The sequence below is a fragment of the Chryseobacterium sp. G0162 genome, from assembly GCF_003815715.1.
In the GTDB taxonomy this organism is placed as follows: Bacteria; Bacteroidota; Bacteroidia; order Flavobacteriales; family Weeksellaceae; genus Chryseobacterium.
Genome location: NZ_CP033922.1, coordinates 115343 through 169874, shown reverse-complemented (window position 1 = coordinate 169874; position 54532 = coordinate 115343). Strand labels below are relative to the sequence as shown.

74 protein-coding genes (2 of these 74 cut by a window edge) are annotated in these 54532 nt (G+C 36.4%); 61 read left to right on the top strand and 13 right to left on the bottom strand.

Going from position 1 to position 54532, the window contains the following annotated elements:
- Together EG344_RS00890 and EG344_RS00885 are read right to left on the bottom strand one after the other, a co-directional pair.
- On the bottom strand, positions 1-378 hold the 5' portion of the coding sequence (locus EG344_RS00890; RefSeq protein ID WP_123855640.1) for an acyl-CoA thioesterase. The gene continues 18 nt to the left of window position 1, outside the view; the window shows 378 of its 396 coding nt (coding positions 1-378); the start codon lies at positions 376-378; its stop codon lies off the left edge, out of view.
- Positions 379-474: 96 nt separating this feature from the next.
- Complete coding sequence (locus tag EG344_RS00885) at positions 475-888, bottom strand: DUF6157 family protein (RefSeq protein WP_123907860.1); 414 nt, start codon at positions 886-888, stop codon at positions 475-477.
- Positions 889-1314: 426 nt separating this feature from the next.
- Here EG344_RS00885 and EG344_RS00880 point away from each other — a divergent pair, with 426 nt between their 5' ends.
- Positions 1315-1680 (top strand): RNA recognition motif domain-containing protein, encoded by a 366-nt coding sequence (locus EG344_RS00880; RefSeq protein WP_123855642.1) that lies wholly within the window; start codon positions 1315-1317, stop codon positions 1678-1680.
- Positions 1681-1712: 32 nt separating this feature from the next.
- On the opposite strand, the gene EG344_RS00875 is transcribed toward EG344_RS00880, so the two are convergent.
- Together EG344_RS00875 and EG344_RS00870 are read right to left on the bottom strand one after the other, a co-directional pair.
- Entirely contained in the window at positions 1713-2201 is a 489-nt protein-coding gene (locus tag EG344_RS00875; protein ID WP_123907859.1) for a BlaI/MecI/CopY family transcriptional regulator, read from the bottom strand.
- Positions 2202-2209: 8 nt separating this feature from the next.
- Complete coding sequence (locus EG344_RS00870) at positions 2210-2812, bottom strand: phosphatase PAP2 family protein (protein ID WP_123907858.1); 603 nt, start codon at positions 2810-2812, stop codon at positions 2210-2212.
- Positions 2813-3087: 275 nt separating this feature from the next.
- On the opposite strand from EG344_RS00870, the gene EG344_RS00865 reads away from it, so the two are divergent.
- From EG344_RS00865 to EG344_RS00810, 12 genes are all read left to right on the top strand, one after another.
- Positions 3088-3519 (top strand): NIPSNAP family protein, encoded by a 432-nt coding sequence (locus EG344_RS00865; protein WP_123907857.1) that lies wholly within the window; start codon positions 3088-3090, stop codon positions 3517-3519.
- Between the two features lie 316 nt (positions 3520-3835).
- Positions 3836-4837 (top strand): pyruvate dehydrogenase (acetyl-transferring) E1 component subunit alpha, encoded by a 1002-nt coding sequence (gene pdhA / locus EG344_RS00860; RefSeq protein WP_123907856.1) that lies wholly within the window; start codon positions 3836-3838, stop codon positions 4835-4837.
- Positions 4838-4946: 109 nt separating this feature from the next.
- Positions 4947-6545 carry a pyruvate dehydrogenase complex dihydrolipoamide acetyltransferase gene (locus EG344_RS00855; protein WP_123907855.1) on the top strand — a complete coding sequence of 533 codons (1599 nt, stop codon included), beginning with the start codon at positions 4947-4949 and terminating at the stop codon, positions 6543-6545.
- 178 nt (positions 6546-6723) lie between these two features.
- Positions 6724-7245 carry a hypothetical protein gene (locus EG344_RS00850; RefSeq protein WP_123907854.1) on the top strand — a complete coding sequence of 174 codons (522 nt, stop codon included), beginning with the start codon at positions 6724-6726 and terminating at the stop codon, positions 7243-7245.
- 100 nt (positions 7246-7345) lie between these two features.
- Positions 7346-8014 (top strand): ABC transporter ATP-binding protein, encoded by a 669-nt coding sequence (locus EG344_RS00845; protein ID WP_123907853.1) that lies wholly within the window; start codon positions 7346-7348, stop codon positions 8012-8014.
- A gap of 14 nt (positions 8015-8028) precedes the next feature.
- Positions 8029-8607, top strand: a complete 579-nt coding sequence (locus EG344_RS00840) for a murein L,D-transpeptidase catalytic domain-containing protein (RefSeq protein WP_123907852.1) — start codon at positions 8029-8031, stop codon at positions 8605-8607.
- A 24-nt stretch (positions 8608-8631) separates the two neighbouring features.
- The gene (radC, locus tag EG344_RS00835; RefSeq protein ID WP_123907851.1) at positions 8632-9309 is read left to right on the top strand and encodes a RadC family protein; all 678 of its coding nucleotides are present in this window, start codon (positions 8632-8634) and stop codon (positions 9307-9309) included.
- Positions 9306-10217, top strand: coding sequence for a hypothetical protein (locus EG344_RS00830; protein WP_123907850.1), 912 nt, complete (start codon positions 9306-9308; stop codon positions 10215-10217). Before radC ends, EG344_RS00830 begins: the two co-directional genes overlap by 4 nt.
- 76 nt (positions 10218-10293) lie before the next feature.
- A complete protein-coding gene (locus tag EG344_RS00825; RefSeq protein WP_123907849.1) occupies positions 10294-11226 on the top strand; it encodes a phytanoyl-CoA dioxygenase family protein in 933 nt (310 codons plus the stop codon).
- 36 nt (positions 11227-11262) lie between these two features.
- Complete coding sequence (locus EG344_RS00820; protein ID WP_123907848.1) at positions 11263-11775, top strand: hypothetical protein; 513 nt, start codon at positions 11263-11265, stop codon at positions 11773-11775.
- Positions 11776-11792: 17 nt separating this feature from the next.
- Positions 11793-12404, top strand: coding sequence for an inorganic pyrophosphatase (locus EG344_RS00815; RefSeq protein ID WP_123907847.1), 612 nt, complete (start codon positions 11793-11795; stop codon positions 12402-12404).
- A 330-nt stretch (positions 12405-12734) separates the two neighbouring features.
- On the top strand, positions 12735-15461 hold the full coding sequence (locus tag EG344_RS00810) for a sodium-translocating pyrophosphatase (protein WP_123907846.1): 2727 nt from the start codon (positions 12735-12737) through the stop codon (positions 15459-15461).
- Positions 15462-15714: 253 nt separating this feature from the next.
- Here EG344_RS00810 and EG344_RS00805 read toward each other — a convergent pair whose 3' ends face one another.
- On the bottom strand, positions 15715-16854 hold the full coding sequence (locus EG344_RS00805; protein WP_123907845.1) for an aminotransferase class I/II-fold pyridoxal phosphate-dependent enzyme: 1140 nt from the start codon (positions 16852-16854) through the stop codon (positions 15715-15717).
- A gap of 219 nt (positions 16855-17073) precedes the next feature.
- On the opposite strand from EG344_RS00805, the gene EG344_RS00800 reads away from it, so the two are divergent.
- The 5 genes from EG344_RS00800 (at position 17074) to EG344_RS00780 (ending at position 21031) form a co-directional block, all read left to right on the top strand.
- Positions 17074-18114: a M28 family metallopeptidase gene (locus tag EG344_RS00800; RefSeq protein ID WP_123907844.1), complete on the top strand. Its 1041-nt coding sequence runs from the start codon at positions 17074-17076 to the stop codon at positions 18112-18114.
- Positions 18115-18259: 145 nt separating this feature from the next.
- On the top strand, positions 18260-18709 hold the full coding sequence (locus EG344_RS00795; protein ID WP_228412823.1) for a GNAT family N-acetyltransferase: 450 nt from the start codon (positions 18260-18262) through the stop codon (positions 18707-18709).
- The gene (locus EG344_RS00790; RefSeq protein ID WP_123855658.1) at positions 18706-19068 is read left to right on the top strand and encodes a glyoxalase; all 363 of its coding nucleotides are present in this window, start codon (positions 18706-18708) and stop codon (positions 19066-19068) included. Before EG344_RS00795 ends, EG344_RS00790 begins: the two co-directional genes overlap by 4 nt.
- Positions 19069-19128: 60 nt before the next feature.
- Complete coding sequence (locus tag EG344_RS00785) at positions 19129-19629, top strand: endonuclease V (RefSeq protein ID WP_123855659.1); 501 nt, start codon at positions 19129-19131, stop codon at positions 19627-19629.
- Between the two features lie 226 nt (positions 19630-19855).
- The gene (locus tag EG344_RS00780; protein WP_123907843.1) at positions 19856-21031 is read left to right on the top strand and encodes an acetyl-CoA C-acyltransferase; all 1176 of its coding nucleotides are present in this window, start codon (positions 19856-19858) and stop codon (positions 21029-21031) included.
- A gap of 587 nt (positions 21032-21618) precedes the next feature.
- On the opposite strand, the gene EG344_RS00775 is transcribed toward EG344_RS00780, so the two are convergent.
- Positions 21619-22017 (bottom strand): helix-turn-helix domain-containing protein, encoded by a 399-nt coding sequence (locus EG344_RS00775; protein ID WP_123907842.1) that lies wholly within the window; start codon positions 22015-22017, stop codon positions 21619-21621.
- 96 nt (positions 22018-22113) lie between these two features.
- Here EG344_RS00775 and EG344_RS00770 point away from each other — a divergent pair, with 96 nt between their 5' ends.
- The 24 genes from EG344_RS00770 (at position 22114) to EG344_RS00665 (ending at position 33854) form a co-directional block, all read left to right on the top strand.
- Positions 22114-22347, top strand: coding sequence for a hypothetical protein (locus EG344_RS00770; protein ID WP_123842067.1), 234 nt, complete (start codon positions 22114-22116; stop codon positions 22345-22347).
- Positions 22344-22484: a hypothetical protein gene (locus tag EG344_RS23705; RefSeq protein WP_164464367.1), complete on the top strand. Its 141-nt coding sequence runs from the start codon at positions 22344-22346 to the stop codon at positions 22482-22484. Before EG344_RS00770 ends, EG344_RS23705 begins: the two co-directional genes overlap by 4 nt.
- Before the next feature lie 2 nt (positions 22485-22486).
- Positions 22487-24556, top strand: a complete 2070-nt coding sequence (locus EG344_RS00765; protein ID WP_123907841.1) for a hypothetical protein — start codon at positions 22487-22489, stop codon at positions 24554-24556.
- 14 nt (positions 24557-24570) lie between these two features.
- On the top strand, positions 24571-25449 hold the full coding sequence (locus EG344_RS00760; RefSeq protein WP_123907840.1) for an ATP-binding protein: 879 nt from the start codon (positions 24571-24573) through the stop codon (positions 25447-25449).
- A complete protein-coding gene (locus tag EG344_RS00755; RefSeq protein ID WP_123907839.1) occupies positions 25449-26075 on the top strand; it encodes an ATP-binding protein in 627 nt (208 codons plus the stop codon). Before EG344_RS00760 ends, EG344_RS00755 begins: the two co-directional genes overlap by 1 nt.
- 13 nt (positions 26076-26088) lie before the next feature.
- Positions 26089-26460 carry a hypothetical protein gene (locus tag EG344_RS00750; protein ID WP_123907838.1) on the top strand — a complete coding sequence of 124 codons (372 nt, stop codon included), beginning with the start codon at positions 26089-26091 and terminating at the stop codon, positions 26458-26460.
- A 5-nt stretch (positions 26461-26465) separates the two neighbouring features.
- A complete protein-coding gene (locus tag EG344_RS00745; RefSeq protein ID WP_123907837.1) occupies positions 26466-26669 on the top strand; it encodes a hypothetical protein in 204 nt (67 codons plus the stop codon).
- 19 nt (positions 26670-26688) lie between these two features.
- Complete coding sequence (locus EG344_RS00740) at positions 26689-26958, top strand: hypothetical protein (protein WP_123907836.1); 270 nt, start codon at positions 26689-26691, stop codon at positions 26956-26958.
- Positions 26959-27084: 126 nt separating this feature from the next.
- On the top strand, positions 27085-27390 hold the full coding sequence (locus tag EG344_RS00735) for a hypothetical protein (RefSeq protein ID WP_123907835.1): 306 nt from the start codon (positions 27085-27087) through the stop codon (positions 27388-27390).
- A 25-nt stretch (positions 27391-27415) separates the two neighbouring features.
- Positions 27416-28111, top strand: coding sequence for a DUF3164 family protein (locus tag EG344_RS00730; RefSeq protein WP_123907834.1), 696 nt, complete (start codon positions 27416-27418; stop codon positions 28109-28111).
- Between the two features lie 2 nt (positions 28112-28113).
- Positions 28114-28539: a hypothetical protein gene (locus EG344_RS00725; protein WP_123907833.1), complete on the top strand. Its 426-nt coding sequence runs from the start codon at positions 28114-28116 to the stop codon at positions 28537-28539.
- Positions 28540-28543: 4 nt separating this feature from the next.
- Complete coding sequence (locus EG344_RS00720) at positions 28544-28933, top strand: hypothetical protein (RefSeq protein WP_123907832.1); 390 nt, start codon at positions 28544-28546, stop codon at positions 28931-28933.
- Positions 28934-28956: 23 nt separating this feature from the next.
- The gene (locus EG344_RS00715) at positions 28957-29955 is read left to right on the top strand and encodes a nucleoid-associated protein (RefSeq protein ID WP_123907831.1); all 999 of its coding nucleotides are present in this window, start codon (positions 28957-28959) and stop codon (positions 29953-29955) included.
- 1 nt (position 29956) lies between these two features.
- Positions 29957-30133, top strand: a complete 177-nt coding sequence (locus tag EG344_RS23700; protein WP_164464366.1) for a hypothetical protein — start codon at positions 29957-29959, stop codon at positions 30131-30133.
- Position 30134: 1 nt separating this feature from the next.
- The gene (locus EG344_RS00710; RefSeq protein ID WP_123907830.1) at positions 30135-30659 is read left to right on the top strand and encodes a hypothetical protein; all 525 of its coding nucleotides are present in this window, start codon (positions 30135-30137) and stop codon (positions 30657-30659) included.
- A 3-nt stretch (positions 30660-30662) separates the two neighbouring features.
- The gene (locus EG344_RS00705; RefSeq protein ID WP_123907829.1) at positions 30663-31028 is read left to right on the top strand and encodes a hypothetical protein; all 366 of its coding nucleotides are present in this window, start codon (positions 30663-30665) and stop codon (positions 31026-31028) included.
- On the top strand, positions 31028-31336 hold the full coding sequence (locus tag EG344_RS24465) for a helix-turn-helix domain-containing protein (protein ID WP_123907828.1): 309 nt from the start codon (positions 31028-31030) through the stop codon (positions 31334-31336). Before EG344_RS00705 ends, EG344_RS24465 begins: the two co-directional genes overlap by 1 nt.
- The gene (locus EG344_RS00695) at positions 31314-31643 is read left to right on the top strand and encodes a hypothetical protein (protein WP_123842079.1); all 330 of its coding nucleotides are present in this window, start codon (positions 31314-31316) and stop codon (positions 31641-31643) included. Before EG344_RS24465 ends, EG344_RS00695 begins: the two co-directional genes overlap by 23 nt.
- Positions 31640-32077 (top strand): hypothetical protein, encoded by a 438-nt coding sequence (locus tag EG344_RS00690; protein ID WP_123907827.1) that lies wholly within the window; start codon positions 31640-31642, stop codon positions 32075-32077. The genes EG344_RS00695 and EG344_RS00690 overlap by 4 nt, the downstream gene beginning before the upstream one ends.
- A 24-nt stretch (positions 32078-32101) precedes the next feature.
- On the top strand, positions 32102-32428 hold the full coding sequence (locus EG344_RS00685) for a hypothetical protein (protein ID WP_123907826.1): 327 nt from the start codon (positions 32102-32104) through the stop codon (positions 32426-32428).
- On the top strand, positions 32397-32708 hold the full coding sequence (locus EG344_RS00680; RefSeq protein ID WP_123907825.1) for a hypothetical protein: 312 nt from the start codon (positions 32397-32399) through the stop codon (positions 32706-32708). Before EG344_RS00685 ends, EG344_RS00680 begins: the two co-directional genes overlap by 32 nt.
- An 81-nt stretch (positions 32709-32789) precedes the next feature.
- Positions 32790-33032, top strand: a complete 243-nt coding sequence (locus EG344_RS00675) for a hypothetical protein (RefSeq protein ID WP_123907824.1) — start codon at positions 32790-32792, stop codon at positions 33030-33032.
- A gap of 103 nt (positions 33033-33135) precedes the next feature.
- Positions 33136-33387 (top strand): hypothetical protein, encoded by a 252-nt coding sequence (locus tag EG344_RS00670; RefSeq protein WP_123907823.1) that lies wholly within the window; start codon positions 33136-33138, stop codon positions 33385-33387.
- Entirely contained in the window at positions 33384-33854 is a 471-nt protein-coding gene (locus EG344_RS00665; protein WP_123907822.1) for a hypothetical protein, read from the top strand. The genes EG344_RS00670 and EG344_RS00665 overlap by 4 nt, the downstream gene beginning before the upstream one ends.
- Positions 33855-34080: 226 nt before the next feature.
- On the opposite strand, the gene EG344_RS00655 is transcribed toward EG344_RS00665, so the two are convergent.
- Both EG344_RS00655 and EG344_RS00650 read right to left on the bottom strand, forming a co-directional pair.
- Positions 34081-34533: a hypothetical protein gene (locus EG344_RS00655; RefSeq protein WP_123907821.1), complete on the bottom strand. Its 453-nt coding sequence runs from the start codon at positions 34531-34533 to the stop codon at positions 34081-34083.
- Complete coding sequence (locus EG344_RS00650) at positions 34530-35081, bottom strand: hypothetical protein (RefSeq protein ID WP_123907820.1); 552 nt, start codon at positions 35079-35081, stop codon at positions 34530-34532. The genes EG344_RS00655 and EG344_RS00650 overlap by 4 nt, the downstream gene beginning before the upstream one ends.
- A gap of 35 nt (positions 35082-35116) precedes the next feature.
- On the opposite strand from EG344_RS00650, the gene EG344_RS00645 reads away from it, so the two are divergent.
- Entirely contained in the window at positions 35117-35347 is a 231-nt protein-coding gene (locus EG344_RS00645; protein WP_123907819.1) for a hypothetical protein, read from the top strand.
- On the opposite strand, the gene EG344_RS00640 is transcribed toward EG344_RS00645, so the two are convergent.
- The 5 genes from EG344_RS00640 to EG344_RS00620 all read right to left on the bottom strand — a co-directional run bounded on the left by EG344_RS00640 (position 35330) and on the right by EG344_RS00620 (position 40782).
- Positions 35330-36751, bottom strand: coding sequence for a phage minor head protein (locus EG344_RS00640; RefSeq protein WP_164464365.1), 1422 nt, complete (start codon positions 36749-36751; stop codon positions 35330-35332). The genes EG344_RS00645 and EG344_RS00640 overlap by 18 nt on opposite strands.
- 182 nt (positions 36752-36933) lie before the next feature.
- Positions 36934-38220: a DUF935 family protein gene (locus EG344_RS00635; protein ID WP_123907817.1), complete on the bottom strand. Its 1287-nt coding sequence runs from the start codon at positions 38218-38220 to the stop codon at positions 36934-36936.
- Positions 38221-38228: 8 nt separating this feature from the next.
- Positions 38229-38675 (bottom strand): phage protein Gp36 family protein, encoded by a 447-nt coding sequence (locus EG344_RS00630; RefSeq protein ID WP_123907816.1) that lies wholly within the window; start codon positions 38673-38675, stop codon positions 38229-38231.
- A gap of 11 nt (positions 38676-38686) precedes the next feature.
- Positions 38687-40225 carry a hypothetical protein gene (locus EG344_RS00625; RefSeq protein ID WP_123907815.1) on the bottom strand — a complete coding sequence of 513 codons (1539 nt, stop codon included), beginning with the start codon at positions 40223-40225 and terminating at the stop codon, positions 38687-38689.
- Complete coding sequence (locus tag EG344_RS00620) at positions 40225-40782, bottom strand: helix-turn-helix domain-containing protein (RefSeq protein WP_123907814.1); 558 nt, start codon at positions 40780-40782, stop codon at positions 40225-40227. The genes EG344_RS00625 and EG344_RS00620 overlap by 1 nt, the downstream gene beginning before the upstream one ends.
- A gap of 171 nt (positions 40783-40953) precedes the next feature.
- Between EG344_RS00620 and EG344_RS00615 the strand changes: the two genes are divergently transcribed.
- The 18 genes from EG344_RS00615 to EG344_RS00530 form a co-directional block, all read left to right on the top strand.
- Positions 40954-41910 carry a caudovirus prohead protease gene (locus EG344_RS00615; RefSeq protein ID WP_123907813.1) on the top strand — a complete coding sequence of 319 codons (957 nt, stop codon included), beginning with the start codon at positions 40954-40956 and terminating at the stop codon, positions 41908-41910.
- 96 nt (positions 41911-42006) lie between these two features.
- Positions 42007-42894: a hypothetical protein gene (locus EG344_RS00610; protein WP_123842096.1), complete on the top strand. Its 888-nt coding sequence runs from the start codon at positions 42007-42009 to the stop codon at positions 42892-42894.
- Positions 42895-42906: 12 nt separating this feature from the next.
- Positions 42907-43266 (top strand): hypothetical protein, encoded by a 360-nt coding sequence (locus EG344_RS00605; protein WP_123907812.1) that lies wholly within the window; start codon positions 42907-42909, stop codon positions 43264-43266.
- On the top strand, positions 43259-43579 hold the full coding sequence (locus tag EG344_RS00600) for a hypothetical protein (protein ID WP_123907811.1): 321 nt from the start codon (positions 43259-43261) through the stop codon (positions 43577-43579). Before EG344_RS00605 ends, EG344_RS00600 begins: the two co-directional genes overlap by 8 nt.
- Positions 43580-43582: 3 nt before the next feature.
- Complete coding sequence (locus EG344_RS00595) at positions 43583-44794, top strand: DUF2586 family protein (protein WP_123907810.1); 1212 nt, start codon at positions 43583-43585, stop codon at positions 44792-44794.
- A 4-nt stretch (positions 44795-44798) separates the two neighbouring features.
- Entirely contained in the window at positions 44799-45218 is a 420-nt protein-coding gene (locus EG344_RS00590; RefSeq protein WP_123842100.1) for a hypothetical protein, read from the top strand.
- A gap of 6 nt (positions 45219-45224) precedes the next feature.
- Positions 45225-45521 carry a hypothetical protein gene (locus tag EG344_RS00585; protein WP_123907809.1) on the top strand — a complete coding sequence of 99 codons (297 nt, stop codon included), beginning with the start codon at positions 45225-45227 and terminating at the stop codon, positions 45519-45521.
- 164 nt (positions 45522-45685) lie between these two features.
- Positions 45686-47650, top strand: a complete 1965-nt coding sequence (locus EG344_RS00580) for a phage tail tape measure protein (protein WP_123907808.1) — start codon at positions 45686-45688, stop codon at positions 47648-47650.
- Positions 47647-48363 (top strand): DUF6046 domain-containing protein, encoded by a 717-nt coding sequence (locus tag EG344_RS00575; protein ID WP_123907807.1) that lies wholly within the window; start codon positions 47647-47649, stop codon positions 48361-48363. The genes EG344_RS00580 and EG344_RS00575 overlap by 4 nt, the downstream gene beginning before the upstream one ends.
- 3 nt (positions 48364-48366) lie before the next feature.
- Positions 48367-49338: a hypothetical protein gene (locus EG344_RS00570; protein WP_123907806.1), complete on the top strand. Its 972-nt coding sequence runs from the start codon at positions 48367-48369 to the stop codon at positions 49336-49338.
- 1 nt (position 49339) lies between these two features.
- Entirely contained in the window at positions 49340-49837 is a 498-nt protein-coding gene (locus EG344_RS00565) for a hypothetical protein (protein WP_123907805.1), read from the top strand.
- The gene (locus EG344_RS00560) at positions 49834-50049 is read left to right on the top strand and encodes a hypothetical protein (RefSeq protein ID WP_123907804.1); all 216 of its coding nucleotides are present in this window, start codon (positions 49834-49836) and stop codon (positions 50047-50049) included. The genes EG344_RS00565 and EG344_RS00560 overlap by 4 nt, the downstream gene beginning before the upstream one ends.
- A complete protein-coding gene (locus EG344_RS00555; RefSeq protein ID WP_123842107.1) occupies positions 50046-50387 on the top strand; it encodes a hypothetical protein in 342 nt (113 codons plus the stop codon). The genes EG344_RS00560 and EG344_RS00555 overlap by 4 nt, the downstream gene beginning before the upstream one ends.
- Positions 50371-50664, top strand: coding sequence for a hypothetical protein (locus EG344_RS00550; RefSeq protein WP_123907803.1), 294 nt, complete (start codon positions 50371-50373; stop codon positions 50662-50664). Before EG344_RS00555 ends, EG344_RS00550 begins: the two co-directional genes overlap by 17 nt.
- On the top strand, positions 50664-51548 hold the full coding sequence (locus EG344_RS00545) for a hypothetical protein (protein ID WP_123907802.1): 885 nt from the start codon (positions 50664-50666) through the stop codon (positions 51546-51548). The genes EG344_RS00550 and EG344_RS00545 overlap by 1 nt, the downstream gene beginning before the upstream one ends.
- Entirely contained in the window at positions 51548-52060 is a 513-nt protein-coding gene (locus tag EG344_RS00540; protein WP_123907801.1) for a hypothetical protein, read from the top strand. The genes EG344_RS00545 and EG344_RS00540 overlap by 1 nt, the downstream gene beginning before the upstream one ends.
- Before the next feature lie 2 nt (positions 52061-52062).
- Positions 52063-52887, top strand: a complete 825-nt coding sequence (locus tag EG344_RS00535) for a phage baseplate protein (RefSeq protein ID WP_123907800.1) — start codon at positions 52063-52065, stop codon at positions 52885-52887.
- Positions 52888-52894: 7 nt separating this feature from the next.
- Positions 52895-54532 carry the 5' portion of a hypothetical protein gene (locus EG344_RS00530; protein WP_123907799.1) on the top strand. It continues 381 nt past the right edge of the window, so 1638 of the gene's 2019 nt are visible here — the first part of the coding sequence; the start codon lies at positions 52895-52897; the stop codon falls past the right edge of the window.

Genomic DNA, 54532 nt, shown 5'->3' with positions numbered 1-54532 from the left:
CCTGTCTTTTACAAACTCAATCTGGGTCTTACCATGAGGTGCAGGATTTCCATTGCTATCCAGATTAACCATTACGATTTTATCAACAGTGATAATCGTCTGATGGGTCATTTTATTGCGGACATCACATCTTAAAGTAATAGAAGAAGAGCCAAAATGAGTGGCTTCAATACCAATTTCTATAATGTCTCCCTGTTTTGCGGAGCTTACAAAATTGATCTCGGATATAAATTTAGTCACTACTTTCGTATTTTCAAGCTGGATGATAGCATATAATGCTGCTTCTTCATCGATCCATTGTAAAAGTCTTCCTCCGAAAAGAGAGTGGTTAGGATTTAAATCTTCGGGTTTTACCCATTTTCTTGTATGGTAGTTCATGTTCTTAATAATTTGCAGTACAAATTTAGTGTTAAAAGCTGGGGTTATCAAAAGAATCGTATTTATTGATCTGAAGAGAATTATTCATTTTCTCAATCATTTTCTTTTGGAGCGCATTGCTTTTGTTTTCACGATGTCGGGATCATTTAATAGGTTGTGATATTCTTCACTTTCTATAGGATATAAGGCTATTTTCCCTTCCTTATTATGATGAAACCCGAATCCATATCTTTTGGCTAGAGGGGAAGAGCGGAGACACGCCTGACCTTTGGAAAAGAATTTGTCTCTTTCCGCCTGTTTTTCATTGTCTGGAATATCATTCTTAAAAGCATAGCATTCAAAAATAATATCATCGGAAGAATATTGGTAAGGATTCTTACTGATTTTCTCATATTGAAGATTAGCTAATGTCTTTTCTTTTTTTTCAGGTGGAATCTGTGCCCGGGAAACAGGGCAGTCTTCAGCAACTTCTATGAAAGTATTGAGGTAATTGGTGGTGTGTTGTTTCATCTTAAAATCCAATTAATAACTTTGTAAATAGGAGGGTAAAGGTAATTTATAAATATACTATTATTCTATGTATTCTAAAATATCATCTGTTGAGAAGCTATTAACCTTGCAGATAGTTTCAGTTATTCGGAGTAATTATTTCCTTTTCACAATGATTAAAAGAAAAATTTATTATGTTAACTAACTTTAACTTTTTATGCTGTTTTCTATTTAATAAATTGATATTCAGTAATTTAATCATTGTTTTTGGGTGGATGTATAAACTAAATTCAAATGAATGTGAGAAAGAGATAAAAAAAAGCTTTGATTTGAAGTTTTTAATTGTATCTTGCATACGTTTATATTTGGAATCAATATTTGTTCATTAATTTATGTTGCTTTTCTTTTATATACCAAATTTTTATTAATTTTTTAATTTATTTTAAAATGAACATTTTTGTTTCAAACATCAATTACGCAACTAAAGAGTATGAGTTGCACGATCTATTTGCAGAATTTGGTGATGTATCATCAGCTAAAATCGTAACAGACAGAGAAACTGGCCGTTCAAGAGGTTTTGGTTTCATTGAAATGGGTGATGAAGAAGGACAGCAGGCTATTGAAGCTCTTAATCAAAAAGAATTCAACGGAAAAACATTAAACGTATCTGAAGCTAAGCCAAGAGAAGAGAAGCCAAGAAGAAGCTTCGACAACAACAGAGGCGGAGGTTACGGTGGTAACAATCGTGGAAATGGTGGCGGAGGTTACGGTGGTAACAACCGTGGCGGTAACGGCGGCGGAAATCGTTGGTAAAAAATATGAAGCGGCTTTTTAAGCCGCTTTTTTTATGATTTCTTTTTCTTCTTCTTTTTGTCTTTTTCTTTCTCTTTGCTGATTTTTACCTTTTTCTCTTTCTTCGGGTTTAATATCTCTTCAGCGACTTCAAATTTTGGTTCTTCAATTTTCGTAGGCTTGATTTCAATTTTAAGATCAAAATAGCCTTTAAGATCATTCTGTGTAAGCAATTTTTCACTAAACAAAAATTCAAGAATTTCTTTTCCGGAATCATTGAAAAAGTTGTGTGTGAGTTCTTTTAGCAGGAATTTTCTGTATTCTTCAAACGGAACAATTACCGTGTACTTGAAGATCCTCCCTTCTTTTTCCGTAGATAGATATCCCTTTTCAACCAATATTTTCAAATATGTGGAAACCGTGTTTTGGTGTGGTTTAGGTTCCGGATGCTGCTCCATAACGTCCTTCAGATAGAAAGATTCCATTTTCCAAAACAGCTTCATAAAGTTTTCTTCTGCGGCAGTAAGATGATTGATTTTCATATATTCTTCTAATGTTGAAATTGTATATTGCAATAAAGGTAAATAAAAGATACCATAAAAGCTATTCCAGCTCCCATAAATACTTCTTTTACCGTATGTCTTTTTAAAATAACTCTGGTAAGACCCACCAAGCAGGCAATCCCAAGCCATATAAGGCCCATTTTCCAGTTTAAAGTGAAAAATAATGCAGCTACAAATACATTAAATGCAGTATGCATTGAACTTTTAATGAAAAAATTGCTGATCTGAAGGGCAAAAAGCAAAATTAAAATAAAAAGGGTCACCAGATCAATATATCCATTTTTGATATAATTAAAAACAAGGTAAATAACAACACAGGCTGCAATAAATACATAGAGTGTCTTTCTCTGTATCCGGTTGGAAACATCCATATTAGTATATCTTCCTGTTTTTACATTCCATATTAGCCATATAATGACTGGAACAATAATCATTAATAGTATAGGCAGAAAATAAAGCAGGGATTCCTTAAATGTGTACTCCCTGATGCTCATATACACAAAAAAGATAATCAGAGAAACCAATGGATTGAAGAAATCTGAGATAACTTTTGAGACTTTGTAGAGAAGCGAAGATTTTTTTTCTTCCATATTTAAGTTTAAAAGTCAAATATAAGATTATAAGCCCAAAAAACAAATGAGGGTTGGCTGATTCTATAGATAGATTGCAAGATGTTGAAAATAGTGGTAAGCGTTAATGATCTTTAAGATATGAGATATTTCTTTTGTTTCTTTTTGAAAATATTTAACTTTAATAACTTCTGTTTTAAAGAAGAAAAAAATAATTTTCATTGAATATTTCTGAAATCGTAAAGGTAAGAAAGGCTTACATGTAAATTAATAAACTAACATTAATCTCTATATATATGAAACAATTACTTGTATTTTTTCTGCTTCTTTCAGGGAGTCTGATCTTTGGACAAAATTATTCTTCAAAAGAATTTTCTTCCACAAAAACTCCTGTTCATCAATTGAGAATCTATGAAATTCCGAAGGAGAACAAGCAAGTTTTTTTAGATCGGTTTAGAGACCACGCCTTGAGAATCATGAAAAAATATGGATTCAATATCGTATCCATTTGGGAGTCTGAATTTGAAGGAAAAACAGAATTTGTTTACCTGCTTGAATGGACAGATGAAAATACTATGAAAATTGCATGGCAGGCTTTTATGGCAGATAAAGAATGGAAAGATATTAAGATGCAGACTGCAAAGCTTCATGGTGATTTTGTCAATAATATTGAAGACAGAACCTTGAAAATTACAGAATTTTCACCGGAAAAGACGCTTTTGAAATAACCAAAAGAGATATTAACAATAATTAAAGATGAAAGAATTGGGAGGAGTAAAATGTGATTTTTTTTGATCCCAGTTTTACCAGTTGTTTCAGGGAAACTATACTGGCAGGCTGATTTCTTATATATTTCAATAAGAAAATAACAACCGGAATGTTATTTTGAAAATGTTTCTTAGGGTCGAAAATTAAGAATAATCCATTCCGCCTGCAAGTAGATTTTACAGAAAAAACGAAAAGTTACTTATGCATACAATAAAAACAAAGTTTTTTTCATAATTTTGCTCAACTATTTCATCATAAAAAAGCAAGAGCTAACACATGAAAGAATTTTCTAAAGAGGTATACCTGAAGTGGTATGAAGATATGACAATGTGGAGAAGGTTTGAAGACAAATGCCGTTCTCTTTACCTAAAACAAAAGATCAGAGGATTTTTACATTTGTATAATGGTCAGGAAGCAATCCCTGCCGGATTTACACATGCAATGGATCTTACAAAAGATAGTATGATTACTGCTTACAGATGTCACATCCATCCAATGGCGATGGGAGTAGATCCTAAGAGAATCATGGCTGAACTTTGTGGTAAAGCTACAGGTACATCCGGAGGTATGGGTGGATCTATGCACATTTTCAGTAAAGAGCACCGTTTCTACGGAGGACATGGTATTGTTGGAGGACAAATTCCTTTGGGAGCAGGTATTGCTTTTGCAGATAAATATTTCGACAGAAAAGCGGTGAATATCTGTTTCTTCGGAGATGGTGCTGCAAGACAAGGTTCATTACATGAAACATTCAACATGGCGATGAACTGGAAACTTCCTGTAGTATTTGTTGTTGAAAACAACCAATATGCAATGGGAACTTCTGTAAAAAGAACAGCGAATCACGAAGATATCTATAAATTAGGATTAGGGTATGAAATGCCTTGTCTTGCTGTAGATGCGATGGATCCTGTAAAAGTAGCCGAAGCTGCCTACGAAGCTATTGAAAGAGCTAGAAGAGGAGACGGGCCGACATTTATTGAAGCAAGAACTTACCGTTACAGAGGACACTCTATGTCTGATGCTGAGCCTTACAGATCTAAAGAAGAAGTAGCTATTCATAAGAATGATGACCCAATTGAATTGGTAAAACACAGAATTCTTGAAAACGGATGGGCTACAGAAGCTGAATTGGAAGCTATGGATAACAAGTCAAGAGACTTTGTTGAAGAGTGCATCGAATTTATGGAAAATTCTCCATATCCAGACGCTGAGAAAATCTATGAGTATGTGTATGCTCAGGAAGATTATCCATTCTTAGACAAATTAGAAAACTAAAAGATAATGAGTTAATTTGACAATTTGAAAATTTGAGAATGAGATGATACGACATCCTTTTTTAATTTTCAGATTTTCAAATTGCTAAATTTTCAAATTAAAATAAATTATGGCAGAAGTAATTACGATGCCCCGCCTTTCCGACACTATGACGGAAGGTAAAGTGGCGAAATGGCATAAAAAAGTAGGAGATAAAGTAAAGGAAGGAGATATTTTAGCTGAAATTGAAACTGACAAAGCAGTTCAGGATTTCGAATCTGAAATAGAAGGTACCCTTTTATACGTTGGTGTAGAAGAAGGTGCTGCAGCTGCTGTAGACTCTGTTCTGGCAATTATCGGTAATGAAGGAGAAGATATTTCAGGATTAACAGGTGGTGCTGCTGCTCCCAGTGCAGCTTCTGAAGAAACAAAATCAGAAGAACAGCCTAAGGCAGAAACTGTGGAAACTGCTTCAGCAGAAGTTCCGGCAGGAGTAGAAGTGATTACAATGCCAAGACTTTCTGATACAATGACAGAAGGTAAGGTTGCTAAGTGGCACAAAAATGTTGGTGATACAGTAAAAGAAGGTGACCTTCTTGCTGAAATTGAAACAGATAAAGCAGTACAGGATTTCGAATCTGAATTCAATGGAGTACTATTGAAGCAAGGTGTTGAAGAAGGAGGTGCTTCTCCGGTTGATACTGTATTAGCTATTATTGGCCCTGCAGGAACTGATATTTCATCTGTAGGAGCTCCTAAATCTGCTGCTCCGGCATCAGAAAAACCAGCTGAACAAAAAGCAGAAGCTAAGACTGAAGAAAAAGCTGCTCCGGCTGCTAACACTTCATCTTCTGACAGAGTGGCAATTTCTCCATTAGCTAAGAAAATGGCTCAGGATAAAGGAGTTGACATCAATAGTGTTCAAGGTTCAGGTGAAAACGGAAGAATCGTTAAAAAAGATATTGAAAACTATCAGCCAGCTGCAAAATCAGCGGCTTCAGCTCCGGCTGCAAGTGCTGCTGCGCAGGTTGCTGTAAACTTCGTTCAGGGAGAAGATACAGAGACTCCAAACTCACAGGTAAGAAATATTATCGCAAAACGTCTTTCTGAAAGTAAGTTCTCTGCTCCTCACTATTATCTGATGGTTGAAATCAACATGGATAAAGCCATTGAAGCTAGAAAAGAGATCAATTCTATTCCGGATACGAAGATTTCATTCAACGATATGATCATTAAAGCAACTGCGATTGCTCTAAGAAAACACCCTCAGGTAAATTCAAGCTGGGCAGGTGATAAGATCATCCACAGAGGAAATATTAACGTTGGAGTGGCAGTAGCTATTCCTGACGGATTGGTAGTTCCTGTATTGAAGAATACGGATCAAATGTCTTACACTCAGATTTCTGCAGCTGTAAAAGATATGGCTTCAAGAGCTAAGAATAAAGGTCTTAAGGCTAATGAAATGGAAGGATCTACATTCTCTATTTCTAACCTTGGAATGTTCGGAATCGAGACATTTACAAGTATCATTAATCAGCCCAACTCTGCGATCCTTTCAGTAGGAGCAATCATTGAGAAGCCAATCGTTAAGAACGGTCAGATTGTAGTAGGGAACACAATGAAACTTTCATTAGCATGTGACCACAGAGTTGTAGACGGTGCTACAGGTGCTCAATTCTTACAAACTTTAAGAACATATTTAGAAAATCCATTAACTTTGTTACTGTAATTTTCTGAATTGAAAATAATAAAGCCTCCCAATTTGGGAGGTTTTTTGTTTTTGGGCACTTAAAGAGAGAATCTAAATATGGAGTAAGCCTGCGGAACGTCGTTGTATTCTGATTCTCTTCATGAAAAAACATTATATTTATGAAATAATTTTCCGGAATCTATAAAAACAAAAAACGATGAATAAGATAGGGGTTGTTTGTGTTATAATTGTGCTTGCTATATTAGGTGTATTCTTTTTGGCAAGTGATTCTGAATATGTTTTAGAATCGGAGCCCAGAGAAAATACTATTTTTTCAGAAAATAATGTTTTTAGTTTAAGCCCGAGTTTGAGAAGCGAAGACGGTGATATTTATTACACGATTAATACATTTTTATTTACTGACAGTAAGAAAGAGAATGAGCCTGCTGTTGTTATTGATAACATTAAAGTAACTCTTCGTTCAGATGGAAAAGAAATTCCTGTGGATGTGGAGAATTTACAGAGCAGCAAAGGTATTCTCTTTAAACAATCTTCCAATGAAATAATTCATCATAGCGCTGCTGCGAGATATTTTTATGTCAATTGTGATCATTCAGATTATACTTTAAATCTTAAGCTTACGTATGGATTAGAAGGGAAATCTTATACTATAGATAAAGAATACCGGTATAAGAAAATACTACACACTACAGGAAAAAAGTTAATAAGGTTATTTTGAATATTCTTCCATTGATTATTGGCTTTTAGTAGTAGATGTATTTATTATATTTATAGTTACAATATTGTTTTGTTCTATTTATATTTACTATTTTTGAATCATGATTAAAGCAAGAAATATCCATAAATCTTATGGGAATTTAGAAGTACTGAAAGGAGTTGATATTCACATTAAAGTAGGAGAAGTGGTTTCTATTGTAGGAGAATCCGGAGCAGGTAAATCAACATTGCTGCAGATTTTAGGAACGTTGGATCATCCCACTCAATCCGGAAAATATGATACTGAAATTGAGATCGCTGGTAAGTCATTTATCAATATGAATGATAAGCAATTATCAAAATTCAGAAATCAGAATATTGGTTTTGTATTTCAGTTTCATCAGCTGCTTCCTGAATTTACTGCTTTAGAAAATGTTTTGCTTCCTACTAAAATTGCAGGAGCTAACGAAAGGGAGTCTCTTGAAAAAGCTTATGCCCTGTTTGAGGATCTTAAAATTGAACAACGACTGAATCATAAACCCAATCAGCTTTCCGGTGGAGAAGCGCAAAGGGTAGCCGTTGCAAGGGCTTTAATCAATTCACCTAAAATTATCTTTGCTGATGAACCTACGGGAAACCTGGATTCAAAAAATGCGGACGACCTTCACAGATTGTTTTTTGACCTTAGAGATAAGTATAATCAAACTTTTGTGATTGTAACCCATAACCCGAATCTGGCTGAAATTACCGACCGTAAGCTTGTCATGAAGGATGGAATGATTATAGAATAGCTTTTTTTACACCAATGATGAAACATTTCCTTTTTCTTTTTATACTTTTAGTTTCCTGCTCAAAAGCTGAATCACAGCAGGCAGAGGTGTTGGGAATTCCCCAATCCAGAATTTCAGAAATTAAAAACTTCATTAAAGATAAAGGTTATAATCAGGATCTGGCAATTTTTATTAACTTTAAAATTCCATCCGGAAAATACCGCTACTTCATTTACGATCTGAAAAATAATAAAATAGTACAAAAAGCTATCGTAGCGCATGGTTCAGGATCTGTAATCTCAGGATCAAATGCTTTGAAATTCAGTAATATTGAAGGTTCTTATCAGTCTTCTCTTGGAAAATATGCCGTTGGAGGAAGCTATGTAGGACAATTTGGAAAAGCTTATCGTTTAAAAGGGTTGGATCCAACTAATGATAACGCTATGCAGAGGGCAATTGTTCTTCATTCTTTTAGCAGCGTTCCAGATGTTGAATCTGAAAGAGCAACCTCATTGAGCCTGGGTTGCCCGATGCTTTCAGTTAATGCTTTTAAAGAGACTGCGAAATATATTGACAAGTCGGAGCTGCCTATTATTTTATATGCCTTTTATTAACCTATAATTTATACTTAATTCCATATGTCCTTAAAATTTCTGGCAGAAGACGACAGACCACGGGAGAAGTTCTTACAAAAAGGTAAGAATTCACTTACTGATTCTGAACTCTTAGCCATTATCATGGGAAGTGGGAATAGGGAAGAGAGTGTGTTGGAACTGGCCAGGAAGATTTTAGCCTCTGTAAACAATAACTGGCATCAGTTAAGTTTGCTTTCCGTTAAAGATCTGATGAAATTCAAAGGAATAGGAGAAGCTAAAGCCATTTCCATTATTACAGCTTTGGAAATTGGGAGAAGAAGAGCGGGACAAGAAATTCCGGAGCGTTCAGTGATCGGAAACAGTCATGATGCATATTCAATCCTGAAAAATCATTTGTCAGATTTAAGAACTGAAGAGTTTTGGGCTATTTTTCTAAATAACAGCAACAAAGTAATATACACTTCACAGCTAACACAAGGTGGAATCAGCCAATCTATCGTAGATGTCAGGGTGCTATTTAAAACAGCTCTTGAGCATTTTTCAACAGGAGTGATTATTGCTCATAATCATCCTTCAGGCAGCCTTAAGCCAAGCAAAGAAGATATTAACATTACCAAAAAAATAAAAGAAGCTGGAAATGTATTAAGCATTCAGCTTTTAGACCATATTATCATTACACAGAATTCATATTTTAGCTTTTCGGACGCAGGATTATTATGATAAGAAGATTGAAATACCATGAAATTGATTTTGTAAAATATTCTCAATGTTTAGAAAATTCTGAGCAAAGAAAATACTCTGCAACAAAAGACTTTTTAGACATTACAGCACCCAAACAATGGGAAGTACTTGTATATAATGATTACGAAGCAGTAATGCCAATCCCTTTTGTGAGAAAATATGGAGTGAAAATCGTTCATAATCCAAAACTTTGCCAGCAATTAGGCGTTTTCTCTCATAAGGATAATGTAAATCTGAATGAACAGTTTTTAGATTATCTGGAGAGCCATTATCTCATTAGAGTGTATCCATTTAATGATGGTAATGAACTTCGTACAAAACTCAGAATAAAGAAAAATTTTTTGATCTATCCTGATGCTTATGAGAAAGTATATGCCCGGTATTCTCCCAAAAGAAAACGGAAACTAAGGCTGGATGAGGAAGTATTGGATCATTCAGAAGTAAAAAGTGTTTCTTATGATGATATAAAACCTTTTATAGAATCCAATATCGTAGGGCTTGGCAAAGAAAGTGATCTGGCTGGTTTTATGGAGATCTATAAAGCCTCTTACCATTTCAAATATTTGAGTTTTCTAGCTTTTTATTATCATGGTGAAATTATTAATGCTATTGCCACTTATTCGGATTGTAATATGGTTGCGCTTTTAGGAACTTTCAGTAATAAAGAATATGTAAAACTTTCCGGAGCTTCTGTACTGATTGACCGGATGATTAAAGAGACAATAGAGACTCATATTTTTGATTTTGAAGGGGGAGATATTCCGAATATTGAAGAATTTTTTAGAGGATTCCGCCCAGAGTTGAAACCTTATGCAGTCATAGAATCTTCCAAAAAAGACCTGTTTAAAAAATTAGGATCTTTACTTTTAAAAGGACGGATTTTTTAATGATAAAAAGCATTGTTTAGATTGGTTCTAAGTTAGTATTATTCCGTACCTTTAAAAAACACTTATAATAACCGTTATGTTACAGCAAATTCGTCATTATAAATTAGCTTATATGCTTTATAATTTCTTTAAGAAAAGTAAGTTAAAGCATAATATCCCATTATATAAAAAGTACGGGGTCAACAAGAGCTATTTTTCAAGTATTTCAAGTAAAGATTTTGCTCATCTCCCTCAAACACAAAGGAGTATTGCTGAAAATAAACTTTTGTCCACTGCTTTTTTTAAAAGCTTATCAGAAGAAAATAAGGAAAGTGCTCTTCGTTATGATGATAACGGATACATGATCCTAAGAAATTTCATTAGTCCGGAAACTGCAGAAAACATCAATATTGAGATTGAAAAGCTAATGAAAGACGGAACCTTAAAATTCCATTATGGAGGCAAACTTATGTTTGCGATTCATCATTCTGAAATCATTAGAAATATAGGAAGCGATAAAAATTTGCTGGAGTTTCTGTCTGTTTTGCTTGACGGTAAAGCCAAATTGTTTCAAAGTATCAATTTTATTAACGGAAGCCAGCAGAAAACCCATTCAGATAGTATTCACATGACAACTTTCCCATTGGGAGGACTTTTAGGAGTATGGATTGCTCTGGAAGATGTGGATGAACATAATGGTGCATTACATTATATTCCGGGAAGTCATAAATTACCTTATTTCCTGAATTCTGATTATGATAATGAAGGTACCGCTTTCAAAATAGGGAAGAAAAGCTATAAAGCTTACGAAGAATTTTTGGAAAACAAGGTCAAAGAATTAGGGCTGAAAAAAGAAGTTTTCCGTGCGAAAAAAGGGGATATGTTAATTTGGCATGCCAATATTCTGCACGGCGGAGAGCCTCATACTGATAAAAACAGAACCCGAAAAAGCCTTGTATATCACTTTTTTGACGAAAACAGTGTATGCTACCATGAAGTTACACAAAGACCTGCATTATTTGAACTGTAATATCAGAAAATATTAGTAATTTTGCAGTCTAAAATTATGACGAGTCTTTCAGGATATTTACCCTATGCATTTGCATTAATTATTGCAATTCCTTTTTTGGTTTTGCTCAGACAATTTGTACACTCGTATATTACTCTTAAAAACCAGGAACTCAAATTACTTACCGTGAAGTCGAATTCGGAGAATAAAGCCCATTCTTATGAGAGAATGACTTTGTTTCTGGATAGAATAAAGCCTTCCAATATAATCCAGCGATTTGATAAGGGATTGGCGGTTCATGAGTTTATTTTCCTTACAGAAAAAGCAATCAATGAAGAGTTTGAATACAATTCCTCCCAACAGCTTTATGTAACGAAAAACTCCTGGAAAAATATTGTGGACTCTAAAAATGCCATTATAGACCTTCTTCATAAAACTTATGACGGTTTGAAAGGAGAGGTGCAACTGGATGAGTTCAAAACCATCTTCATCATGAACTATATGGAAAGCAATGATTACGTTGCTGAAACAATTGAAGATTTAAGAAAAGAAATTTTAATAATAACTTAAAAAATAACAGATAAATAATGATTCCAAATTTTAAAGCACATCCATGGCACGGAATTTCTGCAGGAGAAGATGCGCCAAATGTTGTAAACGTATTTGTGGAAATTGTTCCTTCAGATACTATTAAATATGAAGTAGATAAAGAAACAGGATATTTAAAAGTAGACAGGCCTCAGAAATTCTCTAATATCATCCCGGCTTTATATGGTTTTGTTCCAAGAACATATTGTGATAAAGAAGTGATGAGACTGGCTATAGAATCAGGAGCTACTGATGTGACAATGGGAGATCATGATCCACTTGATATTTGTGTTTTAAGTTCTCACAATATCCACGCAGGAGGTTTATTGATGGAAGCTATTCCAATCGGAGGTTTTAAAATGATTGATGGTGGTGAAGCCGATGATAAAATTGTAGCAGTAATGATCAATGACCATGCTTTTGGACACTTTAGAGATATTACTGAGTTGCCAGAAGCGGAAGTAAAAAGATTGATGCACTACTTCCTAACATATAAAAACTTACCGGATGAGCCTGCAAAATGCAGAATTCAAGAGGTTTACGGTGCTGAGCATGCAAGAAAAGTGATTAAAGCTTCTCAAACAGACTATGCAGATAAATTTGGGGGATAAGATTCTCTGATATACATCATACAAAAAGGATAAATAGGAAACTGTTTATCCTTTTTTTTGGAATAAAAATAAAGTTTTCTCCTAAAATGAAGCTAGGCTTAATACTCTTTAAGTTTTAATTCCTCTTAATGATTTAAAAAATTGAAAACAGCTTTCAATCCCCATTTTATCAGCTTTTATATTGATTTTCAATCTGTCATATTTTTAAAGAAATTGTCATCTTTATCTAAGATTCTTTTAGTTGGCAATGATAAGTCCATGATTTTTTTAATGCTTTGATGGTAATTATTTATTATATTTATTTTTCTATTACCAAAAAAATATTAAACTATGGATCTATTTGTGTTAGTGCCAATTTTTGGTGTCGTAGCCTTGGTGTATACATTTCTTCAGAGCAACTGGGTAAGTAAACAGAATGCAGGAAATGAAAAAATGAAAACAATCAGCGGACATATTGCTGATGGTGCCATGGCTTTCTTAAAAGCTGAATATAAAGTCTTAGCCTATTTTGTCGTCGTTGTGGCCATTCTTTTGGCAGTAATGGGATCAAGTAATGCCAATTCTCACTGGAGTATAGGGCTTGCTTTTGTGGTGGGGGCTATTTTTTCTGCGACAGCAGGTTTTATTGGAATGAAAATAGCGACTAAAGCCAATGTAAGAACTGCAGAAGCAGCAAGAACTTCCTTATCTAAAGCCCTTAAAGTTTCTTTTACAGGAGGTTCTGTGATGGGAATGGGAGTGGCAGGACTTGCCGTGTTAGGATTAGGAGCTTTATTTTTAATTATTAAACAGATTTTTGCACCGGAAGCCACAGTAGATTCCCACGAAATGGAAACCACTATAGAAATTCTTACAGGATTTTCCCTTGGTGCTGAATCTATTGCTCTTTTTGCAAGAGTAGGTGGCGGTATTTATACAAAAGCGGCAGATGTTGGAGCTGACCTGGTAGGAAAAGTGGAAGCTGGAATTCCTGAGGATGATCCAAGGAATCCGGCAACTATTGCAGACAATGTGGGAGATAATGTGGGAGATGTTGCAGGAATGGGTGCCGACCTTTTTGGATCTTATGTAGCTACTGTATTGGCAACAATGGTCTTGGGAAGAGAAACCATTTCTGATGACTCATTCGGAGGTTTTGCACCGATTTTGTTACCAATGTTGATTGCGGGAACAGGAATTATCTTTTCCATGATAGGAACTTTATTTGTAAAGATCAATGATAATGAAGGTTCATCCACTTCCAGCGTACAAAATGCATTGAATTTAGGAAACTGGGGCAGTATTGTGATTACAGCTATAGCATCTTATTTTCTGGTAACTTATGTTCTTCCTGAAAAAATGATTCTAAGGGGGCATGAATTTACCAAAATGGGAGTATTCGGGGCAATAATGGTAGGGTTGGTTGTAGGAACCTTAATGAGTATTATTACTGAATATTATACCGCAATGGGGAAAAGACCTGTCTCTAGTATTGTGAGACAATCTTCTACCGGACATGCAACCAATATTATCGGGGGACTTTCTGTAGGAATGGAATCAACATTACTTCCGATTATTGTACTGGCAGGTGGAATCTACGGATCTTATTTATGTGCCGGATTATATGGAGTTGCCATTGCTGCTGCCGGAATGATGGCCACTACAGCGATGCAGCTTGCTATTGATGCATTTGGACCAATTGCAGATAATGCAGGAGGTATTGCTGAAATGAGTGAGCTTCCAAAAGAAGTCCGTGAAAAAACAGATATTCTGGACGCTGTAGGAAATACAACTGCTGCTACAGGAAAAGGGTTTGCCATTGCATCTGCAGCATTAACGGCGTTGGCTCTGTTTGCAGCCTTTGTTGGGATTGCAGGGATTGACGGCATTGATATCTACAGAGCGGATGTTCTGGCAGGTCTCTTTGTTGGTGGAATGATTCCGTTTATATTCTCTTCATTAGCGATCACTGCCGTTGGACAAGCTGCCATGGCCATGGTGGAGGAAGTAAGAAGACAGTTCCGTGAAATCCCGGGAATTCTGGAAGGAAAAGCCCAGCCGGAATATGAAAAATGTGTTGCGATTTCTACCGATGCTTCTATTCGAAAAATGATGTTGCCAGGAGCTATTGCCATTATCTCACCATTGCTGATCGGGTTTATCTTTGGTCCCGAAGTACTGGGAGGTTTCCTTGCAGGAGCTACTGTATGTGGTGTATTGATGGGGATGTTCCAGAATAATGCTGGTGGTGCCTGGGATAATGCCAAAAAGTCATTTGAAAAAGGGGTTGATATTAATGGTCAGACGTACTATAAAGGCTCAGAACCTCATAAAGCTTCTGTAACAGGAGATACAGTAGGAGATCCGTTTAAAGATACTTCCGGGCCGTCAATGAATATCCTGATTAAGTTAATGTCAATTGTTTCTTTGGTGATTGCCCCTACTTTAGCGGTCTTGCATAAGGATAAGATTGAAGCCAACAGAAAGGCAAAAATAGAAAGCTTAATGGGAGTTTCAGGAGTTGCTGCAATGTCTTCAGAACTTAAAGTTCCTGTTGTTCCGGGTGAAGTAAAAGGGCATCTTAATGAAAGTGGAGATTTTGTCTATGAAACCGGAAATCTGCAAAAAGTAAAACTGAAAGGCGGAAAAACAATAGAATTAGGAGAAACCAGTCAGTTGTATCAGTTTTATAATTCTGTGAATCAGAAAGATAAATCTGTTTTAGATCCTAATAAGTGGTATACCATCGAAAACCTTTATTTTGAAACAGGATCAAGTGATTTAAAAGCAGGTTATGAATTACAGCTGAATAATATTGTTGAAATCTTAAATGCATATCCTGATCTGAAAATAAAATTAGGAGGATACACAGACAATAGTGGAAATGAAGAAAGTAATCAAAAGTTATCTAACCTGAGAGCTCAGACCGCAAAACTTAAGCTGTTGGAGTTGGGAATTTCAGCTGATAGGATAGAAGCTGAGGGGTATGGTTCACAACATCCTATTTGTGAAGCCAATGATACTGAAGAATGTAAGGCTAAAAACAGGAGAATTGATGTAAGAGTTCTGGCTCTTTAAGATCAATATAAATAATAGTAAAGCATCGCAAAAGCGATGCTTTTTTGTATGTTAACTCAAAGTATTTACATAATGAAATCAGATTTTTAAGGCACAGAGGCTTTATCTGTGATAAAATTAATTCGTGTATTCGTGGCAAAACTACAGTGTTCTTTATTGAGAATATTTAATTTTCTTGTGTCTTACAAAAGCATGCTGTTTAAATCTTTTGTGCCTTTGTTATTTCCAACCTAAAAAACTACTTATGTGATTATTAAAGATTTTTTCTAAGATGCTCCAATGCCTGAATAATCACTTCGTCTTTCTTAGCAAAACTGAACCGGATGTAATCTGAATTCTGCTTGGAGTTATAAAAGGCCGAAAGCGGGAGACAGGCTACCTTTTTATCGATGGTAAGCCATTTTGAAAACTCTACATCTGTCATCGTTTTGGAAACGTTTCTGAAATTGACAATCTGGAAAACACTACCCTCAGCCTCTTGTTCAATTTGCAAAGGCGTTTCTTTAATCAATCGATTAAAAATATCCCGTTTTTTCTGCATTATTGTTTTGTTTTCTGAAGGGTCAAATACTTCCAGGTACCTGGCGATGGCGTATTGAGCAGGTGCATTGGCACTATAGGAAATATATTGCTGATGATTCCTGAATAAAGCGGTCAATTCTTCAGAAGCAAGCATATAGCTTACTTTCCATCCTGAAGTATGAAACATTTTCCCAAATGAAAAAATACAGAATGTCCTATTCCTAAGTTCAGGATGGATAAATGAACTGTAATGCGCTGCTTCATCATAACAGTAAGTATCGTAAATTTCTTCTGAAATTAAATAAATTTCCCGGTTGCTTATCAATTCATATAATTGTTTCCAGTCATTTTGTTTCCATATTTTTCCGGTGGGGTTTTGTGGCGAGTTAATAATTATTGCTTTGGTTTTTTCCGAAATGCAGGATTTGAACTGATCCCAATTAATTGTAAGATCTTGATCCAGGTCATAATAAACAGGAATCCCGCCATTCATCACAACGGAAGGTGAATATGTATAATAAGAAGGCTGGATAATAATAACTTCATCTCCTTGATTTAAAATAGATTTAAGTGCAGTATATAAAGCAAAGGTTGCACAGGGTATAATGGTGATTTCATTTATTTTTAAAGAAATACTGTTTTTCCGTTTACTGTTGAAACGAATGATGCTTTCGATTAATACCGGATTTCCGGCAAGAGGTTCATAATGATGAGTATCAAGATTTGCTGCCTCTCTTAAAAAGAATTTCAAACGTTCATCAATATCAAAATCAGGCAGCCCCAACGAAAGATCATAGCTTCCATGTCTTACTGCCAGTTCAGACATTTCTGTAAAAAAGGAATAATGAGTAAATCCGTTAATTTCTTTCATCTATTTTGTATTTTAATCAAAAGTAATAAAAATTTGATATTATATAAAGTATATGTTTTTAAATGTGTTAATGTTGATGTTTATTCTTTTAATATTTCATATAGTAAGGGAAATTAAATACGGCTTATGTCCACCTGAAAGCCGATGATAACTCTATATGATCTTTTTTCGTTGTTTCAAATTCAATAAAAATTGTTATTTTTAAGAAATTTATTCTTTATGAGAAAACTACTTATTCCGTTATTGGCTCTTGCTTTGATGACGAGTTGCGGAACGGCGCAGGTTGCTGATGGTACATCTACACATCGTGTTTCTGAAAAATCAGATAAAGCGTTTACGAATGCCTACAAGATGATTAAGGCAGATGAATTAAAGAAAAACCTTTATGTTATTGCTTCGGACGAGATGGAAGGCAGGGATACAGGAAGCAAAGGCCAGAAAAAAGCGGGAGAGTATATTGTTAATTACTATAAAAATTTAGGAATCTCTTTTCCAAAAGCACTAGGGTCTTATTATCAGAAAGTTCCTTCGGATTTTATGAAAAAAAGAGGAGGTGGAAATCTTCCGGACTCAGAAAATATCCTGGCTTTTATCGAAGGGAGTGAAAAACCAGAAGAAATTGTAGTGGTTTCTGCCCATTATGACCATGTGGGAACCAAAAATGGAGTAGTATATAACGGAGCTGATGATGACGGAAGTGGAACGGTTGCTGTAATGGAGATGGCTAAAGCTTTTCAGGAAGCTAAAAAAGCAGGGAATAGTCCTAAAAGATCGATTTTGTTTCTTCATGTGACCGGAGAAGAACATGGTTTGTTTGGTTCAGAATATTATACAGATCATCCGGTTTTCCCGTTAGCTAATACGGTTGTTGACCTTAACATTGATATGATTGGACGTGATGATCCAGAAAATAGAGGAAAACAATATGTATATGTGATCGGTTCGGATATGTTGAGCTCCCAGCTTAAAGTAATTAATGAAGAAGCTAACAGAAAGACCAATAACTTGGAACTGAACTATAAATATGATGATCTTAATGATCCTCAGCAATTATATTACCGTTCAGACCACTACAATTTTGCCAAAAACAATGTTCCGGTAGCCTTTTTCTTTGATGGAATCCATGAAGACTATCACAAACCAACGGATAAACCGGACAAAATTGATTATAAGTTATTGGAAAAAAGAACCCAGCTTGTTTTTACTACCGCATGGGATATTGCTAACAGAGCAGACAGAATTGTGGTAGATCATAAATAAGGATAACGAATTTAATTGGATTATAACTTATATCCGGAGGTGCAAGATTCATGTATTCAGATTTTTAAGGGTAGATATTATTCTTTAAATTAATCTGGTAAACATGTTTTTTGCACCTTTGTTCTATTCAAGAATCAATTTATTTATGAATATATTAATCCGTGAAGCCAGATCAGAAGATATTCCACAAATTCAGGTCATAAGAAATTCAGTGAAGGAAAATACTTTATCAGATCCCGGTTTGGTTACCGATAGAGATTGTGAACTCTTTATGTCTGAAAGAGGAAAGGGCTGGGTAGGCGAAGCAGAAGGGCAGGTTGTAGGCTTTTCGATTGTTGATTTGAAAGAGAATAACATCTGGGCATTATTTGTACATCCTGATTTTGAAAACAAAAAAATTGGAAAAAAGCTTCACAACATAATGCTTGACTGGTATTTTGAACAGACAAAAGACAAAGTTTGGCTTGGAACTTCGCCTCAGACAAGAGCTGAAAATTTTTATAGAAAATTAGGTTGGCGAGAGATTGGGATGCATGGGAAAAATGAGATCAAGTTTGAAATGACTTACGAAAACTGGAAAAATAAAAGAATATGAGACCACAATTGAAATCCATAAGACCCTTTATCGGAGCGCAGAACTTTGAGACCAGTCGAAAATTTTATAAAGATTTGGGATTTGAAGAAGTGATCCTTGAACCTAAGTTATCACTCTTTATACGAGAAGAAATAGGGTTCTATCTTCAGGATTATTATGCAAAAGATTGGGTTGATAATACCATGATCTTTATGGAGGTTGCCAGTACAGAGGAATTCTGGAAAGAACTTTTGACTTTAGGACTTACAGATACATATGAAAATGTAAAACTTACCCCTATAAGAACCATGGATTGGGGGAAAGAGTGTTTTGTACATGATCCATCAGGGATTTTATGGCATTTTGGTGAGTTCTTTTGATTAGGAAAAATAATATAAATGCTGCTAAAGAACTATCTTGGCTGTATAATTTAAGAAAAAATGATTTACGCATTCGATACTTACTACTATGAAGACTATGCCAATACCGTATGTATAGCCTTTGAAAAATGGACATCCGAAAGGGAAGTAGAGATTTTTACAGAGCAAACGCCTGTCTCTTCAGAATATGAAAGCGGAGCTTTTTACAAAAGAGAATTGCCGTGCATTCTGAGTTTATTGAATAAAATTGTTCTAAAAGAAGAAGATATTATCATTGTTGATGGTTATGTTACCCTTGATAATGAAGGAAAAATAGGTTTGGGAGGACATCTTTATGAAGCATTAGAGGGAAAACATCCGATTGTCGGAATTGCCAAAAATGAATTTACTACACCTGATTCCCAAAGAAGAAATGTACTTCGTGGCGATAGTAAAACACCCCTTTTTGTGACGGCGAAAGGAATAGATGTAGATCAGGTTAAGCAAGATGTAGAACAGATGCATGGTCCTTACAGGATTCCTACCTTACTGAAAAAGCTGGATCAGCTAAGCCGGGAATAAAAAATGGAGTGATTTCAAATATTAAAAATAGGCTGTTGTCATTCTGAGAACATTGAAAAATCTCTAAAAATCAGAATGACAGGTTTGAAGCCAATCAATTTTTCTGATGATTAATATACTGATCGGTATATTTTTATATATTTGTATATCCTTTCGCTTAAAAATAAGAGGAGATTTTTTTAATCTAAAATATACCGATTGGTATTTTTAAAAAATAAACAACACTATGAAAGAAGCATTTATCATTGCAGCAAAAAGAACCCCTATCGGAGGTTTTATGGGGAGTTTATCTGGTTTTACAGCTCCACAATTGGGAGCTATGGCTATACAGCATACTTATGAAAGTGTAGGAGTTTCCCCAAAAAATATAGACAGCATATATATGGGAAATGTATTGAGTGCAGGCGTGGGACAGTCGCCGGCGAGACAGTCAGCCATTTTTTCGAAAATTCCGGTAGATAAAGATGCTACCACCGTAAATAAAGTATGTGCTTCAGGAATGAAGGCCGCCATCATCGGAGCACAACAGATCCAACTCGGTTTAGAAAGTCTTGTCATGACAGGCGGAATGGAAAGTATGAGCAATGTGCCTCATTATAATTACCTTCGGAAAGGGCATAAATTAGGTGATACAGCGCTTACAGATGGTCTTATTAAAGACGGTTTGTGGGATGTGTATCATAACTTTCATATGGGAAGTGCGGCAGAGCTAGGAGTGAAAAAATACGGATTAACAAGACAACAACTGGATGACTATGCGCTAAGCTCTTATAAAAGAGCCCAGGAAGCAGCATCAGGAAATAAATTCAAAGCGGAATTATTTAACATCACCATTGAAGGAAAGAAAGGAATTACAATCGTAGAAAGAGATGAAGATATTGATAAACTGATTCCCGAGAAAATATCCTTGTTGAAACCTGTTTTTGAAAATGACGGGATGCTCACGGCTGCCAATTCAAGCAATCTCAATGATGGTGCAGCCGCAATATTACTTGGTTCCTCTGAGGCTGTACAAGGGTATCATCTTAAGCCATTAGCTAAGATTATAGCGTATGCTGATGCTGCTCAGTCCCCGGAGTGGTTTACCACTTCTCCATCTGTTGCCATTCAAAAAGTTTTGAAAAGTGCAGGACTTAGCCTGTCTGATATTGATTATTTTGAAATCAATGAAGCTTATTCTTCTGTAATTTTATCCAATCAGCAGATTCTGGGATATGATTTGGATAAGGTTAATGTATATGGGGGAGCTGTGGCAATGGGACATCCAATCGGAGCCTCAGGAGCACGAATTATGGCCACTTTGGTGAATGTATTACAGCAGAAAGGTGGACGGTATGGTATTGCAGCGATCTGTAATGGTGGCGGTGGAGCTTCAGCAATTCTTATTGAAAATTTAAATTAAATAAATAATTTTATACAATTATAGGGGTTAAAACTAATTGTAAAAGATAATATCATTATAAAAAAGCCCGAAAAAGCCCTAAAATAAAGGATTTGGACCAAAAAAAGCCCTAAAAAAAGGCTGAATCAAAATGTAAATTTATTGCTGTTTACTACCATTTTGCTACAATTTTTAAAGTCGATTTAAACCGGTTTTCAATTCGTTTTAAATTATACTTCCATAAATAACATATATACTACACTATATTGCCCTGAAACGCCGTTTTTGGGGCTTATTTGTGCTTTGAAAATGAAAGATTATCGTCATGGTTTATCTAAAATAAAAAGGAATAAAATTCCTAAATAAAAAGGAAGTAAATTCCTTTGGATTAACGTTTGGATTAACACTTGCATTAACAAATTATAGCTAAAAAAACATTGTGTAAAACGAGTAAATGAAAAAATAGGGTAAAAAATAACATTAAAACGGCTTCAAAAATAGCTTAATTTAATATTGGTTAAAAATAAATAAGTATTTAAGTGGTTTATTTTCAGTAATTTACAATTTTTATATAGAATAATAAAATAAAAAACATGTGTGTAGGAACCTTATTTCAGTTTAGATTTAGATTCAGGAGCATTAATATTATGTCTTTCAAACGATCGGTTTTTGCTTTTTAGTGATTCTATTTCAGCTTCCATATACGCTTTGTTTTCCTTTAATAGTTTAATATTTTCCATCGCAAGTTCGTACCTGTCTTTATAATCATCCTGGATAACTACATCATGCAAAACGCTTTCTGTCTGCACTTCTTTACCTAATATCAGCCAATCTAAAGAACAATCAAGTCTCTTGCTGATGTCTGTTATCTGCAAAATTGTAGGCATAACCTTATCACGTTCGATCTTGCTATAATGGCTTTGATCAATTTCTAAAATAACTGCGAAATCCTTCTGTTTAAAGCCTTTAAACTCCCTGGCTTCTCTGATTCTTTGTCCTAATGTCATGGTAAATATTTAAAAAATGGAAAATAGTTCCTAAAAATGTTTCACAATAGGAAAATATTTCCTTTCTTTGTTTCGTAATTCAAAACAAACGAAGCAATGAACAAAGTAACAAAAAAAAATCCGACCAAATACAATCAGTATGCTATTGATGGTTTGGTTTTAAAATACGGTTTGTCCTCATACTATATAAGACAATCTGTATCAGGAAATGTAGACGGTATTACGCCGGATCTTATCAAGTCGGATTATAAAAAATTAGAAGCCGACATCAACAAAGTTGTACAGGACACTATTACCAAATTTCTAAACATTCAAAACAAACAGTCATGAAATCAATTTATCAAACTTCAAAAAACTGGTTCTATTCCCTTGATGGGAAAACCTTAGAAATCCGAACTACACATTATTTGTTCGGTGGTCTGTTTACCTGGATCACCAAAAAAGAAGTTAATAACTCAATAGTTTGACTATGCCACATTTTTGGAATAATACAAACGTAGTCGCTGTATTGGTTGGTGAATTGGTTCCAAAATTCTGGAAAAATCAGGCGTGTTTATCTGTAGAAGTAAGCCGAAACCGCAATAAACCGTATGGTGTAAAAAGCCTACAACGCGGGGGCGGTAAAAATAAAGAACTGATAATTGATTTTGATTCGCTTCCTACACATATCCAAGATTATTTAGGGGATCCGAGAAAGTTAGAACATAATCTATTGTATTTCTACAAAACAGAATCAGTTGCAGTGGAATTTTACGCCTCTTTTAAACGCCCTGACGGCTCGTATTTGAAGCCCGAAGAACAACAAAGATATATTACTAATGCTTCCATTTTGATTAGCGTTTTGGGATTAAAAGAAAAGCATCAGACCGAAAGGATTAAACTTGGTATGTCTTTAAAAGGAATTAACACATTTTTATGTGAAGAAAGCAACAGTTTTAATGCTTATTTAGAGAAAAAGGAACTTCCAACCCATAACCTGCCTACGCATCCGACAAGGTTTAAAGAGACTTTAAATGAATTTGAAATACCGTTTAATTTTAATGGAACCGATTGGCCTTTCAATTTTATTTCCATCATCAAAGATGTTGAAGGGAAAAGAAAGCAAAATCCGAGAAAGGTAGACGATCAAACGTTAATGATTTTAAATGGTTTGTTCAAAACACAATCTCACAAACCGACAGCCACAGAGATCCATAGATCTTATGAAGCTTTCCTGAATGGATATGTAACGGTTTACAACGAAGATACAGGCGAAGAGTATGCACCAAAGGACTTTCCAAAGTTATCCGAAAGTACTGTAACAAACTATTTGACGAAATGGGAAAACAAAGCAGCTACTTACAAAGTGAGATCCGGTGACAGACAAAAGTATATGAATGCTTTCAAACCTTATCACCAACTGGAAAGACCAAAGTTTGCAGGTTCTTTAATTTCTATTGACGACAGAAACCCACCTTTCAAAGATTTAACCGGTAACAGGGTTTGGTTTTACAACGGGATTGATCTTGGTAGTGAATGTTTTACCGTTTTCGTGTATGGTAAATCAAAAGAAGGGATCATCTTGGATTTTTACAGACAAATGGTCCGCAATTACACAGAATGGGGTATCAATATTCCTGACGGACTGGAAGCGGAAAGCGCTTTAAACAGCAGTTTTACAAAGTCATTTTTACAAGAGGGTTATATGTTCCAAAATGTAAGAATTGAGGCCAATAACGCAAGAGGTAAAAGAATTGAAAGGTATTTCGGATCTCTACGATACGGATCTGAAAAAGAACGTGAAGGATGGCTGGCAAGACCGCACGCATTGAGCGAATCGAACCAAAAAGGAAGTGCAGAAGTGCCAATGTTACCGTATGAAAGAATTATCGAAGAGTGTATAACTGATATCTACGACTGGAACAATGCCCCGCATTCGGTTGATCCTTCAAAAACAAGATGGGAATACTTTTTAGAAATGCAGCACCCGGAATTGAAGCCAACTAACTGGAAAGCAATTTTACCAAGTTTAGGATATCCTCAAAAAACATCCTGTCACAAAGGATATATACAGCTACAAGGTAAAGCACGAGCAATCGCAGATAATGGTAAAATCAGTTTAGGTGAAGATCTGATCAACACGATGAAAATTATCGAAGGAAAAGACATCGACGTTTATTGGCTTGACGATAACCAGGGAAATGTTTTAAAAGCTCTTGCATTTTACGAAAACCGGTTTATCTGCGAAGTTCAGGAAATGCCGAAATATAATAGAGCGGTTATTGAACGCACGGAAGCTGACGAAAAAGCGCGAGAAATTCAAAGCATGTACGTTGCAACTGTTGAAGGATTTATAAAACGACAAGAAAAGTCCTTACAGAATATCAACATCATTCGACAGCCGAAGCCGGAACCAAAAAACGGTTTTTATGTTCCTGGAATGAACATCAAACGTTTTGCACCTTCTGAACCTGGAAAAGTTGAAACGATCGAAACGCCGGAAGAGGATTTCAAAACGCATACGCCGAATGTGAGCTGGCAAAACGCATTTTTCAAATAATAAAAATTTATCTCATGGAATTAACTTTAGCATATAAACAACAAGTAAGACAAGCATTATTAGAAGCCCGTAAAAACTTCGGTGGTACGGATGCTCAATACGCTAAAATTTATAACATAAACGGTGCAGTTTACAGCCGATTGAACAAAGGTGAAATAGAAAAAATAATTTCTGACAGCCAATGGCTTCAAATAGGCAGACAATTAAATATCAACATCCGTGATATTGATTGGAAAATCGTAAGAACGCAGGTTTATAACGAAATTGAACAAAGTATTAGTTTTTGCCAGGCATTCAGCCGCTCAATGATATTGGTTGATGATTGTGGTATCGGGAAAACTTTCTGTTCAAAAAACATCGTTAAAACGCTTAAAAATGCTTTTTACATTGACTGTTCGCAGGCCAAAACCAAACAACAATTTATCCGATTACTGGCAAAAACCATCGGTTTGGATAATAAAGGCAAGTATGTAGATGTAAAAGAAAACCTGAAATATTATTTAAACCTGTTACATCAGCCGGTTATCGTAGTTGACGAAGCCGGAGACCTTGAATATCCCGCATTTTTGGAATTAAAGGAACTTTGGAACGCTACGGACGGTTATTGTGGTTGGTATATGGTTGGAGCTGACGGGCTTCGTGCCAAAATTGAAAAAGGAATTAACAGCAGAAAGGTTGGTTATGCCGAAATATTCAGCCGTTTTTCTGACGAATTTATCAAACTTACTCCGAACGGTGTAGATGATAAAAAAGCCTTTAGATATGAGTTATTAACGCAAGTAGCATCGGCAAACCATAAAGGATCCCAGCCGGTTGAAACTCTTGTAAACCAATGTATGAAAAAAGAAGCCACTTTAAGGCATCTTGATACTCTTCTTAAAATCAGCGCTTAATGAGAACATACACAGTTAAAAATATCTTAGATAGAACCCTGAAAATTTTAGTCCTTACAGGTATTTGGCTGGATATATTCGGAAAACCGGAACGAAACGGAAAGATGTGGATCATCTACGGTGAAGAGAAAAACGGAAAAACGTGGTTTTCTATTCTGTTAGCTCAATTTTTAAGCCTGTCTGAAAAGATTTTATACATATCTGCCGAAGAGGGTTTAGGACTATCGTTCCAGGATGTTTGTAAACGGGCCAATTTGGACGAAAAAAACAAAAATTTCCAAGCCTATGGATATGTAACCCTGGAAGATCTTAAAGCTCATTTAAAACGCAGATATGCACCGAAGATCATTTTTATAGATAATGTGACGGTTTATGTAGAAGAGCTTAAAAATGGCGGTTTACAAAGCCTTATGAAGGACAACCCGGATAAACTTTTCATTTTCATTGCTCATGAGGACCGTGGGGAACCATACACAGCAACCGCCAAAATGATCAAAAGGCTTGCAGATCGAATAGTTCGGGTTCAGGGATTGGTAGCAACGGTTGGCGGCCGTACGAAGGGCGGTCAATTCGTAGTAGACCAGGAAAAAGCAATGATCCTGCACGGATCCAATATTATTAATTAAAAACAATCACAATATGACAACAAATAACGCAAACAGACAGCCTACCATGAACGCTATCGGTTACAATGAGTGGGGATATGATAACTTAATTCATAGATTTTTCGTCACCTGGTGTGAAGTAATGGCCGATAAATTTTTCTACAAAGATCGGGATCTGATAAATAGCGCCGCTCTTTTCAACTACTATAAAACTCAATGGAGCATCCTGGTTGAAAACAAATTTGTAAGAGAATACGGCGGTTATATTTCCAATAATATTCCTGACAGTCAAAAGATCTATCACGGTATTATTTGCGAGTACGGGAACGAACTGGAAAACTATTATCCGGCTTCTATTCTGAAAGACACAAAGCAGAACAGAGATCTACAATTTCATTTAAACTAAATATCATGACAGGAGAAAAAATGCTTGATGAAATCATCAAAAAAATTAGTATAGAAGGCGAAAACACTATATCTAAAATGATCAAAGCGCATAAAAGCGCACAGGATTATATAGATTCTGTTCTGAAAGAAGAGTATAACAAAGCCTTTGCAGCTGGTAAGAAAGCTGCCGAATCAGAAAGGATAAACAACCAAATTAAAAACAATTGATTTTAACAAATATTTTAACATGACAACAGAACTACAAGGCCGATTAATGGCCATCATGAATGAACTTAGTACAGCTAAACTTCCGGCAATTATTATTGTAAGGTCAACAGATCAGATCACTGCCGTTAAAAATTCCCATGATAGAACTACTTCTGAACTTTTTATGGAGTATATGAATGGTTCAGAAGACAGGATGAACGCTTTTTTAGACGTTTTAGAAGAAAAATTAGCAAATATTCCCAATGAATCTACAGAACAACCAGCAACCGACGGAACAACAGCTGAATGATATCATCGCAGATCTTAAAGAGCAATTAGAAAGTTGCAGCGACGATACAATAGCAGACGAACTTATCAAAGAAATTAAGTTCCGGGAAAACCAACAAAAACAATTAATTATAAAAAATAACGCGTTATGAAAAATCAAAAAATCCTTAGAAAATTAGAAGATCTTAGTTTGTTTAGAAAAGTAACAATACATATCGGGGGCAATGTTGAAGCCACTTTACGAGACAGAAATATTAATGATACTGATTTTCGTCACTTGCTTTCAGAATTTAACCCTAAAAAGTTTAATATAAACTTAACGACTGTAGATGGCGAATTGGTAGTAAAAATCGAAAAACTACCTTCATTAAGTCATTACCGTACACATCCAGTTTTTGTGCCTGGTCACTTTCCTGATATGCCATTGATTAGACCGTTTCACCGAAGATTTTAATAATAAACTTAATTTAAAAAATATCATGACAACAATAGATATCAAAACATTATCACCGGAACAACGAAAAAAGATCGCTGACGATTTAAAACAGATTGCAATATCCGAAAAGGAAAAACGGGCAAACGATCTGAAAGCCCTGGACGATCTCGCAGCAGAAACCCTTCCCGGATCTATGCAGATTTTGCGCGAAGCATCCGAAAACCTGGAAAAAGCCAAAGCCAAAGTTTTCAGCGATTTTGAAACCTATCTGAAAATGAAGATCGAAACGATCGGCGTTAAAAACAACCAGCAAAGCCACACGATCACCGTTGGAAAAGAAAGCATTAAACTTGGTTATAGGATTACAGATGGCTACGGCGAAAACGCTTCATACGGAATTGCAATGGTTCATAAATTCCTGGAAAGTTTGGGTAAAGATGATAATTCAAAAAAAATACTTGGAGCCGTAATGAAGTTGTTACAGCGAAATGGCAAAGGAGATCTTGACAGTAAAAAAGTTTTAGAACTTAAACAGATCGCCGACAAGGATTTTCCGGGAACAGATTTTCAAAAAGGTGTAGAGATCATCCAGGCTGAATACAAACCAAAGTTATCAAAGTGGTTTATTGAAGCCTACTACACCGATGGAACCGGTATTGAAAGAAGCATCCCGCTTTCAATGACAAGTGTGGACCTTCCGAAAGATACAGATCTAACATTTTTACTACCAAAATCATAGGTATGACAATCACCAAACAACAGATTTCCCAGCTGCAAACTATTTGCAGCGGGAAATTCAGAGACAGAGAAGAAAGACTGGAAGCATTATCCGAAATGATGGGTTGTGAAATAACCTCAATTAAAGATCTAAACCAGTTACAAGCAAGTGAATTGATCCACTTTTTCAACACAGGAAAAACAATGGATCACAGTTCGTGGGGGTTTTTTGACAAAAGAAACAATCAACACAAGAACGTTTTAAGTATCTGCCATACTCTTGGATGGGTAAACGAAGAAAATCCGCAGTTTGTAGATCTCCATCGGCTTGGTGGTTGGCTTAAATCGGACAGATCACCGGTAAAAAAGCCATTAAAAGAAATGAGCAGTACCGAAGTATCGAAAATTATTTTTGCTCTTCAAAATATCGTTAAATCTAAATTCAAATAAAATTATGTCAAAAATACAATTAACAGATAACACAATGGATGTTGTCGTAAAAATGTCAGAAGGAAACCCAGGTGCGATGGGTGCAATTATGGAAATTCTAACTAAAGGCGGGACGATAGATCCTAATGCAATGGGTGGTTTAGGTTCAGTTTTGTTTCTTGATACTTTGGGTATTTATGGAACTGATATTTATATTTTATTCAGCGATATATGTGATAGATCTTTATCTAAAATGCTTGCTGTACTTCGTGCTACTCAATTCGGCTTTTTTGATGGGAAATTGTTAAAAACTGCGTGTTCATTTCAGGATTATTCAGGGCGCGAAATGGTTCCAGTTGATGAACTTTATAAAAAAGTAAAAGAAAGGCTACCGGAATTTGATAGCAAAGCATAATTCTAACAATAAAATATAAATCAATGAAAATCATAGTTCACAAAGTAGGTAACAAAATAAACGGTGAAGATCTTAATATTTCTAAAGATGCACTGCAACTGGATGAAGCAACGGCGGAAATGTTGCAGCATTATTTTTTAAGTTCTTTCAAAACAGAAGAAACATATCAATTTTACAGCGATTCTTATTTGTCAACAAATCCCGTTTACAATGCTGTTAAAGAAATCTTTCAGGATAATTGGTATTTTGAAAGCTATTCCCAGGATATCGCGAGATATTTGTATGAAGCTGCCGAAAATCCGAGAGTTCAAGGCGGTGAATTGTTTGTCGTTCTTTTCAAAGGTGAAAACGAAAACGATATCGACAAGATCGGAATTTTTAAAACGGAAAAAAGAGAACCATTTTTAAAAATATTTCCTAACGAATCCGATCCCATCGAACAACATTTCGGCGTGAGTTTGGCCAAAATTGATAAAGCCGCTTTAATCTACAACCAGGACAAAGAAAATGGTTTTGTCCTTTCCGTTGTAGATAACAATAAAAATGGTGATATGTATTACTGGTTTGAGGACTTTTTAAAGGTCAAACAGCGTACTGATGATTATTTCCATACGCAGGAATCCTTAAACGTTTTTAAAGACTATATCAAAAAGCAGCTTCCGGCAGAATTTGAAGTTTCCAAAGCTGATCAGGCGGACTTCCTGAATAAGTCGATCAATTTTTTCAAAGAGAAAGAAGAATTTAAGTTAGAAGAGTTCAACAATGAAGTTTTAGGCGATGAAAAAGTGATCGAAAGTTTTAACGCCTTTAAAACCGATTATGAACAGGATATGCAGATCAACATCGCAGAAGAATTTCCGATCAGCGATGGTGCTGTAAAGAAGTCACAGAGTAAGTTTAAAACAATCATCAAACTTGATACGAACTTTCATATCTACGTGCATGGTGATCGTAACCTGATCACACAGGATCAGGACGAAAACGGGCTATTCTACAAACTTTATTATCAAAAAGAACAATAAAATGATACTAATATTTAAAGCCTTTTTAATCCTTCTTTTGCTCGTGTTTGGGATTCTATTGGCAATTGTTGTTTTTACAATGGCCGATTGTGAAAAACATTTGGTAGAAATGGAATATGAAATGGAATTGGAAATTCTAAAAAGAGAACAGGACGAACAATTAAAAAATTCTGAATAGTATGATATTACCATTTTCAACCCAAATAAACGGAAAACCAACCTATTTTATTGATAAAATATGGATTGGGTTATCTCTCAAACATGTTATAAACGCTCGTAATTTGGAACCGTTTTTTACTGATTACCGCTATAAATTTGGTAAATCATTTGACCAAGTAGAAAGACCTTTAGCAGATAATTACTTCGGAAAGCTGCATACAATAAGAGAAGATAAAACAGATCGCTGGAAAGAAGGTCGTATGATAGATTTTTTTATCAATAACAGAACTAAAGATGCATTTCGTTTTGCTCCACGTATTCCGGTCATATCTACACAAATAATATTTTTTGACTATTTCCCTAAAATCGGAAAGCTTAATGTTATAATAGATGGCAAGCATTTATCACCCGAAAGATTGGAAATACTTGCTTTAAATGATGGTTTTGAAAATTTTCAAGAGTTCAAAGAATATTTCAAAAATGTAGTCTCAACCGGTAAACCAAAAAAAATGAAAATAATACACTGGACTAATTTTAAATATTAAATCATGAATGCAAAACACGGCCTACGAGACTACAGCGTAATTTATAATGATAAAATGGGAATGGGTTATATACTTCCAATCTCTATGGACATTAATAGCTTTATTGATCCGGTCCCGGTGAAAATTGGTGGAGAGATAATAAGCCCGCAAAGTGAAACAACTTTATTAGGATATTTTAATCTGAAACCAGCAACGTATATCGGTATGCTTGATAATGAAATGATATTTTATTTAGGTGAAACATCAGATCTTTTTGAATGTAACAGATATTACATATCAATAGTAAAACTGTCTGAAAAACGTATTTTCTCTATGTTCACTCATAAGGCAGGCCGTGATTTTAATTTAGTTAATAATAAGTGGAATTAATGAAAAGTAAATGTAGGATCCCTAGAATAGTAGTGAAGATCTGCAAAACTTTAGATATCACTACTAAAGAATTACGATCAAGGAGTAGAAGACAAGATTTTTGCGATGTACGGAAAATCATTTGTTATGTTTTGAGGGCCGAAGGTTTAACCTTTGAGCATATAGGAAGGATTATAAAACATGATCATAGTACAGTAATTTATAATCTTAAAGAATATGATCTGATGATAAACTGCAATCGAGATTTCAAACATAAAGTATCTGTAGTAAATAAACTATTGGAAAATGAAAAAGCTTCTGACACTTGATAACAGTAAATTACTTGTTTTAAACAACAGTATGCAGATTTTAGACACATTGGATCTACAAAGCCAGGCGAAAAACCTTAGATCTGTTGTTTCAATCTGTAAAGAGCTTAGAACCGAGCTTCTAAAGAAAGCCATTGATAAAAGGGAAAAAGATAAAAGTTTTGTTTTGAAACTGTCATACTATAAAGCAGAAGCTTTGCTGGTATATCTACGAGACTATGAAATTTATTTCCCGGATGAATTTGGATCCTACGAAGCGAACGCGGTTTTACAAATGAAAAACGAACTTCATAAACAATTATTATGACAGAATATGTAGCACTACATAAGCAAAGCGACAAGAAATTTTATTTAAAATATGATTCCTTCGGAGTTTTTAAGTCGATTAGCCTGGAAGGTGAACGATGGACCGAAGAGCAGGTATTGTGGATCCTTAAAAGTTCACGAGTTCCGAAAACCGAAACTGAATACTGGAAGTTTATGGAGCGCAAAGATTTAGACTTTGAATATTTGGAGCTCCCGAAAGATTTAAGCTTTGAATATTTTTGGAAAACCTACGGATATAAAGTCGGTAAGATCCCAGCAACCCGGAAGGCGTGGCAAGCTCTATCCGATGCGGAAAAAATAGAAGCTCTTCTATACATTCCTAAACTTCGGATGAAAAAGAAAATTGATAATACCGCCATGCCTTATCCGAGTACGTACCTAAACGGACGTTATTGGCTGGCTGAAAAGATTTAAACCATATTTAAAAACGATTTAAAAATGAATGAAATTATATTATCCAACGGGAGATCCCAGGGTAAAGCAATGACAGAAATTTTGCAATCAGATGAATACAAAAAATTTATTCGTGCTGCCGGGATATCCGCAGAAGATATGCAATATTTTGCCGCTAAAATATCCGCAGCATTTGCAGATACAACAAAAGCTACTGAACAATTAACAAAAGTAAGCGAGCTTATTCGTTCAGCAGCTCAAGATCTTAATAAAAGTTTATTGAAAGTGAGATATAACAATGCAAATCATGTAAACCCATTTTATAGAAAATATCAAGCTAATGGATATATTAGGAAAGGATCATTTCGGTAGACCTTTATATGGAAAATCACCAAAACAGGTTTTAATAAAACTAAATGGCTTTGATTATTCAAAATTAGAAGTGTTTGAAGCTCTTCATAAAAAAGGCTACATTTTCAAATACTATACCGATACCTGGAAAGATGAAACTTTTCCAAATGGTATCAGTATAGAAACGACAATGGTAGAATGTGCAATAAAAGAAGGTGAAGAGCCTTCCGAAGCCAATTTTTGGTATAAAGTTGCAGAAAAAGAGTTTCAGAAAATAAATGTTAAACCACCTTTAGAATAAATTTTTTAATATGAATACGGAAACCCGTAATGTACAGATTTTTGTTAGTTCTACATTTGTAATGTTAAAATTAATTGTTCAATGTTAGAATTACAAATTACAGCAGAAAAAGGTTTTTTTAGAAAGTTCTTAGCGGCTTACGGTGAAGTTTCATTAATCGTAGACAGCGACGGAAGATTGTGGGATCGGGTTAAATACATCGTATCGGTTGATAGGATAACCCACGAAACAATTATTACTTTCAAACCTGAACCAGGCATCGAAAAAATTTCGATCCAGGATTTTAAAACAATTACTGATCTCATTTCCGAATCAGAAGTTTAGAAGTTGTACACGAAGGGGGTGCGGACCGACGGGTTCGCACCCCCTTTTTTATTTAAAAAAAAGTCATAAATTTGTTAAACAATTCCTGCAAATATTTGATATTATGGAAAATAAACAGTTTTATTGGAAAGATGTAAAAATTACACTCATGGGAACGGAAATTGATTGCAAACCTATAGAGTACATTCCCGGTAAAACTTCAATGGAATTTGAAGGATCTATTAATATTACTCGCAATGAAATAGAAGCCTTATTAAATCAAAATAAAGAGGTGAAAAAGCCTAAAAAGCTTTCCAATTATCAGAGAAAAAAAGCGTGGAAAAAGTTTTGTAAAATATTTAACATAGAGCTATGAAAAAATTATTATTGTTTTTACTGATATCTACATTCAGTTTTGCACAGCAGACAGCGCAAGTGGTCCCAGCTTCTTACCAGGTATCAAAAAAAGTTCTTGTAAAGGAATTTTCATATCAGGATCTGATCACGTTTTTTAACTCAAAAATGCAAATCCAAAATGAAGACCTTTCCGAAAATATCAATCGTTGTAAATACATCATCCAGGATGCGAAGGCAAAACAGGACTTCGGAACCGTACAGGCTTTTTCATTCATTTTGAACGGACTTCAACAAGCTGACAAAATGGGAAATAAAAATGATGCCTGGTTCAAAGTTTATGACAACGAAGGATCATACAATTTTTATACTGGTGACGAAAAGTTTATCGGAAGAGTGTATAAAGAAAAGCTGGACGAAGATTTTAACCAAAATCCGAACAAAAATGAAGTTTTTCTAATGAATTTCATGTACATTTCTATAGAGTAGTATTGGAAAAAGGAATATACTTCCTATATTTGCGATATGGGTAAACCTTTACAACGCAATACCTTACTTCGCTATAAGCTCATAAAGGATCTATATTTAGAGCATAAAAATGAGGACATCCCGGATACGGTTGTCCTCAGAAAATATATTTACCCAAAATATCCAATCAGCAGAACCACTTTAAACACGATTTTAAGCACTCCAATTGAAAAGGAACTGGATAAGCTTAACAATCATGTAACCCGATAGAGTAAATTACTCTAAATTCCTGTACGCCATCATCCCGCCTTACTTTACTGAATGTTGTTCTGATTAACGCACCGGCGTTTTCTGCCGGGTTCCAGCCTTGTAAAATTTCATGCACTTTGTTAATGAGATCCCATATTGCAAAAGCCTTTTCTTTTTGAAAAGTTGGGGCTTTGTTGCTACTGTTTGTTAGTTTCAGATTTGCGATGGTGATTTCAACAGTTAAAGTTCCTTCCTGTCTGTTCTGTGGCGTTACTCTATAGTTACGCCCGATGTTAGTAAATTGACCGGTATTGAAGTCTACCAATGCACACGGCCACTGAACCGGAATCTGCGGGCCGTATAGATCTAATTGCCCCCAATTTTCGTCAATGTACTTTAGCTCCGTTACTTCGTTCAATTTATCGTTAATTGCTTGTAAAATGTCTGTCATTGTCTTAAATTATTTAGAATTTGTTCGTTGATCTCTGATAAGTGATGATTTACAATTCTTTCTACAGAATCCCTTATTTTTGGATGCGGACCGATAACACGCCTGGAAGGAATTTTGATTTTTTTTCCGACCGGCATCAGTGCAAGCGCTTTAAATTGTTCCGCTTCAATGGATAATCTTTGGTTCCTGGCGTTGTTTAGTTGCTTGCCGGTTTTGGAACTTACTTTGATGTTACCGGATGCCTGGTAATACATCGCCCAAAAATATTTTTTCATTCGATGTGTTACGAGAATTTCGCCGCCTTCATTCTGTATTTTGGCATAAGGCATTGAATTTGAAAACACAATTTTATCACCTTGAATTTTTGCCCGGAATCCACGCCGCAAATTATTGGACCTTGCCATCATGGAACCTTTTCTGTTCACGAGCTTATTTCGTGGCCACGTTTTATCGAAAAATGCCTTTCTTTCAAAATTCCTGTCGAACTCTTCCATCACTTCCGTTTTCACGTCATTGAGGATATTTTTGTGAAATTGTTCAAAATTCATTGTTCTTTAAAATTTAGTTGTAACTTTGTGTTATTATGGCAGATATATATAAATTCAAAGGCGTTGATCTTAGAACAGCTACCGTTTACGATGTGGCTGCGGTTCTTGATGATCACCCGGCCTTTTTAGTTTCACCCGATCATGAGCTTTCCGACGAACAGGAAAGAATATTATCGTTATATTCCTATGCCGAAGAATACAACTTAACGGATCTGATTAAACAGCTGGAAGAGATCTACAAAGATGAATTAACCTCTATCCTTTAGTAAATTTTTGTTCTTTTCCAAAAACTCTTTAAATACTTCTTCCGAATATTCTTTTTGTTTTCCGAGATCTATAAGCGTTTCTACAGTTTTTTCCGAGATCTCGTATTTACTATGCTCTTTGATGGCTTTTACTAAACCTTCCATTTGGTTGGTGTACTTTTCATTCACCAGGTGAGTTTTAACAGTTTCCAGGACTTTGGCCGGATCCGCTTCACTCCATTTGATAATCTGATCATAATTGTTAACCATTTTATTATATCCGGTATTAGTTCTGTTCCTGGTAAGCTCTTCGTTTTGAAGTTTTCCGCCGAGTTTCTCCATAAATTCCGGTAAAGTCTTTCTGCTGACAAATTCGTTTGCAAGTTCCATCGTAGAAGTTTGTTTAGTTGTCATTCGCATATTACCTGGCTTATTCGCATTATGCCACAATTCGTGATGCAGTGTAGAAATTGCCCTTTCCTGGTCAAAAGTCGTCGGTTTTTTATTTTTGATATTGTTCAGCCCGTCGATTATGTGAGCGCTGATATCGGACTTTAAAGCAATAACCCCGTTCATATCCGTGAAGCCGTTAACCCCTCTTTGTTTAGTCAATTTTATTTCTTTGAACCCACGACTGAAAAAATCTTTATTGTCTTTTGCAAAGCTTTCAAAATGTCTCGTTAGATCCCTGGTTGTCTTTAACGGTTTTTCTTGAAGCGTTTTTTTAACCTGGTCCGCTCCCTTCACTTTATTGTACGGATGCTTCGGCGGGAAAACCTTTTGTTCCGCTCCTGGATTAAATCTAAAGATTGCAAGCCGGTTCTTTCCGTCCTTTCCGATCTGTGTTGTGGCCCTTTCTCCGTTTTCGATGGCTTTTTTTGAATCAGACAGCGGATATTTAGCTTTTAAAACTTCAACAACATGACATCTACAGCGCCAACCGTTCGGCGGATAATATGACAGCCAAAAAGAATCTTCCTTCGGTAACGTCGTATCTTGTAAAACCCGATGCTGTTCCCTTACTCTATCATCATTCGCAGTACGATACTGTAAATAATAACGTCCATCGGGATCCAGTGCAGCCCAATTGGCGGCGCTTTGTGAACTACTTATCGCGAACTGGTGTTCAGATTCTAAATAGTTTTGATTGTAATCTTTATTGATTTTGTTAAAATCATTCGCAAAAGCATTAAAACTTTTGATCTTTCCTTCATCATCCAAAAGCATGGATGATGCTTCCAAAAGTTGAGCATGAGTTTTTAAACCTGAAAAGATGAAAGTATCTTCCTGCATCTTTTGGAGCATTTCAGGCGGAATATCGTTGTCTGTGATTGCTGAATTTAAAACCTTGTAGGTTTGGTTTATCAGATCTTGATACGGCTTTTCTTTGATATCGTCCGGGCTGTAGCTTCCTTTTTGGTGCAAGTGTTTAAAAGCGTTTTCAGCTGCATTTAAAACGCTTTTAAATTTTGGATCGTCGTTTTCCGAAGCTAAATTAATTTTAGTAGCCTTACACTTGTCACAATTACACTCATATAGCGTGTTCAGGCGCAAATGAAGACCGTTAAAATACATTTTCGGGCTGACAGGCCGTGTACCTTCAGCCCTTAAACGAAAAAACTTTCTGCAATATTCAGATTTGCGTTTCCTGGTAAATTGTTTTGTCTTACACCGGTGATCGCAATACCAAATTTTTCCTTAACCCATTCGGGATCTATTTCATAATGTTGTAAAGCCTGAATAGTTCGATCCCATAAAGTCTGTAGATCTTCTGATATCTCCCACTGGAATATAAAATCAGCCGGAACAATACCAATTCGAGCCAGGGCCGGCATAACCTTAGTATTCATGTACATTTCTACTAAAGCCATATCGGCTAAAACTAATTTTGATAAAAGTTTTTGCCCGGAAGCATCTTTATTGTAGGATCCGTGTTCGGTATCTTGACCGATAATTGCCCCGGAAATCAAAAGCGTATTTTGATTGTCGCAGAATCTTAACAGGTTTGAATAAACGTCACCATTTGTCGAAACTCCTTTGGCCCACTCAAACTCTTCTGTTGTATCAATAATAAACCATGCAGCTGATCCCATGTCCTGCATCATTTTTTTACCACGTGCAACCGCTGCAGGATCCTGTGCATCCGTTTTATAAACACGCGGCGGAACTCCGTAAATTTCGCATAATTCGGACCAGCAAGATTGCGCAAATCTCTTAAATAAAGCGTGCGGAACCGCTTTGTTTAAAAGCCCAATTTCGCCAGCTTTTCCAAACTCTAATAACCATGTTCCAAATTCCGGTAATTCACGATATTTAACGCCTTTGTCTTCGTTGTAGTCCGGTAAAAATGTTCCGGTTCTCGAAATAATGTTTTGTCTTGGAAGTAATTCTGCTTTTAAAACAGGTTCGTTTAATCCTTCTTGCTTCCAATCAAGTTCGATTAAAGAACTTCCATAAAACCTGGAATTTAAAATCTGTGTAATGATCTCATTAAACAGCTCTGAATTTTGGAAAGTCTGCGTTAATTCCGTATCAATTTCACCGCCTTTTTTTCTTAAATTGAATGTAGATCCTAAAGTATCTTGGATCCTGTTTTCAATTTGTGATGTTAGAACGGCATCATCTAAAATATAATCATATAAATTATACAATGACCAAACCGAAGGATTATCCGCATTTTTAGTTGCATTTAATGCAGTTTTCCATTTTGCAATATCCTGTCTTGTTTGGGTGATTGTTTTTTCAACCAGCTGCGGGTAAAGTTTGTTACCGGAAGACTTACCGCCGGATCCTGTTTTAGCTGCAAGATTATGATTGTTTTTTTGCTGATATGGTTTATAAGGCTTTCCGCCTGTCTTTGCAGATAAATTGTTTTTTCTGTATCTATTTGACATGATAATTTTTATTCGTGGTTAAACTTTTCTCGACTTCCGTAAACAAATGGGTAAGTATCATTGTCACCGGTTCCAGGTGTGGTATCGTCAATCGTTGGTAAAGTATCCAGGCTGATATCTCCTTTTGATAGCATTTTAAGCCAGCTTACAGCACGATCGTAACGATCTTTAGCTGTTTCGTAGATTACATCAAGATTACAAAGCTCTATGATGTAATACTTTGCAATTGTTGCCGTATGTGAAAGAATAATTGCATTTCTCTGATCACCGGTTGCATTCATAATAGCTTCAATATCGTATCTCACAGATTTTTTACTGCTATTTGCTAAATAACTTCTTACTTCCTGTTCGGCAGCGGCTATAGCTTGCAGGGTGATGTTCTCGTTTTGTTCGGTTATTTGGTCAATCTGATAACCGTAAATAACATTTTTAAGATCTTCAATTTCTAAAAACATAATGCTAAATTTTAATAGTGACGGCTTTCTACTTGCCCGGAAGCATAGCCCAAATTGTCTTTTACGACTTTGTTATCAATCATATATTTTGCACCTTCTATGGCATCCGGTCCGTCCATTTCTTCCGACTTTTCAGAAACTCCCAGCCATTCATCTTCCATTTGCACCATCATTGGACTGTCTTTCTCTTTTTCATTGAAAATGATATCACCGTTACTGTTATCGTCTTCCATGTTGGCGATTCGATCAAACTTTTCAGCCTTTTTTCTCTTGTCTTCGCGAACCGGTAATTTTGTTCCGGTATCTTTCCGATACTTTTCTAAAAGCGGTTTTATTACTTGCTGATAATGCGGATCCTGTAAAGTGTTGTTTTCGATAAAGATTTTTTTGATGTCTATTCCATTTCGATCCAGGTAATTGAAAGCCTGGCCGATCCACTGAACAAATTCAGGGTTTGTGGCTTTTCCCAGCCAAACTTTATAAACATAGTACCGACCTTCGTACAAGCCAACAATAACAACAGCCTTAGAACTGTTCTTTTTGTTTTTGTTATTGGATGGTGATGGATCACAATAGGTAACAACTTTTTCACATTTTTTCAATGGCGGACATTTACCGTAGTAGATCTCTTTGAATGTATCGCCTTCGGCTCCGGGCTTGTTGTAGTATTCCTTCATCATTGCCCGCTTTGTAATTTTCCTTTTGCCCTTGCTGTTGTAGAACATGTTATGAATTGCTTCCTTCGTATTCTTTTCCGGCCAATTGGAATTACCTTGCGGATCCGTTAAATTCACTTTATCCCAGCAATCCGCCATTTCACCTAAAATGGTGATCGTGCAATATTTTGCGATAATATTTCCGTTGACAATGATCAATAACGGAACATTCACGGCACGTGTAGGGAAAACCGCTTCTAAAAGCCAATCTGTGGCATTTTTTACACGATCTTTATTCCTGCATTTTTCGTCCGTATCAAAGTCATCAATAATAATCCCGTCCGGTCTGTCGGCATCGTTCCTGGTTCCACGCGGTGACTGTCCTTCACCCAATGCACGATAAGAAAACCCGAATTTTGATGTAAATTCCTTATCCTCCCATTTTCCGGGATTCCTTTGTACACCATAATCGTTAATAATCCTGTTGTTTGATTCCAGGATATTTTTATACGGCGCAAGTAAACGGATGGCGTTGTCTTCGGTATTGGAAACCATTAACCAAACCTTTTTCTTTTTGGTAAAAGACAGGTATAAAGATTCCATCATAGTACGTGCAGACTTCGCCATCTCACGGGACCAGGATCGTACTTCAAACCATTCACTGTTTTTTACTACACGTTCCGTAGCTTTTAAGTGGAAAACGGCGGGTTTATGTGTACAGAAATTTGGAAAATAATAAGCAAACCATTTTTCGGGATGTGCTTCTAAATACGCAATTCTTTTTTTCTTTTCGATTTGCGTTTCGTTAAGATCTACAGGCGTACTTTTCGCAATATTATCACGAAATACGGACCATATATCCAAGTGCTTTTTATCAGATAGTTTTTTCGCCATTATGCCAAATGTTGACGGATAAACATGTCAAATAATTCGCTTGTTTTTTGTGCCTGTTCAAAATCAATATCTCTTACATATTCACAGAACATCATAGCAACCTGAACCATGTCACCGATTGACGTTTCACCTTCCAGTTTGTTGATGGCATTGGTGATCTTTACAATTGTATCTGATTCTTTGGATGTTGGAAAGTTTCCGATCTTGATCGGATAATCCTGTTCGTTAAATTTTGGATATTCCAGTTTTTCTTTACCGGAAGCATCTTTAACCTTAATAGGTTTTAGTAATTGATCAGGAACATCATAAACAATTTTACGGTTTTGGATCGTTTCATTTAGTCTTTCCAATTGTCCGTAAAGCATTTTGATTTGATGTGGCTTTGTAGTCATTAAAGAGTTACGAAGCTTTTTCCATTCCTGATCGTTTTCATTGATCCATTTGATCAATGTTTTTTCCGTTACTCCTGCCTTTTCTGCGATCTCTTTTTGAGTTAGATTTTTTTCAGTGTATAGAAACTTCGCGTAATCTTTTTGCTCTGTTTTTTTTAAGCCCATAATTATCCTATTTCTATACAAAAGTCACTTTAACGAGTACGTCAAAAAAAAATGTGTACAGTTTCTATACACATCTGTAAAGCTTTTATACAGGGCTGTTCAGCTTCTTTACAACTATTTTTTTTCATGCTGATATCCTTAAATCTTTGTCACCTCAAAACGATACAACGGATGTCAAAACAGAAATTCATTCTTAATGATGAAACTAAAAAAAACCAATACGGATTCAGAGTACGTAACTCTGGGTTAAAACTGGAACGTTTCAGGAATAACCCGGTAATGTTAGATTCACATAAAGGCGGCAATGAGGCCGTTATCGGGCGTTGGGAAGATATTCAGATAGAAGGCTCTTTGCTTACTGCTGTGGCTGTTTTTGATGATGAAGATCCTAACGCTTCCAAGATCGCAGGAAAAGTAGAACGCGGATTTATCAAAGGTGCAAGTTTAGGGCTTGATCCCTTTTCAATGAGCAATTTCGTTTTAGCTCCTGACGATACTTACGACCTTGTAGAATCCGAAGTTTTAGAGGGTTCAGTAGTCGCCATTCCTAACAATGCAAATGCATTGACTGTAAAATTATACGCCACTTCCGAAGAGAGTATCAGGGAACTTGTAGAAAATGAAGTTTCTGAAATTCTGTTGATGGCTTCCGATGCAACAAAATTTAATCTTAATAAGCAAATGAAAATCACACTTACTTTATCCGCTATTTCCGCATTAGGATTGCCGGGTAATACATTAGAACATGATTCCGCACAAGTAGAAGCGAACATCATCAAATTAAAATCTGATTTAGATGCTGCAAACCTAAAAATCACAGGTTTTGAAGAGCTTGAAAAAGACAAGAAAGCGAAATTATCGGCTGATACTGTAGATGCAGACATCAAGGCTGGTAAAATTGATGCAACGAAAAAAGCTGAATTTATCAAACTTCATGCAGAAATGCCGGATTTGTACAAAACAATGGTTACGGATGCACCGGCTAAAAACAATCTCTCTGCAACTACTGTTCCGGCTGTAAATGCTGCCGAAGTTAAAACGCTTGACGACTTCCAAAAACTTGACTTAAACGCTCAATTGGACTTCAAAAACAGTAACCCGGAAGGCTACAAAGCCCTATTCAAATAGCAACCTAACAGATACCTACAGATACCAAAAAGCTCCTGCGAACTCAAAACGGAGGGGCTTTGTTTAAAACAGTTTAACCAATTAATTACATAAAAAATGCCAGCAAATTTTCCAGAAGTTTGGAGCGCAAGAGTAATCCAGCTTTTGACTACTCAAAACGTAGCGCCGTGGTTGGATGGTATTCCAGAACTTGACACCGAAGTGATCGAAGTTGGTTCCGGGACAACCGCCGAATCAAATCTAATTCACTTACCTGTTGAAACCTTCCAACCGGAAGTATTAATCAACAATACAACTTACCCGATCCTGGTTCAGGAATTTACAGATACCGAAGTTATCATCAAGTTAGATAAATATCAAACTAAAGTAACTACTTTATCTGACGATCAAATCATGGGGGCTTCTTACCCTCGTATTGATTCTGCAACAAGAGGACACGTTACACAAATCAACTCTACAAAGTACAGAAAGGCGATTCATGCTATTGCTCCACAAGCAGACACAGCAAAAACGCCGGTTGTAAAGCTTGCAGATAACGCAGACGATGTTTATAAAGCTATCGTAGCACTAAAAGGCAAATTTGATGATGCCGAAGTTCCCGAAGAGGGCCGAAGACTTGTTTTGTGTACAAATCACTATAACGCCTTACTTGATAAAGAAAGTCGTTTTGCAAATCTTTTAGCGAACATCAATACCGGAAAGGTTGCACCAAATATCGCAGGGTTTGACATTTATCAATATGTAGCAAATCCAAAGTTCGCAGCTGCCGGAACAAAAAAACCATTCGGTTCAGTTGTAGATCCTACCGATAAACCTGTTTCTGTTGCTTTCCATAAGGATAACATCGCTAAAAAAACAGGTCTTACAAAGCAGTATTTCGCGAAATCAGACCAGGATCCGGAAAACCAAACTAATAGGCTAAACTACCGTCATTATTTTATCGTCCTACCTGCGAAAAATGAAATGATCGGGGCCATCATTTAAAGAAGTCATATTGTGAATGAGGTGTACTTATCGGCCTTAGTAGGCATTGTGACTTCTTTAGCTGGGTGGTTTGCGGCCAGACGGAAAAACCTCGCAGACGTTCAAGGCTCGGAGCTCGAAAATGTTGAAAAGGCTGTTAAGTTCTACCGCGAACAATTGGAAGACATCGCCCAAAGATGGAAGGCTGCAACTGATGAAGCAAACAGGATGAATGAGCTTTACAAAAAAGCTATTTCAGACCGTGTAGAACTAGAAATCAAATTCAAAAAGTTGACAGAAGAAAATCAGGATTTAGTCGAACAAACTAAGGCCCTAATCGAAGAGCTTAAAAAATACAAACAATTAAACGGTAAAAAAGTAAATCATGAGTGATACATTTTTCAAAGATCATCCGAACGTAAATGAATATTTCCAGACTTCGGACGGTCATAGATTCTATACAGAAAATTTGGCGAAAAATCACGCCTTTTCTACAAAAACACTTTCAGACAAAAGTGTTACAAAAGTTGAGCGCCCGGCTGAAACTGTAACAAAGGAATCTGCAAACGATATCCTGGCTAAAGTTGCAGAAATGGACCTTGACACTGCACAGGAGTACTTAGACAATGAAAACGCAGCGGATAAACCAAGAAAAACCGTTGTAGATGCCTTGTCTAAAAAAATCGAAGAACTTAACCAGGCTTAGGCAATGAGACCAAAAATATCAATATCATTTGAAAATGGCGTTATCGGTGCGGTAACGCCATTAGATACGGGGATTTTTGGATTTTTGGCATCCGCTGTGGCTGTTGTTGATGGTTTTCAATTGGGAAAAGCCTATCAAATAAAGTCAATGAAAGATGTCGCAAATCTAAAGATCGTTGACAGCATCGACAATCATAAACTTTACAAAGCTCTATCGGAGTTTTACGCCGAAGCCGGCGAAGGTTCCGAAGTTTGGATCTACGGATTTGATAAGAGTAAAAAAGTTTCTGACTGGTTTACACCGGTTGAAGGTATTACACCGGCCGAAGGTCTTTTAAATGCTGCAAAAGGCAAATTAAGAGGTCTTTTCACCATCTATGATCCTACAGCAGCGGTAACAGTTACCAACGGAATGGATGCTGATGTCCTTTTAGCAGCTGCAAAGGCGCAAACTTTATTTGAAAGTTATTCCAATTTAAAGTATGCACCATTTTTCACAATCTTAGAAGGTTACGCCTTCAACGGTGAAAAAGTAGATTTGCCGGACCTTACCGCAAGTTCTTATAATTCCGTAGGAATTTTGATCGGAGACACGGAAAAGGCTTCCGATATCCCAGCTTCAAAGGGTGCAGGTGCAGCAATCGGAGTATTTGCCGGAAGGCTTGCAAAGTTTGCAGCTCGTGAAAACCCTGGTAAAGTTAAAAACGGGCCTTTAGCCACTACTACACTATTTATCAAGGATGAGCCTGTAGAGAACTACGATGCAGAAGCCCTTTACGATAAAGGTTTTATAACATTTGCCACACATCAAAGCCGTTCCGGTTACTACGTGATGGATGCACCTTTGGCGTGTGATACAGACGATGATTATCATTATCTGACACATAGAAGGGTTATAAACGAAGCCTTTAGATTTTCCTATGATGCTTTACTGGACTTCTTATTGGATGAAGTACCAGCGAACCCGAACGGATCCATCGTTGCAATTTATGCCAAAACTATGGAAAGTGCTGTCGAAAGAAAGATCGCTAACAGCATGGGTTCTGATCTTGCCACTAATCCCGAAGATTCAAGAGATACGGGCGTAGAATGCTTCGTAGATCCATCACAAAACATTGTCGTTTCATCCAGGATGGATGTTGCTGTTAAGATCCGCCCTTTCGGATATAACAGATGGATCAATGTGAATTTAGGTTTTGAATTAACAAATAACTAAAAAAATGACTGGTACAGTAAACGGTAGAGAATACGAATGGGCGGATTTATCGCTGATCGTTGGCGGACGTGATTTAACACGATTCAGAGGTATTAAATACTCTAAAAAGATCGAACGTGAACACTTACACGCCAAAGGCAGAAACCCGCACTCTATACAATCAGGAAACGTAACATGTGAAGGTGAAATCACGCTTTTACAATCAGAATACGAAGCATTGGTAATGGCCGGAAAGGGTTCGATTCTCGGACTTTCTTTGGATGCTTTGGTTTGTTACGGAAATCCTACAAGCGGTAACGCAATGATCACGGACAGAATCGAAACATTGTGGTTCACCGAAGAGGCCAAAGAACTTAAACAGGGTGACAAGTTTATGGAAATTACTGTTCCATTCCTTGCGCTGGATATTAAACCTCAAATCTAATTTTTCATGTCAAATACAGTAGATCAAAAACAAATAGATGCCTGGAAGGCAGAACACGGCGAAGTTTTTAAAATCAGCGTTGGTGATAAATCTTGTTATGTAAAAAAACCAGGTAGGAAAGTTTTAAGCTTTGCATCAGCAGCCGGCACAAAAGATCCAATGCAGTTTAATGAAGTTATTCTGCGCGAATGTTGGTTAGGGGGTGACGAAGAAATCAAAACCGACGACGGTTTATTTCTTTCAGCCAGTGCGAAACTTCCTGAATTAATTCAAGTAGTAGAAGCGGAACTGGTAAAGCTGTAGAACAGGCGGAAAAACACATAAAAGAAAATTGGGTACAGATTGCGGATGCTCAATTACGCTATTATTTCCACATACCAGATCCAAGCCTGTTAAGCGACGATGAATGGATATCACGATACGCGGAACTTTTAATAATACGAAAAGCAGAAGCCGGAAAATAAATCATGAGTGCAAGTAACGATTTGCTGTATAATATTGTTTTACAAATGCAGGGACAAAACCGTGTTCTTGCATCTGTAAATAATATTCAGCGTTCAACCAATAACCTGGTAAATAACATTAACAGGCAGTTAAGCAGTATAAAACTAAATTCTATAATTGAAAACATAGAGAGAGTTTCGACGGCTATTGACAGCATTAATGGACCTGGTATGAAGCTTTCTACATCAATGCACGATTTGCAGGCTATGACAGGCGTTGCAGGTCAAAAATTGAAAGAAATTGAAGGTTACGCCCGTAATTCCGCAAAAACGTTCGGAGGATCCGCCGCAGAAGGTGTAGAATCCTATAAATTGATATTAGGTCAATTATCACCGGAAATCGCAAAAGTTCCGACAGCTCTTAAAAGTATGGGTGAAACGGTTGGTTATACTTCCAAATTAATGGGAGGTGATACAACCGCAGCAACCGAAGTATTAACAACTGCGATGAACCAGTACGGGATCTCATTAAAAGATCCTACACAGGCATCAAAAATCATGGCAGCTATGATGAACGTTATGGCAGCCGCAGCGGGTGAAGGATCCGCAGAACTTCCGCAAATTAAAGCAGCCCTGGAACAAACCGGGATGGCTGCAAAAAGTGCCGGCGTTTCCTTTGAAGAAACAAACGCAGCGATTCAGGTTTTAGACAAAGCCGGAAAGAAAGGAAGCGAAGGCGGTGTAGCTCTTCGTAACGTTTTAGCAACTTTAGGACAAGGGCGTTTCTTGCCTAAAGCTGTAAGAGCCGAATTTAAAGGATTGGGAATTGATATCAACCAGCTGAACAATCCGAACAAAACTTTAACAGAAAGGCTTAACATGCTTAAACCATTGTTAAAGGATTCAGCGTTAATGTCTGCGGTTTTCGGAAAAGAAAACAGTAACGCAGCGATGGCGTTAATTTCTCAAACTGCCGAAATTGACAGATTAAATGAAGCTGTCGGCGGAACTAAAACCGCATACGAACAGGCTGCCATTATCATGGAAAGCCCGGAAGAGAAAAACAAGAGGTTACAAGCTCAAATCGACGATTTTAAAATTTCTCTTTTCAATGCTACAAACGGGATGCTTGGTTATGCTTCTGTAGTAGCAGAAACGGCACAAACGATCGCAAATTTAGCCCCGGTTTACAATGGTGCAGTTACCGCAATAAAGTTCCTTACCAATGCTCAAAAAATGCAGGCTTTGTGGACACAGATTTGTACAGCTGCACAATGGTTGTGGAATGCTGCCATGAATGCAAACCCTGTTTTTTGGGTAATTACCGGAATTATTGCCCTGGTTGCAATTGTTACGCTTTGCTGGAACAAATTTGAAGGATTCCGAAAGGTAGTTTTTCAAGGCTGGGAAGCTATAAAGCTATTTGGCCGGACTATCAAAGACTTTGTTATCAACCGAATAAAAGAATTGTTATCCGGGATTCAGGGAATCGGAGCTGCGTTACTTGCGTTTTTCTCCGGTGATTGGAAAAAAGCCTGGGAACTTGGTAAAAAAGCCACGCAGGATCTTATCGGAGTAGATTCGGCAAAAAAAGCAGCTGATCAACTTACCGGCGGATGGGATCAAGCCATGAAAAACGGAAAGGCTGCCAGTGATGCTTATACCAAAAAACAAGGTAAGGCAAAAGAAAAAGTAAACGTTAATAACGGTATTGTCGCGCCTGTTGCTATTCCTGGTGCAGGTAGTGGGGCTTTCACCCCACATGGTGACGGTGACGACGAAAAGAAGAAAAAAGGGAAAAAGAAAAACGATGAAGTTGCAACCGGCGGAACAAAACATAATTACATCACCATCAATTTAAAGGATCTTGTCGGCACGTTGAATATTTCGGGAAAAGACTTCCGAGACACAACAAGCCAAATGAGAGACCAGGTATTAGACGAATTATTAAGATTAACGGCATCAGCCACAACAGCAGCAGGATCATGAAACTAACAAATGAAACCGCATTAATTGCGAGCTTATTAGGTAATAAGGCGATCGAGCAAATTCCAAGATTTGCAGCGGTTCAGAATGAGATCGCAAAACATGTCACTTATCCTATTCCTTTTTTACCGATACAGTTGAACCAAACTATTGCGGACATTCCGCAAGATTATTCGGATGTAGAACTGTGGATAAATGATAAAAAGAAGGATGAAGCAAATCAGTTTTTTCCTTTCTCATTTAGAAGCTCGAAGGAAGAAAATTGGTATTTACTACCGTGGGAACCTCTTATCAATATTAGCGTTTCAAATACGATCGCATTTAGAAAGGTTGCAAAAGCAGGAAAAAATTTGATTGGAACCATAAAAGAAAGATGGTCAACTGATGATTATCAGATCACGATCACTGGTGCGTTTTATGGTCCCAAACAGATGGGAAGCCCTGCCGAAACTTATCCACGACAGGAAATGGAAAAGCTTCGGGATTATTTATTAACCCCGGAAGCCATAGAGGTAAAATGTGAACCCTTGCAGATCCTGAACATTAATAGAATAGTGATCACAGATGTAAGTTTTCCATTTACAAAAGGCGAAAACGTACAGGCATACGAGATCCGGGCGGTAAGTGATTTCCCCTATCAGTTGATCTACAAAAGGAAAAAAGTAACATTAGACGTAGGAATGCCGACTGGCAGTTTCGATCCAAACAAAGTATAGTTTATGTATCAGTTAAACTGGGATATCAATTTTAAAAATGAACAGGGAGATTGGAAATTAGGGATATTGGCAGAATGCGAAATCGAAAAATCTGTTAAAAACCTTTCCGATACTGCAACTATCATTTTGCCGGAAGCTCACATGAATAAGGTTCTGCGGGTGCAGGATTCAATCAAAAGAGGTGACCAGGTAACGATTAAACTTGGATATGATAGAGACCTGGTAACAGAGTTTGAAGGTTTTGTAAAAGAGATCATAACAAACGATAGCTCACTGAAAATAAAATGTGAAGATGCTTTATTTCTTTTCAGAAAAGGCGTACCAAATAAGCAGTTTAAAAGTGTAACGGTTTTACAGCTTGCACAATACCTGGTTAAAAATGTGGATCCTTCATATAAAATTGTCTGTGATTATAATATCGCTTATGATAAGTACACAATTTTTAAAGCCGAAGCGATCGACGTTTTAGCAAAGATCCAGGAAGAAACAGGAGCCGATATATTTTTCGACACCAAAAACAAGGAATTACACATACATCCGGCATACACCCGGAAAGGCGGCGAAGCTGATTATTCAATGCAACATAACATCGAAACCAGCTCAATGGAATATAAGTCCGCCGATGATAGAAAAATAGAAATTACAGTTGAATCTGTCGGTTTGGACGGGAAAACCATAAGTACAACTGTAGGACATGCCGGCGGTGAAAAGATCACAAAGAAGGTTGGAAGAATGTCGAAAAACGCAATTAAAATAATTGCTGATACGGAATATAAAAACCGGATGGCTCCGGGATATGAGGGTTCGTTTGATGCCTGGTTAATTCCTTACGTTGAACCTTCTTACACGATCGGGTATTATGATGCGGATTATCCTTCACGTGATGGAAGGTATTATGTAGAATCGGTAACTGTTAAATTCAGTGAAAGCGGTGGTATAAGATCAATTACACCATCAATAAAATTAAGTGTTTAAAATGGATAAACTATCACAATTAAGGGCAAATTTTCAAAAGATGGTCGGTGCTAATCCGAACTATCCGATTGATGGAATTGTAAGATCTATCCAGGGCGATACTTGTACGGTCGAAATTGACGGTTTGGAATTATCAGACGTAAGATTGAAAGCAACGGCCGACGGATCTGATACGCTTCTAATTGTTCCGGCTGTTGATTCTAATGTTTTACTGTTGTCTACCGATGGAAGTATCGACAATCTGACCGTAATAAAAGCCGACAAAGCTCAAAAAATCATTTTTAAAGAAAATGGTTTAGAGATCGAAATTGATAGTACAGATGGGAAAATTTCAATTAAAAATAATACTGTAAGCCTTTATGATCTTTTCCAAAAATCTACAGATATCAAAAAAAATATAAAGGTTTTTACAACGATGGGACCGAGTGGAAATGTTTTGCCGGATGTGTTGGCTAAAATAATTGACTTTGAAACATCATTTAAACAGCTTTTAAAATGAGTTTAGATACAGCAAAACAGGAAGCGATAAACGATTTCATTGCATTAATGGATGATATGTTAACGCGGGAACAGGATTCACGACAAGAATACGCAGAAAGGTTTATATCAATATTGATAAAGCTTATCAAAAAAGCGGAAATAAAATATAATAACGGCCTTACCGCCGGAAGTAACCCTGTTACAGGAACTTTTAATGGAGAATTGAAATGAAACGAAAAGATTATGGCATTCAGTACGCCGATGGAACTACAGAAAACGTTTTCATGCTCAATGTGGACGTTAAAAGAGATTCGCAGGGTAAAATTACAAGCGGCTTAACGCTTGGGCCTACATTGGAACAAAACATGGCTTCTTTGCTGGTTGCAGTTCCGGGAGATCTCAAACTGAATTTAGATGTCGGCGTAGGCTTATCGTCCGAACTTTTGGGCGAAGATCTTTTGGAATGTCGTCACAATATTAAAGAACAGTTTGCAAAAGATGGCTTAGTAGTTAAACATTTGGATTTGTATAACCTTAATAATTTTTCAATAGATGCCGAGTACGAATAAAAAACAACAAGGGCAAAACTTTTTAGATCTCATTGCTCAACAAGCTGGAAGCTTTGACCAGGTTGTAAACGCGGCGGTCTTAAATGATATGTCTTTAACGGAAGATATCGCCATAGGAATAGACGTAAAAAATGACAATGTATCTGATCAGGGTAATGTTAACCTATTCAGTAAAAAAAATAAACCTGCAACAGCTTTGCGGAATAGTGTTGAAGATATTTCAACGCAGGAAGGTATCGGGTATTGGATAATTGAAAAAACTTTTAAAGTAAGCTAATGGCACGAAGTATATCAGAAATTAAAAACAGCATGACATCTGCGTTCGTTTCTAACACAGCGATAAAAAACTGGTATGGGCTAACAGATACAGAAACTTTTGAAGATCAGTTTTCAATCGTATCGTTTGAGAATATTTTTTTTGATATCCTGGCATTAATTGCCTGGACTTTAGAATCAATTTTTGATGTTCATAAAAAAGAAACGGCGGATCTGATTTTAAACCAAAAGGTTCCAAACCTTTATTGGTATAGAAATTTGGCTTTGTCCTTTCAGTACGGGTTCAATTATGATCCGGTAAAACGTGAATTTATAAACGGATCTGCCACTGATGATCAGATTTTAGCATCTAAAGTGATCAAGTATGCAGCAGTTACCAGGACAAAGGTTGGTAATGATATTCTAATTTCAATGAAAGTCGCTACCGATGAAAACGGCGAAATTGTTCCTGTTTCTGATAATATCGGATTGGCATTCACTGGCTTTATTGAAAGGGCGCAAGCTGCCGGGGATAATATCGAAGTTGTAAACTTTTTACCGGATATCCTGAAAATTGATTTTAAGATCTGTTATGATCCTTTGATTCTTTTGGGTGATGGTTCCAGGATCCAGGATGGTACATTTCCAGTACAGGAAGCAATCAAGGTATTTTTAAAAAACCTTCCTTTCAACGGCGAATTATCTGTACAGAAACTTGAAGCTGCAATATTGAACGTAGAAGGCGTTTTGGATCTGCAAAATTTACAGGTTCAAAGCAGATGGATTGTTCCGGGCGTTGGTTACGGGGCTTTTCAGCCGATCGCAATTTCTAAAATTCCTACATCCGGTTATTTTAAAATAGACGATTGGAGCGGAATACAGTATATAATTTATAATCCGTCGTAATGAAAATATTTGATTTTGATGTCGAAAAATACGGCTTGCAACTGGTCCCACCTTTTTTAAGGGATCCCATATTTATGGCCTATGTCTTGGCTTTTGCAGCACCTTTGGTAGATCTATATCAAAAGTTTTTACAGAACCGGGAACAGAATCTGATAAAGCTAAAATTTAATTATCAGGTATGTTCATTAGAATATCGGTTGAATGATGCTTTTGATCCGCTGTTCCGAAGGATAAGGATTGGAAAAGCCGTCATATATAAAGGCGTTTATATTTATACAGAAGCCGAAATGGATCCTACAAATCCCGATTATTTCAGTGAAAGTTTAAACAATAAAATGAAGTGGTTAAAAGGTGACGAAAAACCTCTTTATCTGCGATCAGAATCGGAATTGTACAGCGTGTATGATTTCATCGTAGAAATACCCGATACCGGCATAAATCAAATACAATTACGTGCCGAAATAGATTTCTACATCCTTCAAAGTAAACAATATCAAATCGTAATTATTTAGAAATGAGATACAATTTTAATTTTTTACAAACAGGCGGTGTTCCTTTGACAAATGATTTAATGTCTTTGATCGAAGAGGCTTACGGGATCTTTGAAGCTCTTGGAGATCTTGCCGGGAATCTTACAATATTATCCGGGGGCGAAATTGTCGGTTCAAGTGTGAACCCTGGCATCGTAGCCATCGAAGGAAAACTATATTATTTTGAAGGTGGTCAAATATCATCAACCGTGTATATTCATACGGAAGAGATACAAAAAACCTTTCAAGATACATCAACAAAAACATTGATCTATAAGAAGACTGTAAAGTTCGGAACTGGATCTGTAACGTCGTACAATTGGAGCGACTTTGTGAAACTCGAAACACTAAAAGCTATTCAAATAAAAGTCAATAACAGTGTATCTATAAACGATTTCAACCAATTGAAAAACCGTGTTGAAGTGCTGGAACTTAAAACCGCGCCAATTATCAACGGCGGAATTGTTTGGGCTTGGTTTAAGCCGGTTGCAGATATTCCGGCAGGATGGAAAGAATGTACAGATATTCGGGGTAAAACCATTGTCGGCCTGGATCCTAACGATCCAGATTTTCTAAACTTAAAAGGAACATTAGGAGCGAAGAAACATACTTTAACAAGACCTGAACTTCCTGATTTTGGTATGAGCTTTCAACTTGGTTTAGAAAAGGTAGGTACAGGAAACCGTAACGCACTAAGTCGCCAGGGTGGTAATGAATATACACAATGGATTTCTTCGGGAGGAGCAAACCAGCCACACAACAATATACAGCCATCTATCATCGCATATTTTATAGAACCTAATTTTTAGAATTACCATGTCAAAACCGATAAATATTTTAAACGAGTGGTTTAAAACAGGAAAAAAACCAACACAGGAACAATTTTGGGAACTTATAGATTCTTTTTGGCATAAGGATTTATTTATTCCGATGGATAAAATAACCAATCTTGGTTCTACGCTTGAAAATAAAGTAGATAAGAGTATCTACGAAACTCATTTATCCAGCGACGATGCTCACAATGCAGTTTTAGCCAAAAAAGATGCTTCTAATCTAACCCCTGATAATATCATTGATTGGAAAACAGCGTTAGGGGTTGGTCAATTACCGGCAAACATTGCAACGGTAGACGACGGCGTTAATTCAGGAAATGTTTATACTAAAGATCAGTCCGATGAAAATTACATGCAGAACGCCGATTTTGTTGGCGCTGATGGAAAGATCTTATCATCAATGATCGAAGCTCTTGGATTAACGGAACTAATTTCTGTAACGGAAACGTCATTATCTGCATTTATGGCAAATAATGCTGCCTATCAATACGAGAAAAACGATTTTATTGCTATTCCAAACGGATCGGGTAATTATGCTTTGTACATCTATAATGGCGGATCTAAAACTGTATCTTCTAGCTACCTGCCTACCGGATTAACAAACATTACCATTGCGATGGTAGAAGGATTACAGGCTGCTCTAAATGGAAAAGTAGACCATCCAATCGGAACAGGTTCGTACATTTATCGCGTTGAACAAGGTATTAATCAATGGCGGCTGCTTTCTATTGCAAATAATTATCTTCCATATTTCAATGGAGCGGATTTTGTCCAGTCCATTGTTTATACTGATGGTACTAAACTAGGAGTAGGAACAGCAGCACCTACAGAAGTTTTACATCTTAATGGCAGACTACGAACAAAAGCAGCTGTTTTTGATGAAAATACAGAATTACTTCCTAATCAGATTACTTTAGCTAATCGTAGGTTTCATGGTGCAGATCTTACAGGTACACGCAGAATGTTTATGTACCGTGATTACGATGATTATTTAGCTCTTGTACAATCATTTACCGCAGCACAAAAAGAGTCCATAGGTACTGCATGGAATAGCCAGTATAGTAACGGTTCTTTAAACGTGTATAGTATTACACCAACTGTAATGAAAAACGATCACATTGTAAGATATCTTGTGTTGCAGGGGTTAAACTTAAATGTTAATCCTGCATCTACTTCCGTTAAGTTTATCCCGGTTGGTAATGCTTTGGGAGTTGGAGAAATTGACTGTTTAGGCTTTCAAACTTTTGCAGATGGTAAAAGTATGATTTTATCAGCCTATGGAGATTCTTTACCGGCGGGTATACAGTACAATATTGTTATTCGTACGACAAGCCCCACAGCACAAACACATAGAACAACAAGTTCCATTAATGTTGTAACGAATATTAACAGTATTGATGTGGGTGCTCTTGTTTGGCAGGCATTAGCATACACTCCAGGACAGGAAGGGGCAATCTTTACAACTAACGGAGGTCTTTTTGCCTACAGCTCATCTACTGATAATAAAGCGTATGCTTTAGAACCTAACTTATTTGTAGGTGCTATCAAGAGTAGTCAGATTTTTGCTGCAAACACAAATTTCTATCTTGAAATGAATATATCTCTTGGAATTACCGGGTCT

What these genes read in the sequence shown, in the direction of transcription:
- EG344_RS00885 (WP_123907860.1), bottom strand. Translation starts at nt 888, where the DNA reads ATGAAACAACACACCACCAATTACCTCAATACTTTCATAGAAGTTGCT.
- EG344_RS00880 (WP_123855642.1), top strand. Translation starts at nt 1,315, where the DNA reads ATGAACATTTTTGTTTCAAACATCAATTACGCAACTAAAGAGTATGAG.
- EG344_RS00875 (WP_123907859.1), bottom strand. Translation starts at nt 2,201, where the DNA reads ATGAAAATCAATCATCTTACTGCCGCAGAAGAAAACTTTATGAAGCTG.
- EG344_RS00870 (WP_123907858.1), bottom strand. Translation starts at nt 2,812, where the DNA reads ATGGAAGAAAAAAAATCTTCGCTTCTCTACAAAGTCTCAAAAGTTATC.
- EG344_RS00865 (WP_123907857.1), top strand. Translation starts at nt 3,088, where the DNA reads ATGAAACAATTACTTGTATTTTTTCTGCTTCTTTCAGGGAGTCTGATC.
- pdhA (WP_123907856.1), top strand. Translation starts at nt 3,836, where the DNA reads ATGAAAGAATTTTCTAAAGAGGTATACCTGAAGTGGTATGAAGATATG.
- EG344_RS00855 (WP_123907855.1), top strand. Translation starts at nt 4,947, where the DNA reads ATGGCAGAAGTAATTACGATGCCCCGCCTTTCCGACACTATGACGGAA.
- EG344_RS00850 (WP_123907854.1), top strand. Translation starts at nt 6,724, where the DNA reads ATGAATAAGATAGGGGTTGTTTGTGTTATAATTGTGCTTGCTATATTA.
- EG344_RS00845 (WP_123907853.1), top strand. Translation starts at nt 7,346, where the DNA reads ATGATTAAAGCAAGAAATATCCATAAATCTTATGGGAATTTAGAAGTA.
- EG344_RS00840 (WP_123907852.1), top strand. Translation starts at nt 8,029, where the DNA reads ATGATGAAACATTTCCTTTTTCTTTTTATACTTTTAGTTTCCTGCTCA.
- radC (WP_123907851.1), top strand. Translation starts at nt 8,632, where the DNA reads ATGTCCTTAAAATTTCTGGCAGAAGACGACAGACCACGGGAGAAGTTC.
- EG344_RS00830 (WP_123907850.1), top strand. Translation starts at nt 9,306, where the DNA reads ATGATAAGAAGATTGAAATACCATGAAATTGATTTTGTAAAATATTCT.
- EG344_RS00825 (WP_123907849.1), top strand. Translation starts at nt 10,294, where the DNA reads ATGTTACAGCAAATTCGTCATTATAAATTAGCTTATATGCTTTATAAT.
- EG344_RS00820 (WP_123907848.1), top strand. Translation starts at nt 11,263, where the DNA reads ATGACGAGTCTTTCAGGATATTTACCCTATGCATTTGCATTAATTATT.
- EG344_RS00815 (WP_123907847.1), top strand. Translation starts at nt 11,793, where the DNA reads ATGATTCCAAATTTTAAAGCACATCCATGGCACGGAATTTCTGCAGGA.
- EG344_RS00810 (WP_123907846.1), top strand. Translation starts at nt 12,735, where the DNA reads ATGGATCTATTTGTGTTAGTGCCAATTTTTGGTGTCGTAGCCTTGGTG.
- EG344_RS00805 (WP_123907845.1), bottom strand. Translation starts at nt 16,854, where the DNA reads ATGAAAGAAATTAACGGATTTACTCATTATTCCTTTTTTACAGAAATG.
- EG344_RS00800 (WP_123907844.1), top strand. Translation starts at nt 17,074, where the DNA reads ATGAGAAAACTACTTATTCCGTTATTGGCTCTTGCTTTGATGACGAGT.
- EG344_RS00795 (WP_228412823.1), top strand. Translation starts at nt 18,260, where the DNA reads ATGAATATATTAATCCGTGAAGCCAGATCAGAAGATATTCCACAAATT.
- EG344_RS00790 (WP_123855658.1), top strand. Translation starts at nt 18,706, where the DNA reads ATGAGACCACAATTGAAATCCATAAGACCCTTTATCGGAGCGCAGAAC.
- EG344_RS00785 (WP_123855659.1), top strand. Translation starts at nt 19,129, where the DNA reads ATGATTTACGCATTCGATACTTACTACTATGAAGACTATGCCAATACC.
- EG344_RS00780 (WP_123907843.1), top strand. Translation starts at nt 19,856, where the DNA reads ATGAAAGAAGCATTTATCATTGCAGCAAAAAGAACCCCTATCGGAGGT.
- EG344_RS00775 (WP_123907842.1), bottom strand. Translation starts at nt 22,017, where the DNA reads ATGACATTAGGACAAAGAATCAGAGAAGCCAGGGAGTTTAAAGGCTTT.
- EG344_RS00770 (WP_123842067.1), top strand. Translation starts at nt 22,114, where the DNA reads ATGAACAAAGTAACAAAAAAAAATCCGACCAAATACAATCAGTATGCT.
- EG344_RS23705 (WP_164464367.1), top strand. Translation starts at nt 22,344, where the DNA reads ATGAAATCAATTTATCAAACTTCAAAAAACTGGTTCTATTCCCTTGAT.
- EG344_RS00765 (WP_123907841.1), top strand. Translation starts at nt 22,487, where the DNA reads ATGCCACATTTTTGGAATAATACAAACGTAGTCGCTGTATTGGTTGGT.
- EG344_RS00760 (WP_123907840.1), top strand. Translation starts at nt 24,571, where the DNA reads ATGGAATTAACTTTAGCATATAAACAACAAGTAAGACAAGCATTATTA.
- EG344_RS00755 (WP_123907839.1), top strand. Translation starts at nt 25,449, where the DNA reads ATGAGAACATACACAGTTAAAAATATCTTAGATAGAACCCTGAAAATT.
- EG344_RS00750 (WP_123907838.1), top strand. Translation starts at nt 26,089, where the DNA reads ATGACAACAAATAACGCAAACAGACAGCCTACCATGAACGCTATCGGT.
- EG344_RS00745 (WP_123907837.1), top strand. Translation starts at nt 26,466, where the DNA reads ATGACAGGAGAAAAAATGCTTGATGAAATCATCAAAAAAATTAGTATA.
- EG344_RS00740 (WP_123907836.1), top strand. Translation starts at nt 26,689, where the DNA reads ATGACAACAGAACTACAAGGCCGATTAATGGCCATCATGAATGAACTT.
- EG344_RS00735 (WP_123907835.1), top strand. Translation starts at nt 27,085, where the DNA reads ATGAAAAATCAAAAAATCCTTAGAAAATTAGAAGATCTTAGTTTGTTT.
- EG344_RS00730 (WP_123907834.1), top strand. Translation starts at nt 27,416, where the DNA reads ATGACAACAATAGATATCAAAACATTATCACCGGAACAACGAAAAAAG.
- EG344_RS00725 (WP_123907833.1), top strand. Translation starts at nt 28,114, where the DNA reads ATGACAATCACCAAACAACAGATTTCCCAGCTGCAAACTATTTGCAGC.
- EG344_RS00720 (WP_123907832.1), top strand. Translation starts at nt 28,544, where the DNA reads ATGTCAAAAATACAATTAACAGATAACACAATGGATGTTGTCGTAAAA.
- EG344_RS00715 (WP_123907831.1), top strand. Translation starts at nt 28,957, where the DNA reads ATGAAAATCATAGTTCACAAAGTAGGTAACAAAATAAACGGTGAAGAT.
- EG344_RS23700 (WP_164464366.1), top strand. Translation starts at nt 29,957, where the DNA reads ATGATACTAATATTTAAAGCCTTTTTAATCCTTCTTTTGCTCGTGTTT.
- EG344_RS00710 (WP_123907830.1), top strand. Translation starts at nt 30,135, where the DNA reads ATGATATTACCATTTTCAACCCAAATAAACGGAAAACCAACCTATTTT.
- EG344_RS00705 (WP_123907829.1), top strand. Translation starts at nt 30,663, where the DNA reads ATGAATGCAAAACACGGCCTACGAGACTACAGCGTAATTTATAATGAT.
- EG344_RS24465 (WP_123907828.1), top strand. Translation starts at nt 31,028, where the DNA reads ATGAAAAGTAAATGTAGGATCCCTAGAATAGTAGTGAAGATCTGCAAA.
- EG344_RS00695 (WP_123842079.1), top strand. Translation starts at nt 31,314, where the DNA reads ATGAAAAAGCTTCTGACACTTGATAACAGTAAATTACTTGTTTTAAAC.
- EG344_RS00690 (WP_123907827.1), top strand. Translation starts at nt 31,640, where the DNA reads ATGACAGAATATGTAGCACTACATAAGCAAAGCGACAAGAAATTTTAT.
- EG344_RS00685 (WP_123907826.1), top strand. Translation starts at nt 32,102, where the DNA reads ATGAATGAAATTATATTATCCAACGGGAGATCCCAGGGTAAAGCAATG.
- EG344_RS00680 (WP_123907825.1), top strand. Translation starts at nt 32,397, where the DNA reads ATGGATATATTAGGAAAGGATCATTTCGGTAGACCTTTATATGGAAAA.
- EG344_RS00675 (WP_123907824.1), top strand. Translation starts at nt 32,790, where the DNA reads ATGTTAGAATTACAAATTACAGCAGAAAAAGGTTTTTTTAGAAAGTTC.
- EG344_RS00670 (WP_123907823.1), top strand. Translation starts at nt 33,136, where the DNA reads ATGGAAAATAAACAGTTTTATTGGAAAGATGTAAAAATTACACTCATG.
- EG344_RS00665 (WP_123907822.1), top strand. Translation starts at nt 33,384, where the DNA reads ATGAAAAAATTATTATTGTTTTTACTGATATCTACATTCAGTTTTGCA.
- EG344_RS00655 (WP_123907821.1), bottom strand. Translation starts at nt 34,533, where the DNA reads ATGACAGACATTTTACAAGCAATTAACGATAAATTGAACGAAGTAACG.
- EG344_RS00650 (WP_123907820.1), bottom strand. Translation starts at nt 35,081, where the DNA reads ATGAATTTTGAACAATTTCACAAAAATATCCTCAATGACGTGAAAACG.
- EG344_RS00645 (WP_123907819.1), top strand. Translation starts at nt 35,117, where the DNA reads ATGGCAGATATATATAAATTCAAAGGCGTTGATCTTAGAACAGCTACC.
- EG344_RS00635 (WP_123907817.1), bottom strand. Translation starts at nt 38,220, where the DNA reads ATGTCAAATAGATACAGAAAAAACAATTTATCTGCAAAGACAGGCGGA.
- EG344_RS00630 (WP_123907816.1), bottom strand. Translation starts at nt 38,675, where the DNA reads ATGTTTTTAGAAATTGAAGATCTTAAAAATGTTATTTACGGTTATCAG.
- EG344_RS00625 (WP_123907815.1), bottom strand. Translation starts at nt 40,225, where the DNA reads ATGGCGAAAAAACTATCTGATAAAAAGCACTTGGATATATGGTCCGTA.
- EG344_RS00620 (WP_123907814.1), bottom strand. Translation starts at nt 40,782, where the DNA reads ATGGGCTTAAAAAAAACAGAGCAAAAAGATTACGCGAAGTTTCTATAC.
- EG344_RS00615 (WP_123907813.1), top strand. Translation starts at nt 40,954, where the DNA reads ATGTCAAAACAGAAATTCATTCTTAATGATGAAACTAAAAAAAACCAA.
- EG344_RS00610 (WP_123842096.1), top strand. Translation starts at nt 42,007, where the DNA reads ATGCCAGCAAATTTTCCAGAAGTTTGGAGCGCAAGAGTAATCCAGCTT.
- EG344_RS00600 (WP_123907811.1), top strand. Translation starts at nt 43,259, where the DNA reads ATGAGTGATACATTTTTCAAAGATCATCCGAACGTAAATGAATATTTC.
- EG344_RS00595 (WP_123907810.1), top strand. Translation starts at nt 43,583, where the DNA reads ATGAGACCAAAAATATCAATATCATTTGAAAATGGCGTTATCGGTGCG.
- EG344_RS00590 (WP_123842100.1), top strand. Translation starts at nt 44,799, where the DNA reads ATGACTGGTACAGTAAACGGTAGAGAATACGAATGGGCGGATTTATCG.
- EG344_RS00585 (WP_123907809.1), top strand. Translation starts at nt 45,225, where the DNA reads ATGTCAAATACAGTAGATCAAAAACAAATAGATGCCTGGAAGGCAGAA.
- EG344_RS00580 (WP_123907808.1), top strand. Translation starts at nt 45,686, where the DNA reads ATGAGTGCAAGTAACGATTTGCTGTATAATATTGTTTTACAAATGCAG.
- EG344_RS00575 (WP_123907807.1), top strand. Translation starts at nt 47,647, where the DNA reads ATGAAACTAACAAATGAAACCGCATTAATTGCGAGCTTATTAGGTAAT.
- EG344_RS00570 (WP_123907806.1), top strand. Translation starts at nt 48,367, where the DNA reads ATGTATCAGTTAAACTGGGATATCAATTTTAAAAATGAACAGGGAGAT.
- EG344_RS00565 (WP_123907805.1), top strand. Translation starts at nt 49,340, where the DNA reads ATGGATAAACTATCACAATTAAGGGCAAATTTTCAAAAGATGGTCGGT.
- EG344_RS00560 (WP_123907804.1), top strand. Translation starts at nt 49,834, where the DNA reads ATGAGTTTAGATACAGCAAAACAGGAAGCGATAAACGATTTCATTGCA.
- EG344_RS00555 (WP_123842107.1), top strand. Translation starts at nt 50,046, where the DNA reads ATGAAACGAAAAGATTATGGCATTCAGTACGCCGATGGAACTACAGAA.
- EG344_RS00550 (WP_123907803.1), top strand. Translation starts at nt 50,371, where the DNA reads ATGCCGAGTACGAATAAAAAACAACAAGGGCAAAACTTTTTAGATCTC.
- EG344_RS00545 (WP_123907802.1), top strand. Translation starts at nt 50,664, where the DNA reads ATGGCACGAAGTATATCAGAAATTAAAAACAGCATGACATCTGCGTTC.
- EG344_RS00540 (WP_123907801.1), top strand. Translation starts at nt 51,548, where the DNA reads ATGAAAATATTTGATTTTGATGTCGAAAAATACGGCTTGCAACTGGTC.
- EG344_RS00535 (WP_123907800.1), top strand. Translation starts at nt 52,063, where the DNA reads ATGAGATACAATTTTAATTTTTTACAAACAGGCGGTGTTCCTTTGACA.